General features: G+C 70.2%; 43 protein-coding genes and 1 pseudogene (1 of these 44 running past the window's edge). 17 read left to right on the top strand and 27 right to left on the bottom strand.

Annotated elements, in window-relative coordinates; translation table 11 throughout:
* The 3 genes from dxs to CCR97_RS17225 form a co-directional block, all read left to right on the top strand.
* A protein-coding gene (gene dxs, locus CCR97_RS17235) for a 1-deoxy-D-xylulose-5-phosphate synthase (RefSeq protein ID WP_111357467.1) crosses the window boundary here: on the top strand, window positions 1-1,028 show its 3' portion. 916 nt of this gene lie to the left of the window's left edge; the window shows 1,028 of its 1,944 coding nt (coding positions 917-1,944); its start codon lies beyond the left edge, outside the window; it ends in the stop codon at window positions 1,026-1,028.
* 197 nt (window positions 1,029-1,225) lie between these two features.
* Window positions 1,226-1,978: a TlyA family RNA methyltransferase gene (locus tag CCR97_RS17230; RefSeq protein WP_111357468.1), complete on the top strand. Its 753-nt coding sequence runs from the start codon at window positions 1,226-1,228 to the stop codon at window positions 1,976-1,978.
* Window positions 1,975-3,213, top strand: coding sequence for a class I SAM-dependent RNA methyltransferase (locus tag CCR97_RS17225; protein WP_111357469.1), 1,239 nt, complete (start codon window positions 1,975-1,977; stop codon window positions 3,211-3,213). Before CCR97_RS17230 ends, CCR97_RS17225 begins: the two co-directional genes overlap by 4 nt.
* Before the next feature lie 149 nt (window positions 3,214-3,362).
* Here the strand turns inward: CCR97_RS17225 and CCR97_RS17220 are convergent, their stop codons facing one another.
* The 6 genes from CCR97_RS17220 to CCR97_RS17195 all read right to left on the bottom strand — a co-directional run bounded on the left by CCR97_RS17220 (window position 3,363) and on the right by CCR97_RS17195 (window position 9,851).
* Complete coding sequence (locus CCR97_RS17220; protein WP_111357470.1) at window positions 3,363-4,241, bottom strand: DUF1194 domain-containing protein; 879 nt, start codon at window positions 4,239-4,241, stop codon at window positions 3,363-3,365.
* A gap of 273 nt (window positions 4,242-4,514) precedes the next feature.
* Window positions 4,515-5,639, bottom strand: coding sequence for a 3,4-dihydroxy-2-butanone-4-phosphate synthase (ribB, locus tag CCR97_RS17215; RefSeq protein ID WP_111357471.1), 1,125 nt, complete (start codon window positions 5,637-5,639; stop codon window positions 4,515-4,517).
* Complete coding sequence (gene aroC / locus CCR97_RS17210) at window positions 5,636-6,802, bottom strand: chorismate synthase (protein WP_111357472.1); 1,167 nt, start codon at window positions 6,800-6,802, stop codon at window positions 5,636-5,638. The genes ribB and aroC overlap by 4 nt, the downstream gene beginning before the upstream one ends.
* A gap of 133 nt (window positions 6,803-6,935) precedes the next feature.
* Complete coding sequence (gene fabI / locus CCR97_RS17205; protein ID WP_111357473.1) at window positions 6,936-7,754, bottom strand: enoyl-ACP reductase FabI; 819 nt, start codon at window positions 7,752-7,754, stop codon at window positions 6,936-6,938.
* A 349-nt stretch (window positions 7,755-8,103) separates the two neighbouring features.
* Window positions 8,104-9,108, bottom strand: coding sequence for a DnaJ C-terminal domain-containing protein (locus CCR97_RS17200; protein ID WP_111357474.1), 1,005 nt, complete (start codon window positions 9,106-9,108; stop codon window positions 8,104-8,106).
* 176 nt (window positions 9,109-9,284) lie between these two features.
* Entirely contained in the window at window positions 9,285-9,851 is a 567-nt protein-coding gene (locus CCR97_RS17195) for an RT0821/Lpp0805 family surface protein (RefSeq protein WP_244670511.1), read from the bottom strand.
* 15 nt (window positions 9,852-9,866) lie between these two features.
* Between CCR97_RS17195 and pdxH the strand changes: the two genes are divergently transcribed.
* A complete protein-coding gene (gene pdxH / locus CCR97_RS17190) occupies window positions 9,867-10,508 on the top strand; it encodes a pyridoxamine 5'-phosphate oxidase (RefSeq protein ID WP_111357476.1) in 642 nt (213 codons plus the stop codon).
* Window positions 10,509-10,565: 57 nt separating this feature from the next.
* Window positions 10,566-11,315 carry an SDR family NAD(P)-dependent oxidoreductase gene (locus CCR97_RS17185; protein ID WP_111357477.1) on the top strand — a complete coding sequence of 250 codons (750 nt, stop codon included), beginning with the start codon at window positions 10,566-10,568 and terminating at the stop codon, window positions 11,313-11,315.
* Window positions 11,316-11,591: 276 nt separating this feature from the next.
* Here CCR97_RS17185 and CCR97_RS17180 read toward each other — a convergent pair whose 3' ends face one another.
* From CCR97_RS17180 to CCR97_RS17165, 4 genes are all read right to left on the bottom strand, one after another.
* On the bottom strand, window positions 11,592-13,091 hold the full coding sequence (locus CCR97_RS17180) for a CoA-acylating methylmalonate-semialdehyde dehydrogenase (protein WP_111360576.1): 1,500 nt from the start codon (window positions 13,089-13,091) through the stop codon (window positions 11,592-11,594).
* A gap of 475 nt (window positions 13,092-13,566) precedes the next feature.
* On the bottom strand, window positions 13,567-15,426 hold the full coding sequence (locus CCR97_RS17175; RefSeq protein WP_201159696.1) for a phosphoenolpyruvate carboxykinase (GTP): 1,860 nt from the start codon (window positions 15,424-15,426) through the stop codon (window positions 13,567-13,569).
* A gap of 167 nt (window positions 15,427-15,593) precedes the next feature.
* The gene (locus CCR97_RS17170; RefSeq protein ID WP_111360117.1) at window positions 15,594-16,565 is read right to left on the bottom strand and encodes a magnesium transporter CorA family protein; all 972 of its coding nucleotides are present in this window, start codon (window positions 16,563-16,565) and stop codon (window positions 15,594-15,596) included.
* 337 nt (window positions 16,566-16,902) lie between these two features.
* On the bottom strand, window positions 16,903-17,109 hold the full coding sequence (locus CCR97_RS17165; protein ID WP_170146114.1) for a hypothetical protein: 207 nt from the start codon (window positions 17,107-17,109) through the stop codon (window positions 16,903-16,905).
* 442 nt (window positions 17,110-17,551) lie between these two features.
* Here CCR97_RS17165 and CCR97_RS17160 point away from each other — a divergent pair, with 442 nt between their 5' ends.
* Window positions 17,552-18,220 (top strand): L,D-transpeptidase, encoded by a 669-nt coding sequence (locus CCR97_RS17160; RefSeq protein WP_111360646.1) that lies wholly within the window; start codon window positions 17,552-17,554, stop codon window positions 18,218-18,220.
* A 237-nt stretch (window positions 18,221-18,457) separates the two neighbouring features.
* On the opposite strand, the gene CCR97_RS17155 is transcribed toward CCR97_RS17160, so the two are convergent.
* Window positions 18,458-19,831 (bottom strand): aminotransferase, encoded by a 1,374-nt coding sequence (locus CCR97_RS17155; protein WP_111355432.1) that lies wholly within the window; start codon window positions 19,829-19,831, stop codon window positions 18,458-18,460.
* Between the two features lie 214 nt (window positions 19,832-20,045).
* On the opposite strand from CCR97_RS17155, the gene CCR97_RS17150 reads away from it, so the two are divergent.
* Entirely contained in the window at window positions 20,046-20,885 is an 840-nt protein-coding gene (locus CCR97_RS17150) for a DUF1499 domain-containing protein (RefSeq protein WP_111355433.1), read from the top strand.
* On the opposite strand, the gene CCR97_RS17145 is transcribed toward CCR97_RS17150, so the two are convergent.
* Window positions 20,867-21,784 (bottom strand): MBL fold metallo-hydrolase, encoded by a 918-nt coding sequence (locus CCR97_RS17145; RefSeq protein ID WP_201159695.1) that lies wholly within the window; start codon window positions 21,782-21,784, stop codon window positions 20,867-20,869. The two genes, CCR97_RS17150 and CCR97_RS17145, sit on opposite strands and share 19 nt — an antisense overlap.
* A gap of 151 nt (window positions 21,785-21,935) precedes the next feature.
* On the opposite strand from CCR97_RS17145, the pseudogene CCR97_RS32545 reads away from it, so the two are divergent.
* The 6 genes and pseudogenes from CCR97_RS32545 to CCR97_RS17120 all read left to right on the top strand — a co-directional run.
* Window positions 21,936-22,538: pseudogene (locus CCR97_RS32545) on the top strand (MFS transporter); the annotation flags it as partial.
* A gap of 1 nt (window position 22,539) precedes the next feature.
* A partial coding sequence (locus CCR97_RS31375; protein WP_207199499.1) for an MFS transporter occupies window positions 22,540-23,127 on the top strand: 588 nt, incomplete at its 5' end.
* A 390-nt stretch (window positions 23,128-23,517) separates the two neighbouring features.
* Window positions 23,518-24,381 (top strand): IclR family transcriptional regulator, encoded by an 864-nt coding sequence (locus CCR97_RS17135; RefSeq protein ID WP_201159693.1) that lies wholly within the window; start codon window positions 23,518-23,520, stop codon window positions 24,379-24,381.
* Window positions 24,382-24,488: 107 nt separating this feature from the next.
* The gene (locus CCR97_RS17130; RefSeq protein WP_111355435.1) at window positions 24,489-25,445 is read left to right on the top strand and encodes a dihydrodipicolinate synthase family protein; all 957 of its coding nucleotides are present in this window, start codon (window positions 24,489-24,491) and stop codon (window positions 25,443-25,445) included.
* 148 nt (window positions 25,446-25,593) lie between these two features.
* Window positions 25,594-27,012, top strand: coding sequence for an MFS transporter (locus CCR97_RS17125; protein ID WP_201159692.1), 1,419 nt, complete (start codon window positions 25,594-25,596; stop codon window positions 27,010-27,012).
* 284 nt (window positions 27,013-27,296) lie between these two features.
* Window positions 27,297-28,277 carry a Bug family tripartite tricarboxylate transporter substrate binding protein gene (locus CCR97_RS17120; protein WP_111355450.1) on the top strand — a complete coding sequence of 327 codons (981 nt, stop codon included), beginning with the start codon at window positions 27,297-27,299 and terminating at the stop codon, window positions 28,275-28,277.
* A 269-nt stretch (window positions 28,278-28,546) separates the two neighbouring features.
* On the opposite strand, the gene araD is transcribed toward CCR97_RS17120, so the two are convergent.
* The 6 genes from araD to CCR97_RS17090 all read right to left on the bottom strand — a co-directional run bounded on the left by araD (window position 28,547) and on the right by CCR97_RS17090 (window position 36,480).
* The gene (araD, locus tag CCR97_RS17115; RefSeq protein WP_201159691.1) at window positions 28,547-30,277 is read right to left on the bottom strand and encodes an L-arabinonate dehydratase; all 1,731 of its coding nucleotides are present in this window, start codon (window positions 30,275-30,277) and stop codon (window positions 28,547-28,549) included.
* A gap of 258 nt (window positions 30,278-30,535) precedes the next feature.
* Window positions 30,536-31,552, bottom strand: coding sequence for a Bug family tripartite tricarboxylate transporter substrate binding protein (locus tag CCR97_RS17110; protein ID WP_111355437.1), 1,017 nt, complete (start codon window positions 31,550-31,552; stop codon window positions 30,536-30,538).
* A 383-nt stretch (window positions 31,553-31,935) separates the two neighbouring features.
* The gene (locus tag CCR97_RS17105) at window positions 31,936-32,970 is read right to left on the bottom strand and encodes a Bug family tripartite tricarboxylate transporter substrate binding protein (protein ID WP_111355451.1); all 1,035 of its coding nucleotides are present in this window, start codon (window positions 32,968-32,970) and stop codon (window positions 31,936-31,938) included.
* Window positions 32,971-33,186: 216 nt separating this feature from the next.
* Window positions 33,187-33,978 carry an HAD family hydrolase gene (locus CCR97_RS17100; protein ID WP_170145676.1) on the bottom strand — a complete coding sequence of 264 codons (792 nt, stop codon included), beginning with the start codon at window positions 33,976-33,978 and terminating at the stop codon, window positions 33,187-33,189.
* Between the two features lie 149 nt (window positions 33,979-34,127).
* Window positions 34,128-35,189 (bottom strand): zinc-dependent alcohol dehydrogenase family protein, encoded by a 1,062-nt coding sequence (locus tag CCR97_RS17095; RefSeq protein ID WP_111355452.1) that lies wholly within the window; start codon window positions 35,187-35,189, stop codon window positions 34,128-34,130.
* Between the two features lie 262 nt (window positions 35,190-35,451).
* The gene (locus CCR97_RS17090) at window positions 35,452-36,480 is read right to left on the bottom strand and encodes a Bug family tripartite tricarboxylate transporter substrate binding protein (RefSeq protein WP_111355439.1); all 1,029 of its coding nucleotides are present in this window, start codon (window positions 36,478-36,480) and stop codon (window positions 35,452-35,454) included.
* Between the two features lie 362 nt (window positions 36,481-36,842).
* Here CCR97_RS17090 and pepN point away from each other — a divergent pair, with 362 nt between their 5' ends.
* Window positions 36,843-39,494: an aminopeptidase N gene (gene pepN / locus CCR97_RS17085; protein ID WP_111355440.1), complete on the top strand. Its 2,652-nt coding sequence runs from the start codon at window positions 36,843-36,845 to the stop codon at window positions 39,492-39,494.
* Window positions 39,495-39,702: 208 nt separating this feature from the next.
* Complete coding sequence (locus tag CCR97_RS17080; protein ID WP_111355441.1) at window positions 39,703-42,084, top strand: sensor histidine kinase; 2,382 nt, start codon at window positions 39,703-39,705, stop codon at window positions 42,082-42,084.
* 99 nt (window positions 42,085-42,183) lie between these two features.
* Here CCR97_RS17080 and CCR97_RS17075 read toward each other — a convergent pair whose 3' ends face one another.
* The gene (locus CCR97_RS17075; RefSeq protein ID WP_244670510.1) at window positions 42,184-43,461 is read right to left on the bottom strand and encodes an MFS transporter; all 1,278 of its coding nucleotides are present in this window, start codon (window positions 43,459-43,461) and stop codon (window positions 42,184-42,186) included.
* Window positions 43,462-43,661: 200 nt separating this feature from the next.
* Here CCR97_RS17075 and CCR97_RS17070 point away from each other — a divergent pair, with 200 nt between their 5' ends.
* Window positions 43,662-44,600 (top strand): LysR substrate-binding domain-containing protein, encoded by a 939-nt coding sequence (locus CCR97_RS17070; protein WP_170145677.1) that lies wholly within the window; start codon window positions 43,662-43,664, stop codon window positions 44,598-44,600.
* Window positions 44,601-44,615: 15 nt separating this feature from the next.
* Here the strand turns inward: CCR97_RS17070 and CCR97_RS17065 are convergent, their stop codons facing one another.
* The 4 genes from CCR97_RS17065 to CCR97_RS17050 all read right to left on the bottom strand — a co-directional run bounded on the left by CCR97_RS17065 (window position 44,616) and on the right by CCR97_RS17050 (window position 51,857).
* Window positions 44,616-47,564: a bifunctional [glutamine synthetase] adenylyltransferase/[glutamine synthetase]-adenylyl-L-tyrosine phosphorylase gene (locus CCR97_RS17065; RefSeq protein ID WP_420826082.1), complete on the bottom strand. Its 2,949-nt coding sequence runs from the start codon at window positions 47,562-47,564 to the stop codon at window positions 44,616-44,618.
* A gap of 31 nt (window positions 47,565-47,595) precedes the next feature.
* Entirely contained in the window at window positions 47,596-49,119 is a 1,524-nt protein-coding gene (locus CCR97_RS17060) for a sensor histidine kinase (RefSeq protein ID WP_111355445.1), read from the bottom strand.
* Window positions 49,103-49,780 carry a response regulator transcription factor gene (locus CCR97_RS17055; RefSeq protein ID WP_170145678.1) on the bottom strand — a complete coding sequence of 226 codons (678 nt, stop codon included), beginning with the start codon at window positions 49,778-49,780 and terminating at the stop codon, window positions 49,103-49,105. The genes CCR97_RS17060 and CCR97_RS17055 overlap by 17 nt, the downstream gene beginning before the upstream one ends.
* Window positions 49,781-50,273: 493 nt before the next feature.
* Entirely contained in the window at window positions 50,274-51,857 is a 1,584-nt protein-coding gene (locus CCR97_RS17050; RefSeq protein WP_420826081.1) for a Do family serine endopeptidase, read from the bottom strand.
* 283 nt (window positions 51,858-52,140) lie between these two features.
* On the opposite strand from CCR97_RS17050, the gene corA reads away from it, so the two are divergent.
* On the top strand, window positions 52,141-53,190 hold the full coding sequence (corA, locus tag CCR97_RS17045) for a magnesium/cobalt transporter CorA (RefSeq protein ID WP_111359708.1): 1,050 nt from the start codon (window positions 52,141-52,143) through the stop codon (window positions 53,188-53,190).
* 280 nt (window positions 53,191-53,470) lie between these two features.
* On the opposite strand, the gene CCR97_RS17040 is transcribed toward corA, so the two are convergent.
* The 4 genes from CCR97_RS17040 to CCR97_RS17025 all read right to left on the bottom strand — a co-directional run.
* Window positions 53,471-53,941 (bottom strand): cytochrome c-type biogenesis protein, encoded by a 471-nt coding sequence (locus CCR97_RS17040; RefSeq protein ID WP_111359707.1) that lies wholly within the window; start codon window positions 53,939-53,941, stop codon window positions 53,471-53,473.
* A gap of 5 nt (window positions 53,942-53,946) precedes the next feature.
* A complete protein-coding gene (locus tag CCR97_RS17035) occupies window positions 53,947-55,926 on the bottom strand; it encodes a heme lyase CcmF/NrfE family subunit (protein WP_111359706.1) in 1,980 nt (659 codons plus the stop codon).
* Window positions 55,923-56,447 (bottom strand): cytochrome c maturation protein CcmE, encoded by a 525-nt coding sequence (gene ccmE, locus CCR97_RS17030; RefSeq protein ID WP_111359705.1) that lies wholly within the window; start codon window positions 56,445-56,447, stop codon window positions 55,923-55,925. Before ccmE ends, CCR97_RS17035 begins: the two co-directional genes overlap by 4 nt.
* Window positions 56,444-57,671, bottom strand: a 1,228-nt coding sequence (locus CCR97_RS17025) for a tetratricopeptide repeat protein (RefSeq protein WP_207199498.1), incomplete at its 5' end; no start/stop codon positions are given. The genes CCR97_RS17025 and ccmE, both read right to left, overlap by 4 nt.

Below are 57,671 nucleotides of genomic sequence, written 5' to 3'. Positions count from 1 at the left end.
ATCACGGCGTCGTCAAGTTCGACGTCGCGACGGGCACCCAGGTGAAGTCCAACGCCAAGGCCCCGTCCTACACCAAGGTGTTCGCCGAGGCGCTGGTGCAGGAGGCCCGCAAGGACTCCAAGGTCGTCGCCATCACGGCCGCGATGCCGTCCGGCACCGGGCTCGATCTGTTCGGCAAGCTCTTCCCGGAGCGCTGCTTCGACGTCGGCATCGCCGAGCAGCACGCCGTGACGTTCGCGGCCGGCCTCGCCACCGAGGGCTACAAGCCGTTCGTCGCCATCTACTCGACCTTCCTGCAGCGCGCCTATGATCAGGTCGTGCACGACGTCGCCCTGCAGAAGCTGCCGGTGCGCTTCGCGATGGACCGCGCCGGCCTGGTCGGCGCCGACGGGCCGACCCATGCGGGCTCGTTCGACATCGCCTATCTCGGCTGCATCCCCAACATGGTGCTGATGGCGGCCGCCGACGAGGCCGAGCTGGTCAACATGGTGGCGACCCAGGTCGCCTGCGAGGAGTTCCCGTCCGCGCTGCGCTATCCGCGCGGCGAGGGCAACGGCGTCGAGATGCCGCTCGAGGGCGCGCCGCTGCCGATCGGCAAGGGCCGGATCGTGCGCGAGGGCCACAAGGTGGCGCTGTTCTCCTACGGCACGCGGCTCGGGGAATGCCTGCAGGCGGCCGACGAGCTCGCCGCGCTCGGGCTGTCCACCACGGTCGCCGACGCGCGCTTCGCCAAGCCGCTCGACGTCGAGCTGCTCGCCCGGCTCGCCCGCGAGCACGAGGTGCTGATCACCATCGAGGAAGGTTCGATCGGCGGCTTCGGCAGCTTCTGCCTGCACGCGCTCGCCGAGCACGGCCTCCTGGATCGCGGCCTCAAGGTGCGGTCGATGGTGCTGCCGGACAGCTACATCGACCACGACACCCAGCCGGCCATGTACGGCGTCGCCGGCCTCGACCGGAAGGGCATCGTCACCAAGGTGTTCGAGGCGCTCGGCAAGGACGCCGCCAAGGAGATCGCCAAGCTCGCCTGAGCGGGGCGGACGGTCGTCAGAAGATGGCCGGGCCTATGCCCGGCCGTTTTCGTTTTCGCCCGTCACGGCCGGGCTTGACCCGGCCGTCCATCCGAAACAAGAAGCGTCGTCGCCTCGATGGATTCGCGGGTCGAGCCCGCGCATGACGAGCCTGTCGGTCCACGACCTGCTGTCCGACTGCGTTCGAGACACCGACCATGTCCCCTCGCCTGCGCGCCGATCGGCTGCTGGTCGATCGCGGCCTGTTCGAGAGCCGCGCCAAGGCCCAGGCCGCCATCGCGGCCGGCCTCGTCACGGCCGACGGCGTGCCGGTCGGCAAGCCCTCCGACATGCTCGCCACCGATGCCGTGATCGTAGCCGCGCCGGCGCATCCTTACGTGTCGCGCGGCGCCCTGAAGCTCGCGGCGGCGCTGGATGCCGGCGCGATCGACCCGACCGGCCGCGTCTGCCTCGACGTCGGCGCCTCGACGGGCGGCTTCACCGAGCTACTCCTCACCCGCGGCGCCGCGCGGGTTCATGCGGTCGATGTCGGCCGTGATCAGCTCCACCCGAAGCTGCGTGCCGATCCGCGGGTCGTCTCCCGCGAGGCGACCGATATCCGGGCATTGACGCCCGAAGCGTTCGACGCGGCGCCGAGCCTCGTCGTGATCGACGTCAGCTTCATTCCCCTCGCCCTGGTGCTGCCGGCCGCGCTCGCCCTCGCCGCGCCCGGCTGCGATCTCGTCGCTCTGATCAAGCCGCAGTTCGAGGCAGGCCGCGAGCACCTGAAGAAGGGCATCGTCCGCGATCCCGCCGTTCATGACGCGGTCTGCGAGAGCGCGACGGCGCTGGTGCGTTCGCTCGATTGCGAGGTCCGTGCCATGCTCCCCTCCCCGATCGCCGGCGGCGACGGCAATCGCGAGTTCCTGCTCGTCGCCCGCCGCGGCGCGCCGCCCGGAGATCCGACGTGACCGAGCATCTCACCATCACGTCGCTCGGCCGACGCGGCGACGGCGTCGTCGACGAACCCGCGTTCCCGGTCTACGTGCCCTATGCGCTGCCCGGCGAGACGGTCGCGGCCGAGCCGGTCCCGGGCCATCCGGACCGCCGCCGGCTGGTGCGGGTCGAGGTCGCGAGCCCCGACCGCGTCGCACCGATCTGCCCGCATTTCGGCGTGTGCGGCGGCTGCGCCACCCAACACCTCGCCCCGGCGCTCTACCGGACCTGGAAGCGCGAGCTGCTGGTCGAGGCGCTGCGCACCGCCGGAATCGAGGCGCCGGTCGGCGAGCTCGTCGACGCGCATGGCGACGGCCGCCGCCGCGTCACCCTGCACGCGCGGCGCGGCACCCGCGACATTCTCCAGGTCGGCTTCGCGGCGCAGCGCGCCCACGAGATCGTGCCGATCGATCGCTGCCCGGTGACGGCGCCCGGCCTGAAGGGCTTCGTCGAGGTCGCCTGGGCGATCGCCGAGGCGCTGGGGCCGCTGAAGAAGCCGCTCGACATCCAGGTGACGGCGACCGAGGACGGCCTCGACGTCGACGTGCGCGGCTCCGGCCCGCTGAACGCCGGCCGCACCGGCGCGCTTGCCGCGGTCGCCGACCGGCACCGGCTCGCTCGGCTCACGCGGCACGGCGAGATGGTGGCACAACGGGTGACGCCGACCATCCGAATCGGCCGCGCCGTGGTGGCGCTTCCGCCGGGGCCGTTCCTGCAGGCGACGGCCGAAGGCGAAGCGACGCTCGCCCGGCTGGTCGAGGCGCATGTCGGGGGCGCCAAGAGCGTCGTCGACCTGTTCGCAGGCCTGGGACCGTTCGCGCTGCGGCTCGCCGAGCGTGCGAAGGTGCGGGCCGTCGAGATCGACGCGCCGTCGGTCGCGGCCCTGTCGCGCGCCGCCCAGAACACGTCGGGCCTCAAGCCCGTGACGGCCGAGGCGCGCGATCTGTTCCGCCGGCCGCTCGTCGCGCAGGAGCTGCAGAAGATCGACGCCGTGGTGCTCGATCCGCCGCGCCAGGGCGCCGAGGCGCAGGTCCGCGCGCTCGCGGCGAGCCGCGTGCCCGTGGTCGTCGCGGTGTCGTGCAACAGCGCGACCTTCGCCCGCGACGCCGCGATCCTGATCGCCGGCGGCTACCGGCTGACCGACGTCACGCCGGTCGATCAGTTCAGGTATTCTTATCACGTCGAGATCGTCGCGAAGTTCGTGCGGTAGCTCGCGCTGTGAAGTGACGAGGCACCGCCTTCGTCATGGCCGGGCTCGTCCCGGCCATCCACGTTCTTCGACCCACGCGCTGAAAAGAAAGACGTGGATGCCCGGCACGAGGCCGGGCATGACGGCTCAGAGAGCCGGAGCGACCATCGCTAATTGAAATCCCGTCCCCAGCGCTGCTGCCACATGCGCTCGCCGATCGTGCAGGAGACGCGGGGGGCCGCCTTGGGCTCCGTGTCGGCGGCCGGGATCACGCGCGCCTGCGGCGTGCGGCCGGCGATCTCCAGCACCAGCTTGGTGCGGGTCGCCTCCTTGAACTGGGTGCGGTCGCGGATCGGGATCATAAAGGCCGACGGGCCGCCGATCACGCAATCCTCGTAGTAGATGTCGAGCGCCTCGAGATCCATGGTGGCGGCGTTCGGGCGCTTGAGCACCAACGGCAGCCCGTTGATGGTGATGCCCTTGGCGACCACCTCGTCGCGCACGTGATCGACCTGGGCGCCCTGGTTGTTGGCGCCGTCGCCGGAGACGTCGATGACGCGGCGGATGCCGCGCTGGCCACTGTCCTTGAACAGATCGGCGGAAAACAGCAGCGCCCCGGCGATCGAGGTGCGGTAGGCGCGGCGGTACGGCGCCTCGGCGATCGACGCCGCGAACGCCTCGGCGCTGCCTCGGCCGTCGACCACGCGCCACGGCACCAGCACCCGCTGGTCGGCCGAGCCCGCCCATTCGACATAGGTGACGGCGATCTTGCCGTGCATGCCCTGCTTGAGGGCGGCGAGGAACTCCGGCGAGGTCAGCGCCGCGACATAGCCCTCGCGCTGCAGCGCCTGCTCCTCGGGGTCCATCGAGTAGGAGATGTCGACGGCCAGCACCAGCTCGACGTCGACGGTGGAATCGGCCTGCGACTTCGGCAGATCGGCGAGCCGCACGGCCGGCGCGGCGACGAGACCCGGCCCGGCACCCGCAACGATCAGGGCCGCGAGCCCCGCCAGCACCGCTGCCGCAACCGCCGAGAATCCCGTCTGCATGCAAGTCTCCGCCGTGCCGAGAATCGCAATGCTCTCACGGACGGCGCTGAACCGGCGTTCACGATCGATTTATCGGAGATAATGTCAATTGATGGCGCCTGTCCCGGGCTCCGCGTGCCCCGGACAAGGCGCAGCAGGCCGAAGGCCTAATGCGCCGCCGAGCCGGGGCCCAGGGCGACGACGCCGGGCCGCTCGGCCAGCGCTCCGCCTGATCGCCCCTGGGTCCCGGTTCGCGGCGCGAACGCGCCGCGCCCGGGACACGAGGCGCGTGGCTTACGCCCCGATCGGCTCGGTGCCGGTGATCTCGATGCCGAAGCCGGCGAGGCCGACATACTTGTGCTCGGCCGAGGTGAGCAGCCGGATCGAGGTGACGCCGAGATCCTTCAGGATCTGCGCGCCGACGCCGATCTCGCGCCACTGCAGCGTGCGGGCCGCCTCGGAGTCGGTCGGCGCCTCGCCGGTCGCGGTCCCGTGACCATTCCCGTTCTTGGGCAGGTCGGCGGCCGGCACACCGACCGTGCCGTCACGCAGGAAGACGAGCACGCCCCGCCCCTCCTGCTTGAAGCGCCGCAGCGCCGCGTGGACGGTCGGGGCGCCTCCAAAAGTGTCGCGCAGCAGGTTGTGGCGATGCAGCCGGGTCGGCACGTTCCTGCCGTCGCCGATGTCGCCGACGACGAGCGCCATGTGGTGCACGGCCTCGAACGGCGTGACATAGGCATGGCCCTTGAGCGGGCCGATCTCGGTCTGCACCGTGAAGGTCGAGATGCGCTCGACCAGCTTGTCGCGCACCTGCCGGTAGGCGATCAGATCGGCGACAGAGATCGACACCAGCCCGTGCTTCTGCGCGAAGGCCGCGACCTCGGGGCCGCGCATGACGGTGCCGTCGTCGTTCATCAGCTCGGCCAGCACGCCGACCGGCGGCAGGCCGGCGAGCCGGCACATGTCGACGCAGGCCTCGGTGTGGCCGGAGCGCATGAGCACGCCGCCCTCGCGGGCGACCAGCGGAAACACGTGGCCGGGCCGCACGAAGTCGGACGCGACGGTGTTGTGGTTGGCGAGCGCCCGCACCGTGTTGGTGCGCTCCTCGGCCGAGATGCCGGTGACGAAGCCGCGCTTCACGTCGACCGAAACCGTGAACGCGGTGCCGAGCGGCGCGTCGTTCGACGCCACCATCGGATCGAGCCGCAGCCGCCGCGCCTCCTCGGCGGAGAGCGGCGCGCAGACGATGCCCGAGGTGTGGCGGATCACGAAGGCCATCTTCTCGGGCGTGCACATCGAGGCGGCGACGAACAGATCGCCCTCGTCCTCGCGGTCGTTGTCGTCGGTGACGATCACCAGCTCGCCCCGCGCGAAGGCGGCGACGGCCGCCTCCACGCGCCTGCTGTTCTCGTTGGTCATTCGCGGACTTTCGTATGAGCGGCGGGGATCTCTTCGGGAGCCCCGGCAGGGCGCGCGAACGGCCAGTCCGGCGGCGTGCCGACCTGCCCGCGCTGGCGCAGATAATGATCGGCCACCACGCACGCAACCATCGCCTCGGCGACCGGCACGGCCCGGATGCCGACGCAGGGGTCGTGGCGGCCCTTGGTGAGGATCTCGGTCTCCTCGCCGAAGCGGTTCACGGTCGCCCGCGGCGTGAGGATCGAGGAGGTCGGCTTGACGGCGAAGCGGCAGACCAGCGGCTGGCCCGTCGAGATGCCGCCGAGCACGCCGCCGGCGTGATTGGTGAGGAAGCGCGGCGCGCCGTCGTTGCCGAGGCGCATCTCGTCGGCGTTCTCCTCGCCGGTGAGGGCGGCGGACGCGAAGCCGGCGCCGATCTCGACGCCCTTCACGGCGTTGATGCCCATCAGCGCGGCGGCCAGATCCGCGTCGAGCTTGCCGTAGACCGGCGCACCGAGACCCGGCGTCACGCCCTCGGCGATCACTTCCACCACCGCGCCGACCGAGGAGCCGGCCTTGCGCACGTCGTCGAGGAAGTCGGCGAAGACGCGCGCCGCCTCGGCGTCCGGGCAGAAGAACGGGTTCTTGTCGACCTCGTCCCAGTCCCAGCGCGCGCGGTCGATGGTGTGGCGGCCGACCTGCACCAGCGCAGCCCGCACCGAGAGTCCCGGCACGACCTTTCGTGCGATCGCGCCGGCGGCGACCCGCGCCGCCGTCTCGCGGGCCGACGAACGGCCGCCGCCGCGATAATCGCGAATCCCGTATTTCACGTCGTAGGTGTAGTCGGCGTGACCGGGCCGGTAGGCGTCCTTGATCGCCCCGTAGTCCTTGCTGCGCTGGTCGGTGTTCTCGATCAGCAGCGCGATCGGCGTGCCGGTGGTCACCTGGGCACCGGTCTCCGGGTCCGTGAACACGCCGGACAGGATCTTCACCGCGTCGGGCTCGCGCCGCTGCGTGGTGAAGCGCGACTGACCGGGCCGGCGGCGATCGAGGAACGCCTGGATCTCGGCCGCCTCGATCGGGATCCGCGGCGGGCAGCCGTCGACCACGCAGCCGAGCGCCACCCCGTGGCTCTCGCCGAAGGTGGTGACCCGGAACAGATGGCCGAAGGAGTTGAACGACATTTTTCTAACGGGGGTCCTGCGCTGCCGGTCTGGTAGCGCGCCGGACCCGCCGGGGTCAAATCGCCCCGCGCGACGCGGACGGGGCGAGGCCGCGGACGGCGCCGCCGCTCGGCCGCGAGGCGCGGCGGCTCCGCTACTCCTTGACGACCGAGATGTCCGGGGCGTCCGGCCGCTTCATGCCGACGACGTGGTAGCCGGCGTCGACATGGTGGATCTCGCCGGTGACGCCGCGCGACATGTCGGACAGGAGATAGACGGAGGTGTCGCCCACCTCGTCGATCGTGACGGTGCGCTTGAGCGGCGAGTTGTACTCGTTCCACCGCAGGATGTAGCGGAAATCGCCGATCCCGGCGGCCGCCAGCGTCTTGATCGGGCCGGCCGAGACGGCGTTGACCCGGATCGCCTTGGCGCCGAGGTCGGCGGCGAGGTAGCGCACGGACGCCTCGAGGCCCGCCTTGGCGACGCCCATGACGTTGTAGTGCGGCATCCACTTCTCGGCGCCGTAATAAGTGAGGGTGAGCAGCGCGCCGCCGTTCGGCATCAGCTTCTCGGCCCGCTGGGCGATCGCCGTGAACGAGTAGCAGCTGATCAGCATCGTCTTGGTGAAGTTGTCGACCGAGGTGTCGACATAGCGGCCGTCGAGCTCGTCCTTGTCCGAGAAGGCGACGGCGTGGACGACGAAGTCGATGGTGCCCCACGCCTCGGCGGCGGCGGCGAAGACGGCGTCGATGGTCGCCGGCTCGGTGACGTCGCAATGGCCGAGCAGGCGCGCGCCGAGCTCGGCGGCGAGCGGCTCCACCCGCTTCTTGAGCACGTCGCCCTGGTAGGTGAAGCCGAGCTCCGCCCCCTGGGCCCGGGCCGCCTTGGCGATCCCCCACGCGATCGAACGATTGTTGGCAACGCCAAAAATGAGCCCGCGCTTGCCGCGCAGGAGCCCTGCAGTATCCGGCATGATGATCCTCTGAACCGCCGTGTCACGGCGCGGCCGCACCTATGGCACGCCGGGCCGGGGCGCGGCAAGGCGGGGGGATCGCCACGCGGCCCGCCATTGGTCGGATCGGGGAGGCCGGCTCGGCCTCCCGCCACGCGGCCGTGGCGCGCGGACCGCCCCCGTCACGCTCCGCGAAACCAGGTCTAACTCTCTACGGTGGAAACGTTTTCACCGGGCCGAGCGCGTCGGTCCGCGACGGCACCGGCGCGATCCGGACATCCACAGGCCGCGATCGGGGATCTCCAAAAAGCATCCTGGATAAAGGCGCGCCGCACCAACGCGCCGTCGTCCGGACACCCTTTGCCCCCGCTCACTCCATGTCGCGGCGGGGGTCGTAGGGCTTGGCGTCGCGCCAGTGGCGCATCAGCTCGTCGAGCTCGATGTCGTGCTCCTTGGGGAGCACGATGCGGACGCCGACCAGGAGATCGCCGGTGGCGCCCTTGGCGGGCAGGCCCTTGCCCTTGAGCCGGAAGGTGCGGCCGCTCGACGTGCCGGGCGGGATGTTCAGCTCGACGGCACCGTCGAGCGTGGGCACCCGCACCTTGCCGCCCAGCACCGCCTCGTAGAGCGTCACCGGCAGGTCGAGGCGCAGATTGGCGCCGTCCCGCTCGAACAGCGGATGCGGCGCGATGGTCACGGTGACGAGCGCGTCGCCGACCGCGCCAGGACCGGGAAGCCCCTGCCCCTTCAGCCGGATCTGCTGGCCGTCGGCGAGGCCGGCCGGGATCTTGACCTCGACCTCCTTGCCGGTCGGCAGGTGGACGCGCCGCGTGCCGCCCTTGGCAGCCTCGGCGAGCGTGATGGTGACGGCGGCCTCGACGTCGCGGCCGGCCGGCTGGTGCATGTCCTCGGCCTCGAACGGCATCCCGCCGAAGCCGGTGCGGCGGCCGCCCTGGCCGGCCGCGGCGGCGCCGAACACGTCCTTGAGGATGTCCTCGAAGCCGCCGCCGAAGCCGCGCGCCCCGGTGCCCCCGCCGGCCCGGCGGAAGCCCTCCGGCCCGAACGAGAAGTTCTCGAAATGGGCACCGCCCGGGCTGCCGGCCGCGCCGGCGCCGGGATGCGCCCCGAAGCCCTCGAACCCGTGGAAGCGGGGCTTGCCCTCGGCGTCGATCTCGCCGCGGTCGAACGCCTTGCGCTTCTTCTCGTCGCCGATGATCTCGTAGGCCTGGTTGATCTCGGCGAAGCGCTTGGCGCTTTTCGGATCGTCCTGGTTGGCGTCGGGGTGCAGCTTCTTGGCGAGCTTGCGGAACGCGCTCTTGATCGCGGCCGCGTCCGCGGTCCGCGGCACCCCGAGGACCTCGTAGGGGTTGCGCATGCTCTGAAAACTCCGAAACGCAGGTCGGGCGATTCACCCGTTCGCGGGTAAATGTGGGGGGAATCGTCCGTTTTCGCAACGCGAGGCGGACGCCTCCACGGCGGTTCGGCGCGAAGATTCCGGCGCCGATCGACGGGATGGATAACGGCGCGGGGCCGGGGCGGGCGCCGCCCGGCTCAGGCTCGCTTCCAAGGCTTCAGCCGCTTGACCTCCCAGCGCCCGGGGCCGGACCGACAGGCGCCGCCCTCCAGCCAGGTCTCGGCGCCGTCGCGGACATGGCTCGCCAGGAAGTCGCGGCAGGTCCGCCCGTCCTCCTTGTAGGCCGAGGTGATCGGCGTGACGGTGCCGCGCGCGCCGGTCGTCGGATTCTCCCAGGACGAGCTCGTGGTGGTGCCGCTCTTGCCGAGCGCCTCGGCGATCGCCGTGCGGGCGAGCGCGAGGTCGGCCTCGCCGGGCAGCGCCGCCTCGGCCGGCGCCACCGTGGATCCGACATGGCCTCCGGTCGCGGCCCGGGCCCCGAGGGCGCCGGTGGCAGCGAGCGAGGAGTCCTCGTCTTTCCCGCCGAGCGACCCCAATTGATAGGCGCAGCCGCCGCCGAGCAGCCCGGTCAGCAGCACGACGGCGACCCCGACGGCCCATACGCCACGCCGGTGGCGGCCACCACCACGGCGGCGTAGGCGACCGCGGCCGCCGGGCCTATAAGGCCCGGACCCGACCGCGAGAGCCGGCTGATCGATTGCCAAGAGGTGCTCCGAACCATGTCAGATACAACCCCGATTGAACAACCGAGCCGGTTAACGTCTGGTGATTTCACCGAATCCGACGCGCCTTTCGTGTTGTTCGACGCCTGGTTCGAGGAGGCGCGCAAGAGCGAGCCGGCCGACCCGAACGCCATGGCGATCGCCACGGCAGACGCGGGCGGCATGCCGAACGTCCGGATGGTGCTGCTCAAGGGCGTCGACGAGCGCGGCTTCGTGTTCTACACGCACCAGACCAGCCAGAAGGGCCAGGAGATCGCCGCCAACCCGTCGGCCGCCGCGGTCTTCCACTGGAAGTCGCTGCAGCGCCAGGTGCGGCTGCGCGGGCCGGTCTCGCAAGTGCCGGACGCCGAGGCCGACGCCTATTTCGACAGCCGGCCACGCCAGTCGAAGATCGGCGCCTGGGCCAGCAAGCAGTCGAGCCCGCTGGAGAGCCGGCTGGCGTTCGAGAAGTCGGTCGCCTATTACACGGCCAAGTACGCGATCGGCAGCGTGCCGCGGCCGCCGACCTGGGTCGGCTACCGGATCGCGCCGCTGTCGATCGAGTTCTGGCAGGACCGGCCGTTCCGCCTGCACGACCGCGTCGTGTTCAAGCGCGAACGCCCGAGCGCCCCGTGGACCAAGTTTCGCCTCTACCCCTGATCTCGTCTCCGATCTTTTCACCACCTTGCCATTGACCAGTCGACCGAGGGGCCGCCCATGACCACGCCGATCAGCAACCAGCCGCGCCGCACGCTTCTGCTCACCGGCGCGAGCCGCGGCATCGGGCATGCGACCGTCAAGCGCTTCTCGGCCGCCGGCTGGCGGGTCATCACCTGCTCGCGCCACGCCTTCCCGGAGAACTGCCCGTGGGCGAGCGGTCCGGAGGACCACATCCAGGTCGACCTCGCCGACCCGGCCTCCACCCGCGAGGCGATCGCCGAGGTGAAAGAGCGGCTCGACGGCGAGCTGCACGCGCTGGTCAACAACGCCGGGATCTCGCCCAAGGACGAGGAGGGCGGCCGGCTGAGCACCATCAACACGACGCTCGACACCTGGCAGTCGGTGTTCCAGGTGAACTTCTTCGCGCCGGTGATGCTGGCGCGCGGCCTGATCGACGAGCTGAAGGCGGCCAAGGGCTCGGTCGTCAACGTCACCTCGATCGCCGGCTCGCGCGTGCACCCGTTCGCCGGCTCCGCCTACTCGACCTCAAAGGCGGCGCTCGCCGCGCTGACCCGCGAGATGGCGGCCGATTTCGGCCGCGTCGGCATCCGGGTCAACGCCATCGCGCCGGGCGAGATCGACACCTCGATCCTCTCGCCGGGCACCGACAAGATCGTCGCGCAAATTCCGATGCAGCGGCTCGGCACCACCGACGAGGTCGCCAAGATCATCTACGTCTTGTGCACCGAGACCTCGTCCTACGTGAACGGCGCCGAGATCCACATCAACGGCGGCCAGCACGTGTAGCCAAACGAGACGCGCGCCGTAACGCGGCGCGGCCCCGGCCGAGGTCGCGTGTCCCGGGCGCGGCGCGACGCGCCGCGAACCGGGACCCAGGGGCGCCACGTGAGGCGGTCGCCGAGCGGCCGGCCCGTCGTGGGCCCCGTCGTGCGGCTCCTGGGCCCCGGCTCTGCGGCGCGTCGGACCTGCGGCCTGACGCGCCTTGTCCGGGGCACGAGGCTTCGCACCGGGCTTCTCAGGACGACGGCGGAACAGCTCGCCGAGCCGCTCCGTCGCGCCGTCTCATTTCATCGTCGGCATCACGAACTCGGCGCCGGAGCGGATGCCGGTCGGCCAGCGGGTCGTGATGGTCTTCAGGCGGGTGTAGAAGCGCACACCCTCCGGGCCGTGCATGTGGTGGTCGCCGAACAGCGACGCCTTCCAGCCGCCGAAGGAGTGGAACGCCATCGGCACCGGGATCGGCACGTTGATGCCGACCATGCCGACCTGGATTCGCGTCGCGAACTCGCGCGCGGCGTCGCCGTCGCGGGTGAAGATCGCGGTGCCGTTGCCGAACTCGTGCGCGTTGATCAGGCCGACCGCATCCTCGAAGTTTTGCGACCGCACGACCGCGAGCACGGGGCCGAAGATCTCCTCCTTGTAGATGCGCATCGCCGGCGTGACGCGGTCGAACAGCGAGCCGCCGATGAAGAAGCCGTTCTCGTGGCCCTGCAGCCTGAGGCCGCGCCCGTCGACGACCAGCTCGGCGCCTTCCTGCACGCCGATGTCGACATAGCCGCGCACCTTGTCGAGATGCTGCCTGGTGACGAGCGGCCCCATCTCGGCCTCGGGATCGGTTCCGGGTCCGATCTTCAGCGCCCGCACGCGCGGCGCGAGGCGCGCGATCAGCGCATCGGCCGTCTTCTCGCCGACCGGCACGGCGACCGACACGGCCATGCAGCGCTCGCCGGCCGAGCCGTAGGCGGCGCCCATCAGGGCGTCGACGGCCTGGTCGAGATCGGCGTCGGGCATCACCACCATGTGGTTCTTGGCACCGCCGAGCGCCTGCGCGCGCTTGCCCGTGCGGGTCGCGGTCTCGTAGATGTACTTGGCGATCGGCGTCGAGCCGACGAACGACACGGCCGCGATGTCGGGATTCTCCAGGAGCGCGTCGACCGCCTCCTTGTCGCCGTGCACCACCGAGAACACGCCGTCCGGCAGCCCGGCCTCCTTCAGCCAGTCGGCGAGCAGCAGCGACGCCGACGGGTCGCGCTCGGACGGCTTCAGCACGAAGCAGTTGCCGCAGGCGAGCGCCACCGGCAGCATCCACAGCGGCACCATGGCCGGGAAGTTGAACGGCGTGATGCCGGCGACGACCCCGAGCGGCTGGCGGATCGAATGGCTGTCGACGCTGGTGCCGACGTTCTCGGTCACCTCGCCCTTCAGGAGCTGCGGCGCCGCGGTGGCGAACTCGACCACCTCGAGGCCGCGCTGCACCTCGCCCTTGGCGTCCGAGAGCACCTTGCCGTGCTCGGCCGTGATGACGGCGGCGAGGTCGTCGGTGCGCTCCTCCAGGAGCCGCAGGAAGCGGTAGAGGATGCGGGCGCGGCGCAGCGGCGGGGTCGCGGCCCAGGCCGGAAAGGCGCGGTGCGCGGCGGCGACGGCGGCGTTCACCTCGTCGCGCGAGGCGAGCGGCACCGTGCCGGTGACCTCGCCGGTGGCGGGATTGAACACCGGGGCCGTGCGGCCGCTGCGGCCGGGCACGCGCGCGCCGGCGACGAAATGGGGGATATCGACAGGCATCGGAAAGACTCTCGCAGGATGGGCGGCGATCCTAGCCCGAGCGAGAGGCCGGGTGAAAGACCCGGCAAGCGACCAATCGTGCCATTGGTGCGGAAGGTGCGGCGGCGCGGCTGGCGCCGGTTCTCGGTCGTTCCGGGGCGCTGCGAAGCAGCGAGCCCGGAACCCATATCTTCGATCTGTCGAGAGCCGCCAACGCCGAGACTTACACCAAAGGCTCTGACGATCGACTCTCCCCGTCACCCTGAGGTGCCCGGCGAAGCCGGGCCTCGAAGGGCGGTCCGGGCCGCATCCTTCGAGGCTCGCTGCGCGAGCACCTCAGGATGACGGGTCGAAGTTCGGGGCCGCCGGTGTCATGGATCCCGGGCTCGCGGACCTGCGGTCCGCGCCCCGGGACGACTTCTCATGCAAAGCCGTCTCACAACAAAACGGCCGGGCTTTCGCCCGGCCGTCGCGTCTCGCGTGATCGCGATAAAGATCAGCTGTTGATCGTGCCGTAATCCGGCGGCAGCCAGCGGTTCGGCGAGCGGTAGAGGCCGGAGAGGATCAGGTCGCGTACGGCGAGCAGCTCCTTCGGCAGCCGGTCGAACAGCTTGATGAACAGCTCCTCGTGGCTGAGGATCTCCTTCATCCACTCGGCCCGGTCGACCGACATCACCTCCTCGAACTGCTCGTGGGTGAAGTCGCTGCCGCGCCAGTCGATGTCGTCGTAGGTCGGGGTGTAGCCGAGCGGGCTCTCGACGGCCCGCGCGCTGCCGTTCGCGCGCTCGACGATCCACTTCAGGATGCGCATGTTCTCGCCGTAGCCCGGCCACAGGAACTTGCCGTCCTTGTCCTTGCGGAACCAGTTGACGTTGAAGATGCGCGGCGGGATCGGGAACTTGCGGCCCATGTCGAGCCAGTGATTGAAGTAGCTCCCCATGTGGTAGCCGCAGAACGGGATCATCGCCATCGGGTCGCGGCGCACCTCGCCGATATTGCCGAAGGCGGCGGCCGTCATCTCCGAGCCCATGGTGGCGGCGGCGTAGACGCCGAACGCCCACGACAGCGACTGGTAGACGAGCGGCGTCACGGTCGAGCGGCGCCCGCCGAAGATCAGCGCCGAGATCGGCACGCCCTTCGGGTTCTCGTACTCCGGATCGATCGCCGGATTCTGCGAGGCGTGCACGGTGAAGCGGCTGTTCGGATGCGCCGCCTTGCGGCCGCAGTCCGGCGTCCAGTCCTTGCCCTGCCAGTCGATCGCGTGCGCGGGTGGCTCGCCGTCCATGCCCTCCCACCACACGTCACCGTCGTCGGTCAGCGCGACGTTGGTGAAGATCGTGTTCTTCTCGATGGTCCGCATCGCATTGGGGTTGGTCTTGTAGTTCGTCCCCGGCGCGACGCCGAAATAGCCGGCCTCCGGATTGATGGCGTAAAGCTTGCCGTCCGAACCGGGCTTCAGCCAGGCGATGTCGTCGCCGATGGTCGAGACCTTCCAGCCCTCGATCTCCTTGGGCGGGATCAGCATGGCGAAGTTGGTCTTGCCGCAGGCGCTCGGGAACGCCGCCGCCACGTAGGTCTTGCGGCCCTTCGGGTCGGTGACGCCGAGGATGAGCATGTGCTCGGCCATCCAGCCCTCGTCGCGACCGAGCACCGAGGCGATGCGCAGCGCGAGGCACTTCTTGCCGAGCAGCGCGTTGCCGCCGTAGCCCGAGCCGTAGGACCAGATCAGCCGCTCCTCCGGGAAGTGCACGATGTACTTCACGGTCGGATTGCACGGCCAGGAGACGTCCTTCTCGCCGGGCGCGAGCGGCGCGCCGACCGAGTGCAGGCACGGCACGAACACGTCGGAGTCGCCGAGCGCCTCGTCGACGGCGCGGCCCATGCGCGTCATCAGCTTCATGTTGGTGACGACGTAGGCCGAGTCGGTGATCTCGTAGCCGATGTAGGAAATGTTGGAGCCGATCGGCCCCATCGAGAACGGGATGACGTAGAGCGTGCGACCGGCCATGCAGCCGTCGTACAGCTTCGTCATCGTCGCCTTCATCTCCTTGGGGTCGACCCAGTTGTTGGTCGGCCCGGCATCCTCCTTCTTGAGGCTGCAGATGTAGGTGCGGTCCTCGACGCGGGCGACGTCGCTCGGGTCGGAGAAGGCGAGGTAGGAGCCCGGGCGCTTGGCCGGGTTCAGGCGCTTGAAGGTGCCGGCCTGGACGAGCTGCTCGCAGAGATCGTCGTACTCTTCCTGAGACCCGTCGCACCAGTGCACGTCCGCCGGCTTGCACAGGGCGATCATCTCGGTCACCCAGGCCTTCAGGCGCTCGCTTTTCACATGGGGGGGAATCTTCGTCGTCGCCAACATGTCCCTCGGTCCGCTCCAGTGTCGATCGGGTGGGCTATAGCAGTTTCACGGAGCACTCGCCATGCGGGCGAGCGCGCATCGCATAGGTAAATTCCCGCAATTGCATCGCAGTAGCGGACGGGCCGGCCGACTCCGGCGGGAGCGTCCCGGCGGCGTGGAAGCTCGCGTCACAGCCATTTCTTCAGCTTGAAAAACACGTAGGGCACGACCGCCGCGACCACCATCAGGACCAGCGCCATCGGATAGCCGTAGGGGAAGTCGAGCTCCGGCATATGCTTGAAGTTCATGCCGTAGATCGACGCGACGAGCGTCGGCGGCATCAGCACCACGGCGGCGACCGAGAAGATCTTGATGATGTTGTTCTGCTCGATGGTGACGACACCCACCATCGCGTCGAGCAGGAACGTGATCTTGTTGGCCAGATACGTGGCGTGGTCCGACAACGACTGGACGTCGCGCTGCATGCCCTTGAGGGTCGCGCGCTGATCCTTGGCCCAGCGCAGCCCGTCCGCCTCGTTGGCGAGATAGAGCACCAGCCGGCCGATCGAGACCAGGCACTCGCGCGCCTTGGAGGTGAGGTCGCCGGTGCGGCCGATCTCGCGCAGGATGTCCTGGCTGCGGATGCGTCCGCCCGGCCGCTCCGGCAGGAAGATGGTGCGCGACACCGCGTCGACCTCGGTGCCGATCCGCTCGAGAATGTCGGCGGAGCGGTCGATGATGGCGTCGAGGAGCTCCATCAGCACGATCTCGCCCGAGATCGTGGCCGCACACTGGCGGGCGAGCTTGTTGGCGACCAGGCTGAACGGCTTCGGCTCGTCGTAACGCACCGTGATGAGGCGGTGGCCGGCCAGGATGAAGGTGACGGCCGTGGTGGTCGGGCTGTCGGAGTCCGAGCGGCACATCAGCGTCGCCGTCATGTAGCGGGCGCCGTTCTCGACATAGAGCCGGCTGGTCGGCTCGATCTCCTGCATCTCCTCGCGGGTCGGGACATAGACCCCGACAGCGCGCTCGACCATCTTGTCCTCGGGCGGCACCGGCGAGACGAGGTCGATCCACACGGCCGAGTCGGGAATCTCCTCGTCGGGCGCGATGACACGCCCCTCGAGCGTCGTGCCGGTGGGAAGCTTGACGACGAGCATCGGGCCTCGGCGGTGACTCGGAACTCCGCCGAAGCGGTTCGGCCTAATCGAGACCCATTCGGCGAATTTCGCAAGCCCCTTGCGGGCGATCCCGCGGAGCGGCCGCACCGCCGACGGGCGCGGAGACGCGCGCGTCATCCAGACGCGAGCGCGCGCGGGTGGTGGAGAGCGAAAGACTGGAGGCGCAGGCGGCGTCCGACGCCGACGCGGCACCGGCTCGGCCGGAGCGCGCGGAGGCGGCGCCGGAGATGTGCCGCGCCGGGGCGGCGCGGCGGAGGTTACCGGCCCGGGCACGCGGCCCGGCGCCGGATCGTCGCGGTCGGTGGGGTTCGGGCCGTTAGGCCGCGAAGTCGTGGTCGCAGCCCCAGCACTCGTCGTCCTCGGCGGTGTGGACGAGCTTGGCCGGCTCCGGGAGATGCTGGCAGTTCACCGCCGCCGCGACGGCGCCGATGCCGATGCGGGCGAAATGCTGGTCGTGGGCGGCGTCGGCGATGGCGCCGGCGGCCTGGGCTGCAGCAGCCGGTCCTTGGGCAGTCTTCGTCATGTCGAACTCCTCGAGGGGCTTCACCCGGCGGCCTCGGCCGGGGCGCCCCGGAAATGGCGACCGACCTCGGCGGATTTGGGTGGAAAACCGTCCGAGAGCGCGGCCATTCGGTGCCGATGGACGGGCCGAAGGCCCGTCCTGCAACGGGCCGGATGCCCGCCGTGCGACGAGTCGTCGGCCCGAGTTGAGCACCGCCATGTTAAAGGAGCCGTGAAGAGACCGGCATGATAATCCCGGAATGCTGGCAGCTTCCGAAATCATGCCAAGCGTCCGGCAAAGTCCCGAGAACTCGCCGTATTTTCGCCAAGTTCCGGGAATGTGCGGCAAAACCGCCACAGCCACGGGCGTTCTTGCCACGCCGGTGCGCCGCAGCCTGGAACGGCCGGGCGGATTTCGTTACACCATGAGTCGACCGAAATACAGGAACGGGATGGGGCCGGCGATGATTCCGAAGGCGATCTTGGTTGTCCTTGCGGGGCTGTCTCTCGGCGCGTGCGTGACGGCAGCGACGCCGGAGCCGGCGCCGGAAGCGACCCTGAAGCCGCGTGACCGCGAGCTTCTCGCACGGGCGCCGTATCAGAAGGCGTCGATCCCGGCGCCCTATCAGCGGCACATCGTCGACTATCACCGCAACGAGGCGCCCGGCACCATCGTGGTCGATTCCGACGCGCGCTTCCTCTATCTCGTGCTGCCGAACAAGAAGGCGATCCGATACGGCGTGACGGTCGGTGAGGAGGCGCTCGCCTTCTCCGGCATCGCCAAGGTCGGCAACATGGCCGAGTGGCCCGGCTGGACGCCGACCCCGGACATCCACAAGCGCATCGAGGGCCTGCCGGCCCATGTCGCGGGCGGCCCGGAGAATCCGCTCGGCGCCCGCGCGCTCTATCTCTATGCGAACGGCAAGGACACGCTGTACCGCATCCACGGCACCAACCAGCCGGAGTACATCGGCACGGCGATCTCGTCCGGCTGCATCCGGCTGACCAACGAGGACGTCATCGACCTCTACAGCCGGGTGAAGACGGGCACGACGGTCGTCGTGCTGGCGCCCGGCACCGGCCAGCCCTCGCCGATGAGCGGGGCGAAGGTCGCCGGCCTCGGCAACAACTGATCGACCGATCACTGCGCGCCGGGCTGGGGGGCTCACGGCGCGACCCAAAGTCCCGCGTCTTTCGGAGACGCGGGACTTTTTTTATGCGCTCCGGCCCGTCGTTCCGGGGGGCGGGCCGAAGGCCCACGAGCCTGGAACCCATATCCCCGGTGTAAGTGGCTCACGACGCACAGGGAATATGGGTCCCGGGCTCGCTGCTTCGCAGCGCCCCGGGACGACCAAGGCGGGTGGTGCCGCTCACCCCTTCCGCAGCCAATCCTGGGTGCGGGCGAGTGCCCGGTCGAGGCGGCGGAACAGCTCGTCGATCTCCTCGGCCGTGATGATCATGGGCGGGCAGACCGAGATCGTATCGTTGGCGAGCGCCCGGACGATCAGGCCCTCCTCCTCGGCGAAGCGCACGCAAGCCGCCGCGACGCCCTGCTTCGGCTCGAAGCCCTGCTTGGTCGCCTTGTCGGCGACCAGCTCGATGCCGCCGACGAGCCCGACGCCTCGCGTGTTGCCGACCAGCGGGTGATCGGCGAGCCGCGTCAGATGGCCGAGGAACTGCGGCGCCTTGGCCGCGACCTTCTGGACGATCTTCTCCCGCGCGTAGATCTCGAGGGTCTTCAGCGCGACCGCGGCGGCGACCGGATGCCCCGAATAGGTGAGGCCGTGGCCGAAGGTGCCGATCTTGCGGCTCTCGATCAGCATCGCCTCGTACATGGTCTCGGGGATCGTCACGGCGGCGATCGGCACGTAGGCGGAGGACAGCGCCTTGGCGACCGAAATCGAATCGGGCCGGAAGCCGAGCGTCTCGCAGCCGAACATCTTGCCCGTCCGGCCGAAGCCGCAGATCACCTCGTCGGAGATGACGTACAGCTCGTACTTGTCGCAGACCGCCTGGATCTTCGGAAAGTAGCTCGCCGGCGGCACCACGACGCCGCCCGCCCCCATCACCGGCTCGGCGATGAAGGCGGCGACCGTCTCGGGCCCCTCGGCCTCGATCAGCGCCTCGAGCTCGGCCGCGAGCCGGGTCGCGAAATCGTCCTCGCTCTCGCCCGGCTGCGCGCCCCGGTAGTAATGCGGGCAGGCGGTGCGCAGGATGCCGGGGATCGGCAGGTCGAAATCGGCGTGATTCGCGGCCAGGCCGGTGAGCGAGGCCGACGCCACCGTGACGCCGTGATAGGCCTTGTCGCGGGCGATGATCTTCTTCTTCTCCGGCCGGCCGAGCGCGTTGTTCATGTAGCGCACCAGCTTGACCTGGGTGTCGTTCGCCTCGGAGCCCGAGTTGCAGAAGAACACCTTGGAGGTCGGCACCGGCATCAGGCCCTTCAGCGTCTCGGCGAGCTCGATCGCCGGGTCGTGGCTCTTGCCGTTGAACAGATGCGCGAAGGAGAGCTTGCGCATCTGCGACGCGGCGGCCTCGATCAGCTCCTCGTTGCCGTGGCCGAGCGACAGGCACCACAAGCCCGCCATGCCCTCGATGTAGTCCTTGCCGCTCGTGTCGTAGACGAACACGCCCTGCCCGCGCTCCAGCATCAAGGGGCCGGTGTCGCGGTGGGCGGCGAGGTTCGTGTAGGGGTGCAGAACGGTCTCGATGTCGCGGACGGCTTGGTTTCCGAATACGGTCATGGCTGAAACTTTCACGAGGCAGGCAAAACAGGACGCGGTGCGGCACTCTAGCAGGACCGGCGCCGGCGCGCGCGGGGGCCCGCGCCGCGGAAACCCGCGACTCGGGTCGGGGCGTGGCCCGGCGTCCGGGCCGGCCGGACGTTGCCAGCCGCAACGCTTCGCTCTATCGATGCGGCCGGCGGGCCGACGCATGCGCGCCCGGAAAGGCTGAACGATGGCGCGCCGCCGGCTGCCCGAGGAACCGCTGTCCCGCTTCGCCGTCTGGGCGCGGCGGCTCGTCCTGTTCTCGCTCGCCGTGGTGCTGCTGGCGATCGTCATCGCCCGCGCCGGCCTGCTCGACACGCTGCCCGTGCTGGTCACGCTCGGCGCCGGCCTGGTGCTGGCCGTGCTCGGGATTCTCGTCGCCTTCGTCGCCTTCGGGGTGATCTGGCAGTCGGGGGCGCGCGGCTTCGGCCATGCCGTGACGGCCGTGTTCCTCGGCGCCGCGCTGATCGCCTACCCGTCCTACCTGGGATACAAGGCGAGCAAGCTGCCGATGATCGCCGACATCACCACCGACGCGCTCGACCCGCCGCGCTTCGAGGCGATCGCACGGCTGCGCACCCGGCAGGCGAATCCGGTGCTCTATGCCGGGCTCTACACGGCCGAGCAGCAGCGCGCCGCCTGGCCCGACATCGAGCCGCTGATGGTCAATGTCCCGCCGGAGGCCGCCTACGAGGCGACGATGGCGCTGGTGACCAAGCGGAAGTGGCGCGTCGTCAACGCCCGCAGCCCGCAGGCCGGTCGCCGCGACGGCTTCATCGAGGCCGTGGCGCTGACCCCGATCATGGCGTTCCGCGAGGACGTGGCGATCCGCATCCGCGCCGTCGGGCCGGGCAGCCGAATCGACATGCGCTCGGCCTCGCGCTACGGGCGCATCGACTTCGGCGACAACGCCTCGCGCATCCGCAGCCTGCTGGAGGACATCGACGACCTGACCAGCGTGGTGAAGCCGGAGCGGGCGCCGCCGAAGCCGGCCGCCCCCGCCAAGGGCGGTCAGTCGGCGAGGCGATAGGTGCCGGTCACCGAGGGCGCGCCCTCGGTCGCGACGACGCCGCGCGCCGCCATGTCCTCCAGATGCGCCAGCACCGACAGGCCGGCGGCGCCGACGAGGCGCGGGTCGAGCCCGATATAGATCGCCCGCACCAGTGTCGGGATATCGGCCGCGCCCTTCCGCAGCCGGCCGAGGATCGACGCCTCGCGCCCCTCGCGATGGCGGATGTACTGGACGACGAAGTTCTGGGCGTCGCGCACCGCGCCGCCGTGGCCGGGGAGGTAGAGCGCCTCGTCGCGCCGCGCGAGCTTTCTGAGCGACTCCATGTAGTCGCTCATCGCGCCGTCGGGCGGCGCCACCACCGAGGTCGCCCACGCCATCACGTGATCGCCGGAGAGCAGGATCCCGGTGCCGCGCAGCGCGAAGGCGACGTGGTTCGCGGTGTGGCCGGGCGTCGTCACGGTCTCGACCGTGAAGCCGCCCGCCGTGATCGTGTCGCCGTCGGCCAGCACATGGTCGGGCGAAAAGTCGGTGTCGGCGCTGGCGTCGAGCCGCGGCGCCTCGCCGACATTGATCGGCCGCGACGGCCGATGCGGCCCCTCGGCGAAGGTCGGCGCGCCGGTGACGGCCTTCACGGCCGCGGCGGCCGGCGAGTGGTCGCGGTGCGTGTGGGTGATCAGGATGTGGGTGACGGTCTCGCCCCGCACGGCATCGAGCAGTGCCGCGACGTGGCGCGGATCGTCCGGCCCAGGATCGACGATCGCGACGTTGCCGCGGCCGAGGATGTAGCTCACCGTCCCTTTCCAGGTGAACGGGCTCGGATTGTCGCACAAGAGCCGCCGCACCCCCGGCGCCACCTCCTCCACCTGGCCGGGCGGCAGGGCGAAGCTCTTGTCGAAGACGATCTCGTTGCTGCTCATCGGGGGCTGCTTTTCTGGAAGGTGGCGCCGCAGGAGGTAAGCGGTCGGCCGGCGGAAGCCAAGGGGCATTTCGGCCCCCACGAGGCTGGGAAAACGCCGTCCGGCTCTGGCAGGATGTCGTGTGTCGTTCCCCTCTGGTGATCGTGACCGCATGCCCCCGAAAAGTCCCCTCCCCGCCGGTGCGGCGCTGGTGCTGGTCGCCGGCTTCGCGGTGCTGTTCGTCGGCGGGGGCGCGCGCTTCGCGATCGGGCTGACGCTCAAGTCGGTGGTCGACGATCTCGGCTGGGGGCGGTCCGAGCTCGGGCTCGCGGTGGCGCTGTTCCAGGTCGTGTCGGCCGTCTGCATGTTCCTGGCCGGCCGGATGTCGGACCGGGCGAGCCCGCGCCTGGTGCTCGCCGGCGGGCTGCTGGTCGCGGGGATCGGCATCGGCGCGATGAGCCTCGTCGCCGCGCCCTGGCACGCGCTGGTGCTGTACGGCGTCGTGTTCGCGGCCGGCAACGGCGCCGCCTCGCTGATCCCGGTCAGCGTGATGGTGACGCGCGCCTTCCCGGCCCGCGCCGGGCTCGCCAACGCCGCCGTGACGGCCGGCATGAGCCTCGGCCAGCTCGTGATGATCGCCGTGCTCGCCGCCGTGCTGGTGGCGATCGGCTGGCGATCGGTGTTCGTCTGGCTCGGCGCCGCGCATCTGATCCTGCTGCCGCTGCTGCTCGGCGCGATCCGCGGCGGCGGCGCGGCGCGCGGCGAGGCGCACACGNGCCGCGACCGGCCTGTCGATCCGGCAGGCGGCGCGCACGCGCGCGTTCTGGGCGCTGCTCGGCGTCTACGCGATCTGCGGCCTCGACGACTTCTTCGTCTCCACGCATGTCGTCGCGCTGGCGCAGGACCGCGGGCTCGACGCGTATCTGGCCGGCAATCTGCTCGCCGTAATGGGGCTCACGGCACTGATCGGCGTGATGGCGGCGGGCGCCTGGAGCGACCGCGCCGGGCCGTTGTGGCCGGCGACCGCGTCATTCGTCGCGCGACTCGCGGTGTTTGCTCTGATCCTGATCGACCAGTCCCCCGTGTCGGTCGCGGTCTTCGCGCTGGTGTTCGGCGCGACCTTCCTGGTGACGGCGCCGCTCACCGTGGTGTTCGTCAATCAGCACTTCGGCAGCCGCCATCTCGGCGGGCTGACCGGCCTGATCACGATGGTGCATCACATCGCCGGCGGGCTCGGCGCCTATGTGGGCGCCGTCACGTTCGACCGGCTCGGCGGCTACGACGCCGCCTTCGTGCTGATGCTCGCGTCGAACGTCCTCGTGATGGCCCTGCTGCCGCTGCTGCGCCGTCCGCGCGGCGGCTGACGTCAACGGACCTCGCCCCGTCATCCTGAGGCGCTCGCCGCAGGCGAGCCTCGAAGGATGCGGCCACCCAAGTCGGCGTTGCCGACTTGGGCTTCGATGGTGCCGATATCGAGCAAGCCCGAGATCGATGCCGTCGCCCTTCGAGGCCCGCGCGATGCGCGGGCACCTCAGGGTGACGGATCGGGAGCTTCGCCCCTGAGATCGCGTGTCGGCGTGTCGCGCCAACCGAGATTCTTTCGGATTACGAAAAACATACCGCCTTCCGTACGATTGCGGATGCCGACGCAAAGGTGCTGGTCCGCCGTTGACACAATCGGCGACCGGTCATACTTTCTGCTCAACGAGGCGAAAATAATTTCGCAATCCGAAAGTGTCAAGAGGGAAACGGCCATGCCCCTTCCGAACGGCACCGCGACGATGACCTCCGCGTCGATCGGGATTCGGCGCCTCGATCCGAAAGAGGGAAAAAGCTCCGTCCAGTCGCTGGCCAAGGGCCTGCGCGTGCTGGAGGCGTTCAAGCCGGGCATCGACGAGATGACGCTGAGCGAGATCGCCGCGGCGTCCGGGCTCGACGCCGGCACGACCTTCCGGATGCTCAACACCCTGGTGGCGGCCGGCTACGTCGTGCGCATTCCGGAGAGCCGGCGCTTCCGCCTCTCCCTCAAGGTGCTCGACCTCGGCTTCAACGCCATCGCCCACAAGGACCTGCGCGACATCGTGCGGCCGCTGCTGCAGACGCTGGTCGACGAGGTGAGCGAGGCGGCGAGCTTCGCCGTGCTGGAAGGCGGCGACGTCCTCTATATCGAGCGGGTGCGGGCCGGCTTCACGCGGCTCGGCGTCGACATCCGCATCGGCACGACGATCCCCGCCGCCGTCACCTCGATCGGCCGCGCCATCCTCGCCTTCCTGCCGGAGAACCGGCTCGAGCGCGTGCTCGCGACGCCGCCGCGGCATCCGAGCCCGACCCTGAAGACGCCCGACCGGGCCACCCTCGACCCGCTGCTCGCCGCCCTGCGGCGCGACGGCTACGTGCTCGAGAAGTCGGTCATCACCCCGGATCTCCGCCTGCTCGCCGTGCCGGTGATCGGCGCCGACGGCTGGGCGACCGGTGCCATCAGCGTCGTCGCCCCGTGGTCGCAGTCCTCCGACGAAGACCTCAAGGCGCGCGCTCTCGAGCCGATGCTCGCGACCGCGCACCACATCGCCCGCGCCCAGGAGGCGGTGGGCAGCACCAGTTCGGTCCCCGGCCTCTGAGCCGAACCCGAAACGACGTCGCCGGCCGGCGCCGGCGTCGCCCCCCGCGTCCCGCGTCACCAACCACCCCTTCTAAAACCACCTGCCCCTTCAAAAAGGAGAACCACATGTCGACCAAGAACAAGCTCGATCTCAGGGGTCTCGTGCCCGCCCCCGTGACCCCGTTCACCCGTGACGGCGCCATCGATCACGCCGCCATCAAGCGCCTCGGCTCCTGGCTCGGCAGCTTCAAGGGCGTGAAGGGCCTCGTCGTTCTCGGCCACGCCGGCGAGGGCACGTTCCTCACCGCCGACGAGCAGGCCTCGGTGATCGAGAGCTTCGTCGCGTCGACCGACGGCCGCGTCCCGGTGATCGCCGGCATCACGCTGGAAGGCACCGGCGTCGCCGCCGCCGAGGCGAAGCGCGCCGTGAAGGCGGGCGCCAAGGCCGGCCTGCTCTATCCGTCGCACGGCTGGCTGCGCTTCGGCTATCAGAAGGGCGCCCCGCAGGACCGCTACAAGGCCGTCTACGAGGAGTCCGGCCTGCCGCTGATCCTGTTTCAGTATCCGGACGCCACCAAGGCGACCTACAATCTCGACACCCTGATGGAGATCGCCGCGCAGCCGGGCGTCTTCGCGATGAAGAACGGCGTGCGCAACATGCGCCGCTGGGACACCGAGATCCCGGTGATCCGCAAGGCCCATCCGGACCTGCAGGTGCTCACCTGCCACGACGAGTATCTGCTGCACACGATGTTCGACGTCGACGGCGCGCTGGTCGGCTACGGCAACATCGCGCCGGAGCTGCTGATCGCCCTCATCGAGGCCGGCAAGGCGCAGGACTACGCGAAGGCGCGCGCCCTGCACGATCGCCTGCTGCCGGTGACCAAGGCAGTCTATCACCGCGGCTCGCACATGGAGGGCACGGTGGCGCTCAAGCACGCCCTCGTCACGCGCGGCATCCTCGACCACGCGACCGTGCGCACCCCGCTGCTGCCGCTGCCGGCCGGTGCCGACGTCGAGATCGCCGACGCGATGAAGTCGGCCGGTCTCGTCAGCGACCAGCCCGCCGCGATCGCGGCCTGACGACGCCGGGCGTCGCCGGGCGACCGGCGGCGCCGCGCTCTCTTCCGCAACGCGACCATCCCGGGCGGCCCTGGCGGCCGCCCGGACCTGGAGGCTCGTGCCCTTCGCACCCCCGAGCGGGCCGCCGTCGCGACAACAGGGGTTTCCAATGTCCGTCCAAGCCTACGCGGGCGCCGCACAAGCCGCGGCCACCAAGGCCGCCGCGCCCGCGGTTTCCCCCGAAGCGATCCAGATGCTGGTCGCCCGGATCGAGCGTCTCCCCGTCTCCCGGCGGCTGATGCTGATCCGCGTCATCGTCGGAATCGCCACCTTCTTCGACGCCTACACGGTGCTCGCCATCGCCTTCGCCATGCCGGCGCTCGTCGGCGAATGGAAGCTGACGCCGTCGGAGGTCGGGTTCATCATCTCGGCCGGCTACATCGGACAGCTCTTCGGCGCCGTGTTCTTCGGCTGGCTCGCCGAGAAGATCGGACGCCTGCACGTCCTGATGTTCACCATCATCCTGTTCGTCGCCATGGACATCGGCTGCCTCTTCGCCTGGAGCGGCCTGTCGATGATGGTGTTCCGCTTCTTCCAGGGCATCGGCACGGGCGCCGAGGTTCCGGTCGCCAGCGCCTACATCAACGAGTTCATCGGCGCCAAGAAGCGCGGCCGCTTCTTCCTGCTCTACGAGGTGATCTTCCCGATCGGCCTGATGTTCGCCGGCATGGTGGGCTACTTCCTGGTGCCGATCTACGGCTGGAAGGCGATGTTCATCGTCGGCCTGGTCCCCTCGGTGCTGACCATCCCGCTGCGGTGGCTGATGCCGGAATCGCCGCGCTGGCTCGCGTCGAAGGGCCGCATCGCCGAGGCCGAAAAGGTCGTGAAGATGCTCGAGAACGACGTCACCAAGCGGGGCGGCGTGCTGCCCGAGCCGGTGGTCCGTCCGATCGACCCGAAGGCGACGGCGAAGTCCGACTGGCGTGAGCTGTTCAAGGGCATCTACCTGAAGCGCACCCTGACCATCTGGTCGCTCTGGGTCTGTGCCTACATGATCAACAACGGCATGATCACGTGGCTTCCGACCCTCTACAAGAGCGTGTTCAAGCTGCCGCTGCAGACCGCGCTCGCCTACGGCTGGACCACCTCGGCGGTCGGCGTCATGGCCTCCATCGCCTGCGCGCTCCTGATCGACAAGGTCGGCCGTCGGCCCTGGTACATCGCCGCCTTCTTCCTGGCGACGATCCCGCTCCTGCTGCTGTCGTTCCTCGGCGGCACCTCGGCCGTGCAGGTGCTCGTGCTGGCGACCTGCGTCTACGCGATCCTGCAGACCATCGCCTTCTCGCTCTACCTCTACTCGGCCGAGCTCTATCCGACCCGCCTGCGGGCGATCGGCACCGGCATGGGCAGCGCCTGGCTGCGGGCGGGCTCGTCGATCGGCCCGCTGATGGTCGGCTTCCTGATGGCCGACTACGGAATCTCCTACGTGTTCGCGGCGTTCGCCGGGATCGCGGTGCTCGGCGGGGTGGTCACCACCCTGATGGCCATCGAGACCAAGGGCCGCGTGCTGGAAGAACTGTCTCCCTGACCTGGGGCAACTCGGCCGGCCCGCGGTTTCGGGCCGGCCATTCTCTCTTCGTTTTCGACTTCCGTCTTGGCGTTTCCGGGCTCTTCCATCCGGACCACTGGTTCTCGCACTTTCGACTTCCACCTCGACGTCTTCGGCCTTCGGGCTCCGTCCACGCTTTCGAAATGCGGCGCGCACCTCGCGCGCCGAACGCGTCTCGTCAACGCCGCTGCCGATCCGGTGGCGGCGCCGTTCACTCGGGCGCTTTGCCCGCCCTTCGCACGAGCAAGAAGAAGGACTGCACCATGATCCACCGCCGGGACTTTCTGATCGCCACCACCGCGACCCTGGGGACGCTCGGCCTCGCGCCGGCTCTCGCGCAGACCGACGCGCTGCCCAAGCGCCCGATCCGCCTCGTCGTGCCGTTCGCGGCCGGCGGCGGCGTGGACGTGTTCGCCCGCCTGCTCGCCGAGAAGCTGAAGGAGAAGTACGGCCTGACGATCGTGGTGGAGAACCGCGGCGGCGCGAACGGCTCGATCGGCGGCTCGGCCGTGCGCTCGGCGGAGCCGGACGGCACCACGCTGTTGTTCTCGGCCATGACCCACACCATGGCCAAGCAGGTGATGAAGAGCCCGCCCTACGACCCGGTGACGGACTTCACGCCGATCGCCCGCGTCGGCGAGGCGCCGATGCTGCTCGTGATGGCGCCGAACCTGCCGTTCAAAACCATCGCCGAGGTGGTGGCCGACGCCAAGCAGCAGCCCGACAAGTGGACCTTCGCGACGGCCGCGCTCGGCGCGCCGGGTCATCTCGCCACGGTTCTGTTCAACAAGCTCGCCGGCCTCAACCTCACGATCGCGCCCTATCGCGGCACCGCGCCGGGGCTCACCGACGTCGCCGCCGGCCACGTCCAGCTGATGATCGACCCGGTGCTGGCGCTGCTGCCGATGGCGCGCGGCGGCAACGTCAAGGCGCTCGCCGTCACGGCGAAGGCCCGGGCCGCCCTCGCCCCCGAGATCCCGACCGCCGCCGAGAACGGCATGCCGGGGCTCGAATACGCGACCTGGTACGGCGTGTGGGGACCGAAAGGCATGCCAGCCGCGACCGTCACGGCCCTCAACGCCGCCTGCAACGCCGCCATCAAGGACCTCGCCGCCTCCGGCAAGCTCGCCGAGTTCGGCATCGAGCCGGTCAGCGGCACGCCCGAGTCGTTCGCCGACTTCATCGAGAAGGACGTGAAGCGCAACAGCGAGCTTCTGAAGTCGGTCAACTTCGAGCCGGTGTGAGAACGGCCCTGTCGACGACGACTCGCGTCCTTCGTCATGGCCGGGCTCGTCCCGGCCATCCACGATCTTACTTTTGCGAGGCGTAAAGTTCGTGGATGCCCGCGACGAGCGCGGGCATGACGAGCTCTCGATTTTGAAGGCTGGCGTGGTCTCTTCGGTCATTCCGGGGCGGCGCACAGCGCCGAACCCGGAATCCAGCCGAGCGTTCGGAGTTCGTCGCTGGATGCCGGGTTCGCTGCTGCGCAGCGCCCCGGCATGACCACAAGCCCTCAATGAATCTCCGGCTCGGCGGTCGGTGCCGTGCCTGTCAGAAAATCGAAGTCGCAGCCCTCGTCGGCCTGGCCGACATGGGCCGAATACATGGCGCCCCAGCCGCGCTCGAAACGCGGCGGCGGCGGCGTCCAGGCGGCGCGGCGGCGGGCGAGCTCCTCCTCGCCGACATGCAGATGGATGCGCCGCCCGTCGGCGTCGATCTCCAGCCGGTCGCCGGTCTGCACCAGCGCCAGCGGGCCGCCGACAAAGCTCTCCGGGCAGACGTGGAGGATGCAGGCGCCGTAGCTCGTCCCGCTCATCCGTCCGTCCGACACCCGCACCATGTCGCGCACGCCGGCGCGCACGAGCTTCTTCGGGATCGGCAGCATGCCCCATTCCGGCATGCCGGGGCCGCCCTTGGGGCCGGCGTTCTTCAGCACCAGCACGTGATCCGGCGTCACCGCGAGGTCGTCCCGATCGATCGCCGCGGCCATCTCGTTGAAGTCCTCGAAGGCGAGCACCGGGCCGCAATGCTTCAGCAGGCGCGGATCGGCGGCCGGCGGCTTCATCACGCAGCCGCGCGGCGCGAGGTTGCCGGTCAGCACCGCGGTGGCGCCGGCCCGCGACACCGGATCGGCCAGCGTGCGGATGATGTCGGGCCGGTGCACGCGGGCGCCGGCCAGCGCCTCGCCGAGCGGCACGCCCGACACGCCGACGCAGGAGAGATCCAGCGCCTCGCGCAACTCACCCATCAGTGCCTTCAGGCCGCCGGCGTAATAAAAATCCTCCATCAGCCACTGGCCGGACGGACGCACATTGGCGAGCACGGGGATCTCGCGGGAGATCGCGTCGAAGCGCGCCATGTCGATGGTCAGCCCGGCGCGGCGCGCCATGGCGACCAGATGGATGATGGCGTTGGTCGAGCCGCCCATCGCCATGTGGACCTTTATGGCGTTGTCGAAGGCCGCGGAGGACAGGATGCGGGCGGGCGTCTGATCCTCCCACACCATGTCGACGATGCGGCGGCCGGAGGCCGCGGCCATGCGGGAATGCGAGGCGTCGACGGCCGGAATCGACGACGCGCCGGGCAGCGTGAAGCCGAGCGCCTCGGCGATCGCCATCATGGTGGCGGCCGTGCCCATCACCATGCAGGTGCCGTAGGAGCGCGCGATGCCGCCCTCGATCTCGGTCCACTCCGCCTCGCCGATGCGGCCGGCGCGCTTCTCGTCCCAGTACTTCCAGGTGTCCGAGCCGGAGCCGAGCGTCTCGCCGCGCCAGTGGCCGCGCAGCATCGGCCCGGCCGGCACGTAGATGGCAGGCAGGCCCATGCTGATCGCGCCCATCAGGAGGCCCGGCGTGGTCTTGTCGCAGCCGCCCATCAGCACGACGCCGTCGATCGGATGGCTGCGCAAGAGCTCCTCGGTCTCCATCGCGAGGAAGTTGCGATAGAGCATCGCCGAGGGCTTCACGATCGGCTCGGCGAGCGACATCGCCGGCAGCTCGATCGGCAGGCCGCCGGCCTGCAGCACGCCGCGCTTCACGTCCTCGGCGCGCGCGCGCAGATGGCCGTGGCAGGGATTGATGTCGCTCCAGGTGTTGACGATGCCGATCACCGGCTTGCCCACCCAGTCGGCCGAATCGTAGCCGAGCTGGCGCAGCCGCGAGCGGTGGCCGAAGGAGCGCAGATCGGAGACGCCGAACCAGCGATGGCTGCGCAGCGTCTCGGGAGTTTTCTTGTGAGATGTCACGGGAAGGCCGGCGGGTTGCGAAGGGGGCTCGTCAGCGTAGCCCGGCCGGCGTGGAGCGCAATCCGCATCCGACGAGACCCCGCCCTGCGGCAGCGGCGGCCGACTCGTGTCCCGGGCGCGGCGCGAAGCGTCGTGACCCGGGACCCAGGGGCGACCTGACGAAGCGCCTCCCGATCCGCTTCCGGGCCCCGGATCTGCGGCGCATCAGGCCTGCGGCCTGACGCGCCTTGTCCGGGGCACGCGGGGTGCACGGCGAGGTCAATCCACGCTGGCGCCGGAGAACTTGACCACCTTCTCCCACTTCTCGGTCTCGTCCTTCATCACCTTGCCGAACGCCTCGGGCGGGCCGACGAGCGGGACGCCGCCGAGCTCGACGAGACGCGCCTTCACCTTGGGATCGGCCAGCGCCTTGTTCACGGCGGCGTTGAGCTTGGCGACGACGGCCGGCGGCGTGCCCTTCGGAGCGCCGAAGCCGAACCAGGCGCTCGCCTCGTAGCCCGGCACGGTCGCCGCGACGGTCGGCACGCCCGGAAGCTGATCGGAAGGCGTGTCGGTGGTGACGGCGAGCGCCCGCAGCTTGCCGGCCTGGATGTGGGCGATCGACGACGGCAGGTTGTCGAAGATCACGTCGACCGTGCCGGCGATCAGGTCGGTGAGCGCGGGACCGGCGCCGCGATACGGCACATGGGTCATCTTGATGCCGGTCATCGCCATCAACATCTCGCCCGACAGATGGACCGAGGTGCCGTTGCCCGAGGAGGCCATGTTCACCTTGCCGGGATTGGCCTTGGCGTATTCGATGAACTCGGCGACCGTCTTGGCCGGGAAGCTCGGGTTGACCTCCATCACGTTCGGCACCCGCACGATGCCGGCGACCGGGGTGATGTCGCGCAGGAAGTTGAAGGAGAGCTTCTTGTAGAGGCTCGCATTGATGCCGTTGGCCGGGTTGGCGAGCAGCAGCGTGTAGCCGTCGGGCGCCGAGTTCACCACCATCTCGGTGCCGATATTGTTGCCGGCGCCGGGCTTGTTTTCGACGATGAACTGCTGGCCGAGCGTCTCCGACATGTGCTGGCCGACGATGCGGGCCAGGATGTCGGTGGTGCCGCCGGGCGGATACGCCACCACGATGCGCACCGGCCGGTTGGGATAGTCCGCCGCGTCGTCGGCGAGCGCCGTGCCGCCGAACGCGAGGCTCGCCGTCAGTGCCAGCGCCACCGTCGCAGCGGTCCCCGCGACCGCCGCCAGGCGCGAGCCGAATTGTCCGAAAACCCGCATTTCCATTCCTCCATCGCGGCACGTCGCCGCCACCTGTCAGGTCCGGCCGATTCGCTCGGCTTCTGGTTGCATCAATCGTAAGAGGCAAAGACCGTCACGAACAACCGAACCTTCGTCGAAACGTGAATGCGAGGTGAGCGAAGCGATGCGGATTGTCGGACTGCGTCGACCGCCGACAGCCGGCGTGCCGCGGGATCGCGACCGACACTGAGCGGCTGCGGCTCTGTCACGACGCGCGGATCTGATCGATCCGTCATTCCGGGGCGCGGCGAAGCCGCGAACCCGGAATCGAGCCGCCATTACGGAGACCTCCGCTGGATTCCGGGTTCGCGAGCCTTCGGCTCACGCCCCGGAATGACACCCCCGTCGATCGTCCGCCGGCGTCAGTCCACCGAGGCGCCGGAGAACTGGACGGCCTTGCCCCACTTCGCCGTCTCGTCCTCGATGGTCTTCTGGAACTCGGCCGGCGTCGTCTTCATCACGATGCCGCCGAGCTCGACGAGCCGCGTCTTCAGCTTGGGATCGTCGAGCGACTCGTTCACCGCCGCGTTGAGCCGGTCGACGATCTCCTTCGGGGCGGCCTTCTGGATGCCCATGCCGAAGATGCCGCTCGCCTCGTAGCCCTTCACGGTCTCGGCGACGGTCGGCACGTCGGGCAGCATGGCCGAGCGCTCCGCCGTCGTCACGGCCAGCGCCCGCAGCCGGCCGGCCCGGATGTGCTCGATCGCCGAGGGAAGATTGTCGAACATCACGTGGACCTGACCGGCGAGCAGATCCGTGACGGCCGGCGCCGAGCCGCGATACGGCACGTGAGTCATCTTGGCGCCGGTCATCGCCATGAACAGCTCGCCGGACAGGTGGATCGAGGTGCCGTTGCCCGAGGAGGCGAGGTTCACCTTGCCGGGATTGGCCTTCACCCAGTCGATGAACTCCTGCACGGTCTTGGCCGGCACCGACGGGGTCACCACCATCACGTTGGGCACCCGGATGATGCCGGCGACGCCCTGGATGTCGCGCACGAAGTCGAACGACAGCTTCTTGTAGAGCGTGGCGTTGATGGTGTTGGCCGGGTTGACGAAGAACAGCGTGTAGCCGTCCGGCGCGGCGTTGATGGCGATCTCGGTGCCGATATTGTTGCCGGCGCCGGCGCGGTTCTCGATCACGACCTGCTGGCCGAGCCGCTCCGACACGGCCTGGCCGACGAGGCGCGCCGTGATGTCGGTCGCCCCGCCCGGCGGATAGGAGACGATCCAGCGCACCGGCCGGGTCGGGTAATCGAGGGCGGCGACGGCCGTGGCGGCGAGGCCGAGCGTCGTCGCGGCGACGGCGGCCAGCACCACGCAGGCGCGGCGCGACAGTCCGCGTGACGGCGCGGCGCGCGACGGAACGGAGTTCGGGCGTGTGAAGAGATTGGTCATCGGCGCTCCCTCGGCGCTCCGGTCCATGCGGCCGGGCGCTCGTGTTGTTTGATGAGAGAGCTTATGCGCCCCGGCCGCCGGCCGGCAAGCCGGTTGCGGCCCGGTCCCGCCTCGACCTTCGTCGCAGGATGTCGGCTCGATAAAAAAAGCCGCCGCGACGGGTCGGTCGCGGCGGCTTCAAGCCATATGACGAAACGAATGTGTACTGCGCGGCCTTCAGGCCGCGATCTCGGGGGCGGCGAGCGCGCCGGCGAGGCTCTTGGCGTCGAGAAACACCGACTGACAACCGGCCTCGAGCAGGTCGGCGCGGGCGAACAGTCCGGAGAGCACGCCGACCGACCGGGTGTGGGCCGCGTGCGCCGCCTCGGCGTCCCACGGGCTCGCACCGACGACGAGGGCGTCGCCGGGCTGGCGCACCCCGAGCCGCTCCAGCGCGGCGCCGATGCGGTCGGCATGCGGCATGCCGCGCGGGACGTCGTCGCCCGACACGATGGTCACGGAGTCGTCGAGCCCGAGCAGCGCCCGCATCTGCGTCAGCTCCTCGCCGCACGCGTGGGTGACCAGCGCCACCGCGGCCCCACGCGAGGCGAGATCGAGGATCAGCTCGCGCACGCCCGGGAAGGGACGCAGCGTCGGCATCACCTCGCCGGTCCAGCGCATGCGATACTTCGCGAGGATGAACTCCTTGGTCTCCGCGTCGACCACCGGCAGCAGCGCGTCGAGCAGCGCGTCGGGATCGAGGCCGTGATAACGATGCAGGTCGGCGGTGCGGAACGTGTGGCCGAACTCGGTGAGCGTCTGTAGCCAGCAGTTCGTCGATGGCAGCACCGTGTCGATCACGGCGCCTTCCACCATGAACACATAGGCCTTGGCCTCGGCGAGCGAGCCACCGGCGCGCGAGCGCACCGCCAGATGGCGCACCGCCGGCCGCTTCGGCTCCACGGTCTGGTTGGTCTTGTTGGCGGCCGTCATCCAGCCGCGTCGACGAATCCTGCGCGCAACAGCCATGCTGTCCCTCGTCCGCTCCCCCGCCCCGATTGGAATGATGAGTTCACTGGTGATGCGAGGAGCGGAACCCCGCACGTTCGATCCGGCGACACTCCGACATAGAACGAGCGGGTCCGAGGGAGGTTCCAGCCTGACGGAAGTATTTTCCCTTAGGCGACACACGAGCCGTTGAGTTGGTTCGACTTTTCGTCGGCTGACGAACATTGCAGTACCGCTGCGCCCTGCAGCCGTCCGGCCCGCAGATCGGCGAGCGCCGCATTGGCTCGCGCCAGAGGATAGAGAGTCACCTCGGTCTCGAGGTCGAGCGACGGCAGCGCCGCGAAGAACGACTGCGCATCCTCGCGGGTCAGGTTGGCGACCGAGACGAGCTGGCGCTCCTCCCACAGGATCGCGTAGGGGAAGCTCGGAATGTCCGACATGTGGATGCCGGCGCAGACGACGCGGCCGCCCTTGCGCACTGCCCGCAGGGCCGCCGGCACCAGCGCTCCCACCGGGGCGAAGATGATCGCGGCGTCGAGCGGCACCGGTGGCGTCGCCTCGGCGGCGCCGGCCCATTCGGCCCCGAGCGTCCGGGCGAAAGCCTGCGAGGCATCGTCGCCGGCGCGCGTGAAGGCGAGGACGCGATGTCCCTGCTGCACGGCGACCTGCGTGAGAATATGAGCGGCGGCGCCGAAGCCGTAGAGGCCGAGCGCCCGCCCCTCGCCGGCCATCCCCTCGCGCGCCATCCTGTAGCTGCGCCAGCCGATCAGCCCGGCGCACAGGAGCGGCGCCATGTGGGCGTCGTCGAGCGCGCCGCCGCCGGTGCCATCCGGCAGCGCGAAGCAGTAGCGATGATCGGCGACCGCGTGGGTCGCGTAGCCGCCGTCGCGCGTGTAGCCGGTGAAGCCCGGCGCGTCGCAGAGATTCTCACGTCCGTCGCGACAATACGGGCAGGTGCCGCAGGTGGCGCCGAGCCACGGCACGCCGATGCGCTGGCTCGTGTGGAAGCCCGCGACTCCGTCGCCGACCGCGAGCACCCGGCCGACGATCTCGTGGCCGGGAACGACCGGCAGCGTCGGATGCGTCAGCTCGCCGTCAACGACGTGGAGATCGGTGCGGCAGACCCCGCAGGCCGCGACCCGCAGCAGGACCTCGCCGGGCCCGGGCCGCGGCACCGGCCGCTCGCGCAGCACCAGCGGCGTGCCCGGCCGCTCCAGCACCATGGCCCGCATGGTCTCGGCGCGCCAGATCTCTGCGCGCCCGATCTCTACGCGCTTGGGCTCGCCCGTGACATCTCCCGGCATGGCCGCCTCCGGAGGCTGTCTTCACATCCGGAGGTGCCACCAACGGGGGGCCGACGCAAGCCAAGAGACGCCCGCACCGTCATGGCCGGGCTTGTCCCGGCCATCCACGCCTGTCCTAGTCGATGATGCCGCGGACGGGGATGCCCGGCACAAGGCCGGGCATGACGAGTCGGAGAACGACGGCTCCGCCTCAGTTCGTGCCGCCGAGGCCGGCCTCGCGCATCACCTTGGCGTAGAACTCGGTCTCGTGCGCGAGCTGCTTGTCGAGCGCGTCCGGCGTGCCGGGCGACGCCACCGCGCCGAGCGTGTCGAGCTTCTCGACCACGTCCGGCATCCGCAGCACCTTGGCCATGTCGGCGTTCACCTTGGCCACGATCGCCTTCGGCGTACCGGCCGGCGCCATCACGGCGAACCACGAATCGTAATCGTAGCTCGGCACCGCCTCCTTGACGGTGGCGATGTCGGGCAGCTTGGCGCTGCGGGTGTTGGAGTTGATGGCGATCATCCGGACCTTGCCGGCGGTCGCGAGCTCCTGGGCGTTGGGGATCGGCGCGAAGTAGAGCTGCGCGTCGTTGCGCACCACCGCCGTGACGGCGTCCGGCACGCCCTTGTAGGGCACGTGCACGATGTTGACGCCGGCGCTCTGGCGCATCAGCTCGGAGCCGAGGAACGAGGTCGAGGCGACGCCCGCCGAGGAGAAGTTCAGCTTACCGGGCTTCTCCTTCGCCATCGCGAGGAACTCGGGCAGCGACTTCACCCCGAGCTCCGGCGGCACGATGGCGACGAGCGGCACCGAGGCGACCTTGCCGACGCCGACGAAGTCCTTCACCGGGTCGAACTGGATGTTCTTGTTCACCGTGCCGGCCACCGTGTGGCCGTTGGAGGTGAGCATCAGCGTGTAGCCGTCGGCCTGCGACTTCGCCGCCGCCGTGGTGCCGGTGAGGCCCGGCCGGTTCTCGACGATCACCTGCTGCTTCCACATCTCGCCGAGCTTGTCGGCCAGGATGCGGGCGAGGTTGTCGGTGATGCTGCCGGCGCCGAACGGTACGATGATCTTGACGAGCTGACTCGGATAGGCGCCGGCGGCGTCGCTGCCGGAGGTCTGCGCGGCGCCGGGCAGAGCCATCGCCAGCAGGGCGGCGCCGGCCGCGATGGTGGTCGTGACGGCCTTCGCCCGGCGGGCGGTCGGCGCACGCGGCTTGAAGTCGAGCAGTGTCATGGCGTCTTCTCCCTGGTTTTTTGATGACGTCGCGGGACATGCGCCGCTCGCGGGAGCGACGGTCCGCTGTTGTTCGTCCGGCGGGCGCCGGTTCGGCGCCGTCGCGAATCCTCCTGACGGCGATCGGTGAATGCAGGGCGGGGCCGATCGCTTTGTTGCGCCGCGATGTGTCTCGCGTTGTCGCTCCGCGATGTCCGTGCCCGGACACCGCGCTGATCTCGCCACTAAACCACAAAGGTCGCATCGCGCAAATCCGATCGGCGAACGCGTCGCTGCGGCGAAATGGCTGCGCCGGTGCCGCGGGCGGATGGAATTCCGCTGCCGTCCGGATTACATGGGGTTCGCAGACACCGAGGACCTTCATGCGCACCGAACATGCACGCCCGATCCGCCTCTCGGACTATCGTCCCCCCGATTGGCTGGTCGACACGGTCCATCTGGATGTCGCGCTGCACCCGAACCGCACCCGGATCAAGGCGCGCCTCGCGCTGCGCCCCAATCCGGCGGCGCGCGGCCCGGCCCCGCTGGTGCTCGACGGCGACGAGCTGACGCCCCTGTCGGTCACGATCGACGGCGCCGCGCTGCCCGAGGCCGCCTACGCGGCCGGCCCGGACGGTCTCACCATACCGCAGCCGCCGCCCGGCCCCTTCGTGCTCGAGGTCGAGACCGAGATCGATCCGTCGGCCAACACCAAGCTGATGGGGCTCTACCGGTCGAGCGGCAACTACTGCACGCAGTGCGAGGCCGAGGGCTTCCGCCGCATCACCTATTTCCCCGACCGGCCCGACGTGATGGCCGTCTACACGACCCGCATCGAGGCGGACCGCGACGAGGCGCCGGTGCTGCTCGGCAACGGCAACCTGGTCGAGCGCGGCGACGTGCCCGGCACCGGCCGGCACTTCGCCGTCTGGCACGATCCCTTCCCGAAGCCCTGCTACCTGTTCGCGCTGGTCGGCGGGCGGCTCGATGTCTGCCGCACGACGTTCACGACGATGTCGGGCCGTGCCGTCGAGCTCGCCGTCTATGTCGAGCCCGGCAAGGCGGACCGCGCCGGCTACGCGCTCGCCGCGCTGGAACGGTCGATGCGCTGGGACGAGGAGGCGTTCGGCCGCGAGTACGACCTCGACGTCTTCAACATCGTCGCGGTGGCCGACTTCAACATGGGGGCCATGGAGAACAAGGGCCTCAACATCTTCAACGACAAGTACGTGCTCGCCTCGCCCGAGACCGCGACCGACGCGGACTTCGCCCATATCGAGGCGGTGATCGCGCACGAGTACTTCCACAACTGGACCGGCAACCGCATCACCTGCCGCGACTGGTTCCAGCTCTGCCTGAAGGAGGGCCTGACGGTCTTCCGCGATCAGGAATTCTCCTCCGACATGCGCTCGCGGCCGGTGAAGCGCATCGCCGACGTGCGGGTGCTGCGCGGCCATCAGTTCGTCGAGGACGCGGGACCGCTCGCCCATCCGGTGCGGCCGGAGACCTATCGCGAGATCAACAATTTCTACACGGCGACCGTCTACGAGAAGGGCGCCGAGGTGGTGCGCATGCTCAAGACCCTGCTCGGACCGGAGACGTTCCGGGCCGGCATGGATCTCTATTTCGCCCGCCACGACGGCCGCGCCGCCACCATCGAGGAGTTCGTCGCCTGCTTCGCCGATGCGGGCGACACCGACCTCTCCCACTTCATGCTCTGGTACGGCCAGGCCGGCACGCCCGAGCTCGCGGTGACGCGCCGCCACGACGCGCAGGGCGGCACGCTGGTGCTCGACATCGCCCAGGTGGTGCCTCCGACCCCGGGCCAGCCGGTCAAGTCGCCGCTGCAGATTCCGCTCGTGCTGGGTCTCGTGGGACCGGACGGCCGCGACGTGCCGCTGGTGCGCCGCGGGCACGGCCCGGTCGAGCGCGGCGTGCTGGTGCTCAGAAAGCCCGCCGAACGCTTCGTGTTCGACGGGATCACGGTGCCGGTGGTGCCGTCGCTCAACCGCGGCTTCTCGGCCCCGGTGAAGATCAAGGCCGACCTCGGCAGCGACGATCTGCGCTTCCTCGCCATCCACGATTCCGACCCGTTCAATCGCTGGCAGGCCGTGCAGACGCTCGCCTCCGAGATCCTGATCGGCAACGTCGCGGTGATCCGGGCGGGCGGCGGGGTGCGCCACGACGGCGGCCTCGTCCACGCGCTCGCCTCGGTGCTCGGCGACGAGCGGCTGGAGCCGGCCTTCGTGGCGCAGGTGCTGTCGATCCCGTCGGAGGGCGACATCGCCCGCGACATCGGCCGCGACGTCGACCCCGAGGCGATCTTCAACGCCCGCCACGCGCTGCGCCGCGCGATCGGCAACGACCTCGCGCCGACGCTGCGGGTCCTCTACGACCGCCTGCGCGACGACGGCCCCTACTCGCCCGACGCGGCGAGCGCCGGACGGCGCGCGCTGCGCAATGTCTGCCTCGATCTCCTGGCGGCGCCCGGCCATGCCGGCGCCGTGGCGCTCGCCGCCGCCCAGTATGCCGAGGCCGACAACATGACGGACCGGATGGCGGCGCTCGGCACGCTCAGCCTGCACGACACGGCCGAGCGCGAGGCGGCGCTCGCCGACTTCGCCGAGCGCTTCCGCGACGACCCGCTGGTGATCGACAAGTGGTTCGCCCTGCAGGCCATGATCCCGGACCCGGGCACGCTCGCGCGGGTCGAGCGGTTGATCGACCATCCGGCCTTCTCGCTCGGCAATCCGAATCGGGTGCGCGCCCTGCTCGGCTCGTTCGCGCAGGCGAACCACACTCAGTTCAATCGCGCCGACGGCAAGGGCTACGACTTCGTCGCCGGCATGGTGCTCACCCTCGACGGGCGCAATCCTCAGGTCGCGGCGCGGCTGATGACGGCGTTTCGGAGCTGGCGGGCGCTGGAGTCGGGGCGCCGCGACAAGGCGCGCGCGACGCTCGAACGGGTCGCCGCGAATCCCTCGTTGTCACGAGATCTCGCCGACATCGTCGAGCGGTCGCTCGGCGAGCGCTGACGGGCCTCTCCCGCGGGCGTCGGGGCGTGCCCGCCCCGCGCCTACGCGATTCAAATGACTCGGCTTTTTCACGAGCCCGAAAAGCGGCTCCGAAATCGATTCGGGGACTCTCGACAAATCGTTAATATTCGATTCAAATGCCGCCGTTCGGGGAGATGCGGCACATCCTTCCGGCACTTTTCAGGACTGATCCGAACGGAGGCTGGCGATGGCGCCCGCTCACGGTGCGAGCGCGTCGGCGAGTACCGATTCCATCAAGGCTCTGGCGCAGAGCGTCGCCAAGCCCGCGTACCGCCGACTGCTGATCGCCGAGCCCGTGCTTCGACGGGCGGTTCCGGTTCTCATCCTCGTCTTCCTGATCACCATCGCGACCGGCGCCGCGGTGCAGATCCGCGACAATCATCGACGCGCCGTGGCGACGGCGGCCGACGAGCTCGAGCTCGTCGCCGCCCTGCTGGCGCAACGGCTCGAGATCATCGCGCTGGCGGCCGCGCCGACCCGGCTGCAGGACGAGGTGACGGCGGCGATCGGCGCCGACCCGATGCTGCGCGACCGCGACGTCTTCGTCGCCAACGCGGCCGGCGTCGTGATCGCCTCGACCCCGCCGGAGCGCGGCCGCGGCCGGCGCATCGCCGAACTCGCCGTCCCGATCGCCGGGGCGGCGCTGCTCGGACGACGCGGCAGCGTGGTCGAGAGCGACCTCGCCGAGGGCGGCCGCGGTCTCGTCACGCTGCGCGACCTCCCCGCCCCGCTCGGCCGGATGCTCGTGATCACGCCGGCCGCGAACGCCACGGCCGGATGGCGCTCCGACACGGCCATGACCGTGACCCTGTCGGCGACCACCGGCTTCGTCGTCCTGATTCTCGGCTTCGCCTTCCACTGGCAGGCGATGCGGGCCCGCGAGGCCGACCTGATCCACGACACGGTGCGGCACCGCATCGACACGGCGCTCAACCGCGGCCGCTGCGGCCTGTGGGACTGGGATCTCGCCTCGGGCCGGATCTTCTGGTCGCATTCGATGTTCGCGATCCTCGGCATCGAATGCCGCGACGAACTCCTGGAGTTCGAGGACCTCGAGGCGCTGGTCAATCCGCAGGACGTCGACCTCGCCGGGCTCGCCGCGCAGATCGCCGACGGCCAGACCAGGGCGATCGACCGCGCCTTCCGGATGCGGCACGCCCGCGGCGACTGGGTGTGGCTGCGGGTCCGCTGCGAGATCATCCGCCAGGGCGACGGCGGCGTGCATCTGATCGGCATCGCGGTCGACATCACCGAGCAGAAGAGCCTGGTCGAGAAGACGGTCGCGGCCGACATCCGGCTGCGCGACGCGATCGAGACGGTGCCGGAAGCCTTTGTGCTGTGGGACGCCGAGAACCGTCTCGTGATGTGCAACTCCAATTTCCAGGAGCTGTACAACCTGTCCGACTCGGCCGTGGTCGCCGGCACCTCCTACGAGGCCGTGCTCGCCGCCGGCAGCCAGCACGTGGTGCGCACCATCGTGGCCGAGAGCGGCGCGACGACGGGCGGCCGCACCTTCGAGGCGCAGCTCGACGACGGCCGCTGGCTGCAGATCAGCGAGCGCCGCACCAAGGACGGCGGCTACGTCTCGGTCGGCACCGACATCACCAAGATCAAGCGCCACGAGGAGAAGCTGATCGAGAGCGAGCGGCGCCTGATGGCGACCATCAACGATCTGCGCAACTCCCAGCAGGCGCTGCAGACCCAGGCCCGCCAGCTCTCCGAGCTCGCCGAGAAATACGCCGCCGAGAAGACCCGCGCCGAGGACGCCAACCAGGCCAAGTCGAAGTTCCTCGCCAACATGAGCCACGAGCTGCGCACGCCGCTCAACGCCATCATCGGCTTCTCCGAGATCATGGAAGCGCGGCTGTTCGGCCCGCTCGGCGTCGACCGCTACGACGAGTACTGCCGTGACATCCGCGAGAGCGGCCAATATCTGCTCGACGTCATCAACGACATTCTCGACATGTCGCGCATCGAGGCCGGGCGGCTGCGTCTCGACTTCGAGCCGGTCGACGCCGACCGCATCCTTGGCGAGGCGATCCGGGTGGTGTCGAAGCGCGCCCGGGACAAGTCGCTCACCGTCACCTCGTGCATCGCGCCGGAGATCGGCCTCGTCGCCGACCGCCGCGCCGTCAAGCAGGTGGTGCTCAACCTCCTCTCCAACGCCGTGAAGTTCACACCGGAGGGCGGCGAGGTGCGGGTGCACGGCCGGCGCAGCGGCGACGACGTCGTCATCGCCATCGCCGACACCGGCATCGGCATCACCCGCCAGGCACTGGCCCGGCTCGGCCGGCCGTTCGAGCAGGTCGAGGACCAGTTCACCAAGAGCCACCAGGGCTCGGGCCTCGGGCTGGCCATCTCCAAGTCGCTGGTCGAGCTGCACCACGGCTCCATGCGGCTGCGCTCGACGCCCAGCAAGGGCACCATCGTGGTGGTGCGGCTGCCGATCGGCGGGACGCGCAAGCCGAGCGCCGGCATCGACGCCCTGCAGGCGGCCGCCCGCCGCTTCGACGCCGCGCTCTACAGCAAGGACCGCGAGACGACCCCGCCGATCCGCAGCTGCGGGTGAGCCGACACGACGCGCATTCCATCGCCACGAAAAAACGCGCCCCGACCCGTCGGATCGGAGCGCGTCGTCGCCTGCTTGGTCCTGGTCTACGTGAGAATCTCAGTCCGGGAGCGGCTTGCCGGCCGTCTCCGGCATGAACCACGGCAGGATCAGCCCGAGCACGAACACGCTCGCCATGGTTAGGGCCGCGCTCGACAGGCCGCCGAGGCTGGCCACCAGCGCCCCGGCGATGATCGGGAACACCCAGGCGACGAGCCGCGCGGCATTGAAGATGAAGCCCGCCGCCGTCGCCCGTACCGCGGTCGGAAACAGCTCGACTAGATAGATCGCCATCCAGCTGAAGCCGAAGCCGAGCGTGAAGATGCCGTTGAAGAACGCGATCACCATGAAGGTGACGAGGTCGCCCTGCCACGTGTAGGTGAGGATCGACAGCACCAGCGAGCCGGCGAAGGTCAGCAGCATGTAGGGCCGCCGGCCGATCGCGTCGGCGATGAAGCCGGACGCCATGTAGGCGAACACGGCGCCGACGTTGTAGACGAGCGACATCCGCGGCGCCCACACGCCGGCCGGCTCGCCGGCGGCCTTGGCGAGCTGCTCGGTGTAGGCCGGCATCCAGCTCGACACCGCCCACCAACCGACCGTGGTCGCGAAGGCGAGGCCGGTGGTCAGGAACACGCGGCGGCGGCTCTCCGGATCGCGGAAGATTTCGGTGAGGGTGAACGGCCGGCCGCCCTCGCCGTCACGTCCCGCGGCGGCGAGCTTCTGCGCCTTGACGGCGGCCACCCACTTCTCGGACTCGTCGAGGGCGCGCCGCAGATAGAGCACGCAGAACGCGGGCAGCGCTCCGGCGACGAAGATCAGCCGCCAGCTCTCGGTGCCGAGCGGCTGATAGGTGGCGAGCAGGAACCACACGGCGGACGCGAGCAGCGCGCCGCCGCCGAACCCGGAATGGAGGAACCCGCAGCCCTTCGGGCGCGCCCGGTCCGGCCACGTCTCCGAGACCAGCGCGATGCCGGTGCTCCACTCGCTGCCGATGGCGATGCCGGTGATGAACCGCATGAAGGCGAGCATCGCGAACGAGGTGCTGAAGCATGTCAGCCCCGTGAACAGCGCATAGAAGAACACCGACAGCATCATCATCCGCTTGCGGCCGATGTAGTCGCACAGGACGCCACCGAGGAGCCCGCCGATGCCCCATCCGAGCAGCGTGATGCCGATCGCGGTGCCGGCGTAGAAGGCCGGCGTCTGCGCCTGCTCGGGTGTCAGCAGCGTTCGCAGCGCCGACGGCAGCGCGACCACCAGCGCGAACGCCTCGAAGCCGTCGAAGATCCAGCCGAGATAGCTGCCCCACAGGATGCGCCAATGACGCGGCGTCAATCCCGAATACCACGGTTCGTCGCGCACCGCGGCGACTGCTCTCGGTGCGTGTCCTTGCTGAAAATTCGTCATCTCGCCCAGCGCTCCTCGATGAAAACCGGGCGATCGAAATTGTTTGAACCGGGGTTGGCAAATGATAATTACCATCTGCCTCATGACGAAACGTCATGTGGCTCGCACTCTGCCGAGAGCGTCGCCGGATGCCCGGACGCCTTCCCTCGATCGCCTGCCTGCGCGCCGCCGAGGCGGTCGCCCGGCATTGCAGTTTCGGACGCGCCGCCGTCGAGCTTAATCTCACCCAGACGGCGATCAGTCATCAGATCCGCAAGCTCGAGACCCTGCTCGGAATGCCGTTGTTCGTCCGCAAGGGCGGGACGATTCGGCTGACCCCGTCGGGCGAGCAATACCTCGCCGACATACGCCCCATGATCGTCGGCATAGCTCACGCGACCGACCGGGTGGCCCGTAGCGCCGCCGACACGCTGATCGTCGGCTGCCCCGGCACCTTCATGCTGAAATGCCTGGCACCGCGCATCGACGGCTTCCTGCGCCGGCATGCCGGCCTCGACGTGAGATTGCGCACCCTCAACCCCTACGATCAGGGCGACCGGGACGGCAGCGGGCCGTTCAAGGGGCTCGACGTCGCCATCCGCTACGGACTCGGGACGTTCGCCGGCCACGATGCGGACCGGATCAGCTACGAGCGGATCTTCCCGGTGTGCAGCGAGGCCCAGGTCGACGGTCGGTCGCTGCCGCTCGATCCGGCCGAGCTCGCGCGCCACCGCGTCATCCGCACGACGACGCCGCTGCTGCTGCGCGACGACTGGCCGCTGTGGCTGGAGACGGCCGGCGTGCCGGGCCTCGTCTTCGCCGACGAGGTCGCCTGCGATCTGCTCTACTCGTGCTTCGAGATGGCGGCGAACGGCATCGGCGTGGTGATGGGGCGAACCCCGGTGGTGTCGGACGATCTCGCGCGCGGGCGCCTGGTGGCACCGTGGGCGCACAGCCTCCGCTCCGCCTCCGGCTACTTCGTCACGGTGCCGCACGGGCGCGGCGCAGACGAGGCCGTCCGCCTGTTCCGCGACTGGGTGCTGGAGACCTTCGCCGAGCCCGACCGTCTACCCACGCCGGTGGCGTGAGGCGCCGCGTCGCCCCTACGGCTCCTCCCCCAAGACCCGCACGAAGCTGGCGCGGACGCGCTCCTGGGTCTCGGCGAGATGGGCTTCGAGGGTGGCGAAGTCGGGCACGTCGGCGGCGCGGGTGAGCAGCGCGAGGAGACCGGCCCCCGCCTTCTCCGGCTCGAAGGCGCCCGGCAGGCACAGCCGCAGCACATGGGTGAGGTCGTGATAGAGGCGCGCCGCGGGACGCAGCACCTCTGCGTCCTCGACCGCGAGGAAGCCGAGACGGGCCGCCTTCTCCAGCACCCGGATGGTCGAGGTGTCGAGGATCGCCGGCGTCTTCGCGGCGTGGACGAGCTGCAGATACTGGGCGACGAACTCGATGTCGACGAGCCCGCCGGCGACGTATTTGAGGTTCCAACGGTCGCCGTCGCCCTTCTCGGTGGCGATGGCGCGGCGCATCTCGACGACGTCGCCCGCGATGGTCTTCGCGTCGCGCGGCACGCACAGCACGGCGCGGATCGCCTGCTCGACGGCGCGCGCGAAGTCGGGCGAGGCGGAGACGACGCGGGCGCGGGTCAGCGCCATGTGCTCCCAGGTCCAGGCGTCGCTGCGCTGATAGTCGCGGAAGGCGGCGAGCGAGGTGGCGACCGGGCCGGAGCGGCCGGACGGCCGCAGCCGCATGTCGACCTCGTAGAGCCGGCCGTGATTGGTCTGGGTGGTGAGCGCGTTGATCAGCCGCTGGGTGAAGCGGGCGAAATACTGGCTGCCGTAGAGCGAGCGCTCGCCGTCGGATTCGGGATGCGCCTCGTCGAAATCGTAGATGACGATCAGATCGAGATCGGACGACGCCGTCATCTCGCGACCGCCGAGCTTGCCCATCGCCAGGACGGCGCTCTCGCCCTTCGGGATGCGGCCGTAGACCCGCGAGAAGCTGGCCTCGACGGAGCGATGCAGCGCCTTGATGACGACGTCGGCGAGCCCGGCGAAGGCGTCGCCGGCCTGCACGGCCGACACGGTGCCGGACAGGATGCGGGCCCCGATCAGGAACATGTGCTCCTGGCCGAACAACCGCACGCGGTCGAGGAAGTCCTCGTCGGAGCGCGCCTGGGCGAGCGAGCGCTCCAGTTCCTCGTCGAGCCTCCCCGCGTCGGGCAGCGCGCCGAAGAACGCCGGGTCGATCAGCGGGTCCATCACCTGCGGGTGGGCGGCGAGAATGTCGGCGAGGCGCGGCGCGGTGCCGAGCAGCAGGCCGACCAGCGCGACCAGGTCCGGGTTCTGATTGAGGAGCGCGAACAGCCGCGCGCCGCCGTGCAGGCCGGCGAGGAAATGGTCGAAGGCCAGCACCGCGGCGTCGGGATTCTCGGCCGCCGCGAGCTGGTCGAGCAGCATCGGCACGAGCTGGGCGAAGTGACTGCGCGCCGCCTCGCCGCGCAAGCCCCGCGGCGCGCCGGAGAGCCAGCGCCGCACCGTCGTCGACACCTCGAGTGGGGTGCGGAACCCCATGGCGCCGAGCTTGTCGAGCGTCTCCTTGTCGTCGCGGTCGGGCGGGAAGGTGAGCCCGCGCTGCTCGGCGGCGCGCAGCGCGGCGTGCTCGAACAGCGCGCCGTAATGGCGCTGGACGACGTTCAGCTCGGCGAGCAGCGCGTGCGCGAAGGCGTCGCGGCTCGCGTAGCCGAGGAAGCGGGCGAAGCGCTCCAGCGCCGGCCGGTCGGAGGGCAGATTGTGGGTCTGCTCGTCGGCGACCATCTGCAGCCGGTGCTCGACCTCGCGCAGGAACCGATAGGCGCGGGCGAGTTCGATCGCCGCCTCCGGCGCGATCCAGCCGCCCTCGGCGAGCGCGTCCAGCATCTCCAGCGTCTCGCGGCCGCGCAGGCCGGGATTGCGGCCGCCGGCGATGAGCTGCTGGGTCTGCACGAAGAACTCGATCTCGCGGATGCCGCCGCGGCCGAGCTTGACGTTGTGGCCTTCGACCGCGATGTCGCCGTGCCCCTTGTAGGCGTGGATCTGGCGCTTCATCGCGTGCACGTCGGCGAGCGTCGCGAAGTCGAGATACTTGCGCCAGACGAACGGCGTCAGCTCCTTGAGCACGAGGCCGCCGAGCGCGAGGTCGCCGGCGACCGGCCGCGCCTTGATGAAGGCGGCGCGCTCCCAGTTCTGGCCGACGCTCTCGTAGTAGTCGAGCGCCGCCGGCACCGAGACGGCGACCTGGGTCGAGGCCGGGTCGGGCCGCAGGCGCAGGTCGACGCGGAACACGTAGCCCTCGCCGTTGCGCTCCTGCAGCAGCTTGATCAACGTGCGGGTCATCCGCACGAACTGCGGACCCGGCTCGATGTCGGGGGCGAGCGGCGCCGCCGGGTCGTAGAAGACGATCAGGTCGATGTCGCTCGAGTAATTGAGCTCGTGGGCGCCGCCCTTGCCCATGGCGAAGACGACGTAGCCGCAATGCTCCTCGATGTGATCGGGGTCGCGCGGCACCAGCTTGCCGGCCCGCATGGCGGAGAGCAGCAGGTGGCGCACCGCCGCCCGCACCGCCGTGTCGGCGAGATCGCTCAGCGCCCGCGTCACCTGGGCGAGCGGCCACACGCCGCCGATGTCGGCGGCCGCGATCAGCAGCGCCGCCTCCGCCTTGAGCCGGCGCAAGAGCCGCATCACCTCGGCGTCGTCGGCGCTCTGCGACACCGCCCGGAACGTCTGCGACATCCGCTCACGCAGATGCGCCTCGGGATCGCGGTCGAGCAGGCGGACGAAGCACGCCGGATCGCGCCGGATCAGCTCCCACAGATAGGGCGAGCCGTCGGCGAGCGCCTCGGTCAGCGCGCGCACCAGCGGATGCGCCGCCGCGATCCCCGCGAAGGCCGTGCCGGCTTCCCCCGCCTCGGCGATCCAGTCGTCCACGACGGCCCGGGCTGCCTCCGCATCGACCAGAAGGGGCGCACGGACGAGACGCTCCGCGAGGGTCGCGGACCTTGCTTCGACGGCTATCGCTGCCGGCTGGTTCGCCACAGGGGGTCCTTCAGGCGGGCGCCGCACGAGGGAGGGAGAGGACGACCCGAAGACCCGGCGCATTGTCTTCCAGCCGCAGCTCCCCTCCATGAAGCCGCGCGATCGCGGATGCAAGGCTCAATCCGAGCCCGGAGCCCGGCTTGGAGCGGCTCTTCTCCAGCCGGACGAAGCGTTCGAGCACCCGGGCACGATCCGCGGCGGCGATGCCGGGGCCGCGATCGGCGACCGAGATCTCGATCCGGTCGCCGATCGTCGCGGCCGCCACCACCACGTCGGCCGGCGGCGGCGGGAACATCGGCGGCACGTCGGGCGGCACCTGGGGCGGAGCTTCGGCCACCATGGTCGCACCGTCCTCCGGCGCGCCGGCGCCCACGGCGATCGGGAGGCCGGCCGGCGCCACGGCGGTGCCGTGCGCGGCGTCCGCCTCGGCCGCGTACTTGATGGCGTTGTCGATCAGGTTGGCGAGCGCCTGGCCGATCAGCTCGCGGTTGGCGCGGATCGGCGCCGCCTCGGCCGCCTCGACCCGCAGGGCGAGCCCCTTCTCCTCGGCGAGCGGCTCGTACAGCTCGCCGACATCGCGGGCGATCGCGGCGGCATCGAACACCACCATGTCGGCACGCGGCTCCCCTGACTCGGCCCGGGCGATCATCAGGAGGCTCTCGAAGGTGCGGATCAGGCCGTCCGATTCCTCGATGACGGCCTCGAGCGCCTGGCGATAGTCGGCCTCGCTCGACGCATTCCGAAGCGCCGCCTCGCTGCGGTTGCGCAGCCGGGTGAGCGGCGTCTTGAGGTCGTGGGCGACGTTGTCGGTGACCTCCTTGAGCCCGCGCAGCAGCGTCTCGATGCGCTCCAGCATGGTGTTGAGGCTGGTCGCCAGGCGGTCCAGCTCGTCGCCGGAGCCGGCGACCGGGAGCCGCCCGGCGAGGTCGCCGGCCATGATGACGCGCGCCTTGTCGGTCATCGCGTCGATCCGGCGCAGCACCCGACGGCTGACGAACACGCCGCCGACGAGGCCGAGGACGACGACGATCGCCACCGACCAGCGCCCCGCCGTGGCGACGATGCGGAACAGGTGCTCGCGCTCGGCGAGATCGCGGCCGACCAGCAAGCGGAACCCACCGGGCAGCTCGGTCACCTTGACGAGCGCCGTGTGGTCGCCGCCGTCGGGCTCCTCCAGCCGCCGATAGCTGGTCTCGACCCAGCCGGACCGCTCGATCACGCCCGCCTCCAGCGAGGCGACGTTGCCGGCGATGCCGCCGCCGGTCGGCGTCGTCACGAGATAGAGGCTCGATCCCGGTTGGTTGCCGCGGCTCTCGACGATGAAGAGGAGGCGGCGCAGGCCGGCGGCTTCGTACTGGCGGATCAGCTCGTCCGTCTCGGTCTCGACCGTGCGGACGATCTGCTCGTTCATCAGCCGCCGCGTGTTGAGGGCGAAATAGCCGAGCAGGAACGCGGCGAACAGCGCCATCACCAAAAGGTACAGAAGGGTGAGGCGGAAGACCGTGGTCTTGAGGAGCTTAGCGAGCGCCGTCACGTATCATGTATCCGGCCCCGCGGACCGTGTGGAGGAGCGGCTGCGCGAAGCCCTTGTCGATCTTCGAGCGCAGGCGCGAGACGTGCACGTCGATCACGTTGGTCTGCGGATCGAAGTGATAGTCCCACACGTTCTCCAGCAGCATGGTGCGGGTGACCACCTGGCCGGCGTGCTTCATCAGGTATTCGAGCAGACGGAACTCGCGCGGCTGCAGGACGATCTCCTCCTTGCCGCGGGTGACCCGGTGCGACAGCCGGTCGAGCTCGAGATCGCCGACCCGGTAGACCGTCTCCTCGCGGCTGCCGTGGCGCCGCGCCAAAATCTCGATTCGGGCGAGCAGCTCGGCGAACGAGTACGGCTTCGCCAGATAGTCGTCGCCGCCGGCGCGCAGCCCCTTGACGCGATCGTCCACGGCGCCGAGCGCCGACAGGATCAGGGCCGGAACCGTAGCGCCCTTGGCCCGCAGCGCGCCGATGACCGAGAGGCCGTCGCGCTTGGGCAGCATGCGATCGACGATCAGGACGTCGTAGGTCTCGTGGCTGGCGAGCGCCAGGCCCTCCTCGCCGTCGGCGGCGTGATCCGCCACGTGACCGACCTCGCGCAGCGCCTTGACCAGATAGTCGGCGGCGTCGCGATCGTCCTCGATGATCAACAGGCGCATGGTGTGAACCTTGGCCTCGGGACCGCCGGCGGTCCCTTCGGGAGGCGCCTCGACCGTCGGCATCCGCTGCATCGGCGACCCGGACAAAGGCGACACGAGCACGGGTGACGTGGACACGGGTGACACGGGCGGCTCCATCCGGAGAAGTAGCGAGCCCTCGACGCCATGACAACCGCGCCGGGGGCGGATCGCCCGGCAAGCCGCCGGGCGGAGCGGAAAGGGGACGACGGCGGACCGCCGTCCCCTCCTCCGACAGCCCGGCGGGGCGAGGATATGCCGGAACCGTCAGATGGCAGGCGGGACGGGCGCGCCCCTCCCGGTCCTCGTCGCGAGGGACAGCGGCCGGCAGGCCGGCGGGCCTTGTTTTGCAAACCGAGAGCCGGCGAGCCGGCCCTCGGCGGGAAGACAGACGGGACGGCCGAGACCGTCCCGTGTTCGGGGGCTGCCGGGCCGGGGCGACTCGAGGACCGACGGCAGCGCCCCGAGGCGGCGGTCAGCCCTTGGCCAGCGGCACCGCGACGAAGCGGGTGTTCTGGCCGGTCTTGACGCGCATCAGGACGGTCTTCTTGCCGCCCGTCTGGGCTTCGCCGAGCGCCTTGCGGACGTCGGCCGGGGAGTTCACGGTCGTGCCGCCGACGTCGAGGATGACGTCGCCGGTCTTGAGCCGGTCGCCGGCCGCCCCGTCGGGGTCGACCTGGGTGACGACCACGCCCTCGCTGCCGCCGCCGGCGACCGCGCCGGCCGGGGCCAGCGTCAGGCCGAGGCGCGGCACCTTGGTGTCGCCGCTGCGTCCGGAGCGCTCGCCGTCGCCGTCGCCGCGCGAGGCGAGGCGCTGCTCCTTGGGCAGCTCGCCGAGCGTCAGGTTCAGCGTCTCGGTCTTGCCGTTGCGGAAGACGTCGAGCTTCACGGTGGCGCCGGGCGCCATCATGCCGATGGTGCGGGCGAGGGTCTTGGAGTCCTTAACCGGCTCGCCGTTGACGGCCGTGATCACGTCACCCGACTTGATGCCGGCCTTGGCGGCCGGGCTGCCGGACTGCGGCTCGGCGACCAGCGCGCCCTGGTCGGTCTTGAGGCCGAGGCTGTCGGCGATGTCGTCGGTGACCGACTGGATCTGCACGCCGATCCAGCCGCGCGACACCTTGCCCTTGTCCTTGAGCTGGGCGACGACGGTGCGGACCGTGTCGGCGGGGATCGCGAAGGCGATGCCGACCGAGCCGCCGGACGGCGAGAAGATCGCCGTGTTCACGCCGACCACGTTGCCGTCCATGTCGAAGCTCGGGCCGCCCGAGTTGCCGCGATTCACCGGCGCGTCGATCTGGAGGAAGTCGTCGTAGGGGCCGGCGCCGATGTCGCGGCCGCGGGCCGAGACGATGCCGGCCGTGACGCTGCCGCCGAGGCCGAACGGATTGCCGACCGCCAGCACCCAGTCGCCGATGCGGGGCGCCTTGTCGCCGAGCGCGACGGCGGGGAAGTCGGTGCGGCCGTCGACCTTGATCAGCGCGAGGTCGGTGCGCGGATCGGTGCCGATCACCTTGGCCGTGTAGGTCTTGCCGTCGTCGGTCGTCACCTGGACGCTGTCGGCCTTGTCGACCACGTGATTGTTGGTCACGGCGAAGCCGTCCGGCGTGATGAAGAAGCCGGAGCCCTGGCCGGTCGAGAACTGCCGGCGGCGCGGGTTCTGCGGCTGGTCCGGCATGCCGTCCTGGCCCTGGCCGAAGCGGCGGAAGAAGAACTCGAAGGGCGAGCCCTGGCCGAACGGATCCTCGCCCCGGGTGCCGACCCGCGGCCGGTCCTCGCTGACCTTGACCTTCACCGAGATCACGGCCGGCTTCACCTTGTCGACGATGTCGGCGAATCCGGCGGGGCGCTGGGTGTTCTGGGCGTAGGCGGGGGCGAGCAGCGCCGCCTGGCGGCTGCCGGGCACGAAGTCGGGATTGACGAACAGCACGCCGGCACCGAGCGCGCCGACCGTCGCGAGCAGCGCCAGGCGCCGCGCCGACACCAGGCTGCGCATCTTGCCGGTCAGGGATTCGGTCTCGTTCATCGAAGGCTCCATCTTCAGGTCGTTCGGCGTCATGTCGTTCCGCATCACGTCGTTCGGCTCGTTCGGCGGCGCGAACCGCATCACCGTCGTCGGAGAAGATGGAGATCGCCGGATTACCGCGTCCTGACCGCCGGATTAAAACTCGGTAATCTGGGAAACTAGCAAAAGTGGCTGTAATTCAATCAGTTGGACGGATTCAGGAAGGCTCCCCGGGACCCCGGCTTGGCGCCGGCGCCCCGCCGGGTTACATCGGCGGCCCGCCGTTCCGGCCGCGCGCGTCGCGGCGGTCGCCCCGGCCGGGCCGCGGAGAGCGAGCATGACCGAGACCCTGCCGGACCGGCGCGACGCGCCCGCGACTGCCGCCCTCACTGCGCCGCGGCCGCCCGACGGCGACGTGCACGGCCTCGTCAACGCCGTCGTCTATCGCGACGGAAAGCGCCTCGCCGACATCCCGGTCGAGGAGGCCGGGAGCTTCGCGCAGCGACCCGGCCATGTCGTGTGGATCGGCCTCTACGAGCCCGACCACGAGCTTCTCGCCGCCGTGCAGCGCCAGTTCGCCCTGCACCCGCTCGCCATCGAGGACGCCGAGAAGGCACACCAGCAGCCCAAGCTCGAGCAGTACGGCGACACGCTGTTCGTCGTCGCCCGCACGGCCCAGATGGTCGACGGCCGCGTCGCGTTCGGCGAGACGCATCTGTTCGTCGGCCACGGCTACGTGGTGAGCGTGCGGCACGGCGCCTCGCGCTCCTATGCCGACATCCGGCGGCGCTGCGAGGCTTCGCCCGACATGCTGATCCAGGGCGAGGACTACATCCTCTACTCGGTGCTGGACTTCGTCGTCGACAACTACGCCCCGGTGCTGGAGGCGATCACCGAGGAGGTCGAGCAGATCGAGGACCGGGTGCTGGAGAACAGCCTCGGCACCGAATCGATCGAGCGGCTCTACACGCTGCGTCGCGACCTCCTGCGGCTGCGCAACGCCGCAGGTCCCCTGGTCGACGTCTGCCAGCGGCTCGAGCATTCCAAGCTCACCGCCATCGATCCCAACCTGCAGCCGCTGTTCCGCGACGTCACGGACCACATCAAGCGCGTCCAGTCGGAGATCGACACGCTGCGCGAGGTCCTGGCCTTCGCGTTCGAAGCCGGGCTGATGGTCGGACAGATGCAGCAGACCGTGATCACCCGGCGGCTCGCGGCGTGGGCCGCCATCCTCGCGGTGCCGACCGCGGTCGCCGGCATCTACGGCATGAACTTCAAGCACATGCCGGAGCTGGACTGGGTCTGGGGCTACTACGTCGTGGTCGGCGGCATCCTGGCGAGCTGCTCGGCGCTGTTCTGGTGGTTCCGCCGGGTGGGGTGGCTGTAGCAGGATTCCGAGACGCGGGCTCCGTCGTTCCGGGGCCGGCCGAAGGCCGGAGCCCGGAACCCATAAACCCTGTGCTTCCGAAACAAATCAGCCGGGGTTATGGATTCCGGACAGCCGCTTCGCAGCTTCCGGAATGACGAGGAGGAAGCGCTGGGGTGGGCGAAGCGAAGCGGGCCCACCATCGACCGCCACGCGCGGCTCACGACCGCTTCTGACTACCACCTCTGACGACCGCGTGGGCACGGCGCTCGCGCGCCTTTGCCCACCCTACGGCTGCGACCTACCCCTTCGTCAGCTCGGCGAGCTTCTTCTTCTCCTCGTCGCTGAGCGGCGCCGTGGCGGCCAGCTCGGCGGCGTCGCGGCGGCGGTGCAGCATCACGCCGAAGCCGATCGCGCCGGCGAGCAGGATCAGGGCGGGCGCGACCCACAGGATCGCGTTCTGCCACGAGAAGCGCGGCTTCAGGAGCACGAACTCGCCGTAGCGGGCGACCAGATAGTCGATCACCTGGCTGTTGCTGTCGCCTTTCTCGATCCGCTCGCGCACCAGCAGGCGCAGGTCGCGGGCGAGCCCGGCGTCGGAATCGTCGATCGACTGGTTCTGGCAAACCAGACAGCGCAGATGTTGCGAGATGTCCCGCGCCCGCTGCTCCTGCGCCGGGTCCTTCAGCATCTCGTCGGGCTGCACGGCGAGCGCCGGGGCGGCGAGAGAGAGGACGAGCGCGACCAGAAACGGTGACACGAGTTTCTTCATCGCGCTCACTCCGCCGGCTGGGCGGCGAGCCTCGCCTTGGAGGGGCGCGGTGCGCCGACGCGCAGGCGCCGGTCGGACAGCGACAGGCCGCCGCCGATCGACATCACGATGGTGCCGATCCAGATCAGCAGCACCAGCGGCTTGTCGTAGGCCCGCACGGCGACCGAGCCGTCCGGGTTGAGGTCGCCGAGAGAGACGTAGAGCTGGCCGACGCCGTGGCGCATCAGCGCGGCCTCGGTGGTCGCCATCTCGCGATGCGTGAAGGCGCGCTTGGCGGGCGACAGCGTCGCGATCTTGACGCCGCCCTCCCGCACCGAGAAGCGCACCGACAGCTCGCGATAATTCGGGCCCTCGCGCTGGTCGAGCCCGTCGAAGACCAGCTCGTAGCGGCCGACAGTGGCAACGTCGCCGGCTTTCATCGCCGTGATGCGCTCGATGTTCCACTGCGACTCGCCGACGACGCCGAGCAGCATGACGCCGAGCCCGGCATGGCCGAGCGCCGTGCCCCAGGCCGAGCGCGGCAGGCCGACGGCGCGTCGCCAAGTGGTCCCGGCCGGCAGCCGGAACAGGCCGATGCGCTCGGCGACGTCGGTCGCGGCCCCCGTGATCACGAACACGGCGAGCCCGATGCCGAGCGGCGCCAGCACGGGTCCGCCCTGCACCGCGAAGGTGATCACCAGCGCCAGCACGGCGGCGGCCGCGGCGGCGACCAGCCGCTGCGCGACGCCCAAGAGGTCGCCGCGTTTCCAGGCGAGCAGCGGGCCGAACGGCACGGCGATCAGGAGCGGCACCATCAGCGGGCCGAACGTCATGTTGAAGAACGGCGCGCCGACCGAGATCTTGGCGCCGGTCAGCGCCTCCAGGGCCAGCGGGTACAGCGTTCCGACGAACACGGTCGCGCAGGCGGTCGTGAGAAACAGGTTGTTGAAGACCAGCGAGCCCTCGCGCGACACCGGGGCGAACAGGCCGCCCTGCCGCAGCATCGGGGCGCGCCAGGCGAACAGCGTCAGCGAGCCGCCGATGAACACGACCAGGATGCCGAGGATGAACACGCCGCGGGTCGGATCGGTGGCGAAGGAGTGCACCGAGGTGAGCACGCCCGAGCGGACCAGGAACGTGCCCATCAGCGACAGCGAGAAGGTGAGGATGGCGAGCAGGATGGTCCACACCTTCAGGGCGTCGCGCTTCTCCATCACCAGCGCGGAGTGGAGGAGCGCCGTGCCGGCGAGCCACGGCATCAGCGAGGCGTTCTCGACCGGATCCCAGAACCACCAGCCGCCCCAGCCGAGCTCGTAATAGGCCCAGTACGAGCCCATCGCGATGCCGAGCGTGAGGAAGATCCAGGCGATCAGGATCCACGGCCGCACGAAGCGCGCCCACGCCGCGTCGATGCGGCCGATCAGCAGCGCGCCGGCCGCGAACGAGAAGGCGACCGAGAAGCCGACATAGCCGACGTACAGAAGCGGCGGATGGATCGCGAGACCGATGTCCTGGAGGATCGGGTTGAGGTCGCGGCCCTCGAAGGGCGGCTGGGCGAGCCGCGCGAACGGGTTCGAGGTGATCAGGATGAAAAGATAGAAGGCGATCGCGACGATTGCCTGGACGGAGAGCACGGCGGCGTGCAGTACGGCCGGCACGTTGCGGCCGAGCGCCGCGAGCATCGCCCCGAACAGCGCGAGGATCAGCACCCACAGGAGCATCGAGCCCTCGTGGTTCCCCCAGACGCTCGTGAACTTGTAGACGAGCGGCATGGTGGAGTGCGAGTTCGCCGCGACGTTCTCGACCGAGAAGTCGGAGACGACGTAGCTCGCGGTCAGCGCCGCGAAGGAGAGCGCGACGAACCCGAACTGCACCAGCGCGGTCGGCTTCGCCACCGCCATCAGGGCGTCGTCGCCGGTGCGCACGCCGATCAGCGGCACGATGGCCTGGGCGAGCGCCAGCGCCAGCGCCAGGACGAGAGCGTAGTGGCCGAGCTCCGGGATCATCGCGTCGCGGCTCCCGTGGCGGCGGGCGCCACCGACGACTGCGGGCCGGGTGCCGCGGCCGGCGCGGCGGCGGGGGCCTTGCCCTTGTCGTAGTCGGCCTGCCAGTGGCCCTGCTTCTTCAGCGCGTCGGCGACCTCGCGCGGCATGTACTTCTCGTCGTGCTTGGCGAGCACGCTGTCGGCCTTGACGCCGGCGCCGTCGAGCACGCCCTCGGCGATCACGCCCTGCCCTTCGCGGAACAGATCCGGTAAGATACCCTTGTAGGCGACCGCGATCGTGTTGGCGCCGTCGGTCACCTGGAAGCGCACCGCCAGATTCTCGCCGCGCTCCACCGAGCCGGGGGCGACGAGGCCGCCGATACGCAGCCGCGTGCCGGGCTGCACCTTCTTCTCCACCACGTCGGTCGGCGAGTTGAAGAACACGATCGAGTCGGTGAGCGCGTTGAGGATGAGGCCAACCGCCACGGCCAGGACGGCGACACTGCCGGCTATCAGGGCGAAACGACGCTGCTTGCGGGTCATTGCACGACTCCGGAACCGGACGCGGGTCGCGGCTCGGGCAGCCCGAGTTCCTTCGCGACGGCATCGATGCGGGCGATTTTCTCGGGCGCGCCGGCGAGCGCCTTTCGCGCGTCGGCGGCGGCGGCGGTCGCGCGGTCGCGCTCGCCGAGCGCGATGTGGGTGCGCACCAGGCGCAGCCAGCCGTCGACGTCGCTGCCGTCGGCCGCGAGCTTCTTGGCGAGGCGATCGATCAGGCCCCGCATGGTCTCGTCGTAGTCGGCGCCGGCCGAGGCCGACTGCTCGCCGCCAGCCGGACCGGAGGCACCCGCGGGCGCGCCGGACCGGGCGGGGGCCGGCAGCGACGGCAGCGCGATGCCGGTCCCCTGCGCCGGCGCGGCGACGCGCGGGCCGGCCGATGCCGCCGGCGCGGTCGAAACGCCGGCATCGAGCCGGTAGGGCTTCGCCTCGGCCTCCAGCCGCACCAGCCGGTCCGGCATGTCGGCGAGCGCCCGGCGCGCCTCGGCGAGCGCGGCGCGGGCCTTGTCGGTCTCGCGCATCACCATGTGGGAGCGGATCAGCCGCAGCCAGCCGTCGACGTCGGAGCCGTCCTTCTCGAGGCGGGCGGCGAGCTGGGCGAGCATGCCACGCACCATCGCCTTCTGGTCCTCGGTCAGGGCCTGCGGCACGTCGTCGGGGACGCCGCCCGGCGCCGCGACGCTGCCGCGATCGAGCTGCGACAGCGCCGTCTTGACGAACCCCGCCCACGGCGCGTCGGCCGGCGCCCGCGCCAGGAGCCCCTGCCAGATCGTGCGCGCCTCGTCGGGCCGCCCGGCCTGCTGGGCGGCGAGGCCGAGGTAATAGGCGGCGGAGACATGCTCGCGGTCGATCACCAGGGCGCGCTCGAACTGCGCCTTGGCGGCCGGCGTGACGGTGCCGCCGGCCTGGCCGGTCAGCGCCTCGCCGAGATCGGCCACCCGGTCGCCGGTCTCGCCGAGGAGCCGGATGGCATTGCGGTACGCCTTCACGGCGTCGTCGAAGCGCTCGAGCCGCATGTAGGCGGGCGCCAGCACGGCCCAGCCGCGGCCGTCCTCGGGATTGCTGCGCAGATGCGCCTCGACCTTCGGCACCATGGCGGCCATGGCGGCGTTCTGGTCGGTCTCGCCGCTCTTGCCGGCATGCAGGCGGGCGAGCCGCTCGGCGAGCGGTTGGGCCGGCATCTCGGGCGATCCGGTGACCAAGTACCAG

Source organism: Rhodoplanes elegans (assembly GCF_016653355.1).
Lineage (GTDB): Bacteria > Pseudomonadota > Alphaproteobacteria > Rhizobiales > Xanthobacteraceae > Rhodoplanes > Rhodoplanes elegans.
Note: the sequence above shows the minus strand (reverse complement) of the source record. Positions and strands in the feature narration are given on the sequence as shown.

What these genes read in the sequence shown, in the direction of transcription:
- CCR97_RS17180 (WP_111360576.1), bottom strand. Translation starts at nt 13,091, where the DNA reads ATGCCTGTCGATATCCCCCATTTCGTCGCCGGCGCGCGCGTGCCCGGC.
- CCR97_RS17160 (WP_111360646.1), top strand. Translation starts at nt 17,552, where the DNA reads ATGATTCCGAAGGCGATCTTGGTTGTCCTTGCGGGGCTGTCTCTCGGC.
- CCR97_RS17220 (WP_111357470.1), bottom strand. Translation starts at nt 4,241, where the DNA reads ATGCAGACGGGATTCTCGGCGGTTGCGGCAGCGGTGCTGGCGGGGCTC.
- CCR97_RS17165 (WP_170146114.1), bottom strand. Translation starts at nt 17,109, where the DNA reads ATGACGAAGACTGCCCAAGGACCGGCTGCTGCAGCCCAGGCCGCCGGC.
- CCR97_RS17125 (WP_201159692.1), top strand. Translation starts at nt 25,594, where the DNA reads ATGTCCGTCCAAGCCTACGCGGGCGCCGCACAAGCCGCGGCCACCAAG.
- CCR97_RS17120 (WP_111355450.1), top strand. Translation starts at nt 27,297, where the DNA reads ATGATCCACCGCCGGGACTTTCTGATCGCCACCACCGCGACCCTGGGG.
- ribB (WP_111357471.1), bottom strand. Translation starts at nt 5,639, where the DNA reads ATGACCAACGAGAACAGCAGGCGCGTGGAGGCGGCCGTCGCCGCCTTC.
- CCR97_RS17135 (WP_201159693.1), top strand. Translation starts at nt 23,518, where the DNA reads ATGCCCCTTCCGAACGGCACCGCGACGATGACCTCCGCGTCGATCGGG.
- CCR97_RS17035 (WP_111359706.1), bottom strand. Translation starts at nt 55,926, where the DNA reads ATGATCCCGGAGCTCGGCCACTACGCTCTCGTCCTGGCGCTGGCGCTG.
- CCR97_RS17105 (WP_111355451.1), bottom strand. Translation starts at nt 32,970, where the DNA reads ATGACCAATCTCTTCACACGCCCGAACTCCGTTCCGTCGCGCGCCGCG.
- pepN (WP_111355440.1), top strand. Translation starts at nt 36,843, where the DNA reads ATGCGCACCGAACATGCACGCCCGATCCGCCTCTCGGACTATCGTCCC.
- CCR97_RS17100 (WP_170145676.1), bottom strand. Translation starts at nt 33,978, where the DNA reads ATGGCTGTTGCGCGCAGGATTCGTCGACGCGGCTGGATGACGGCCGCC.
- CCR97_RS17080 (WP_111355441.1), top strand. Translation starts at nt 39,703, where the DNA reads ATGGCGCCCGCTCACGGTGCGAGCGCGTCGGCGAGTACCGATTCCATC.
- corA (WP_111359708.1), top strand. Translation starts at nt 52,141, where the DNA reads ATGACCGAGACCCTGCCGGACCGGCGCGACGCGCCCGCGACTGCCGCC.
- CCR97_RS17095 (WP_111355452.1), bottom strand. Translation starts at nt 35,189, where the DNA reads ATGCGGGCCATGGTGCTGGAGCGGCCGGGCACGCCGCTGGTGCTGCGC.
- pdxH (WP_111357476.1), top strand. Translation starts at nt 9,867, where the DNA reads ATGTCAGATACAACCCCGATTGAACAACCGAGCCGGTTAACGTCTGGT.
- aroC (WP_111357472.1), bottom strand. Translation starts at nt 6,802, where the DNA reads ATGTCGTTCAACTCCTTCGGCCATCTGTTCCGGGTCACCACCTTCGGC.
- CCR97_RS17170 (WP_111360117.1), bottom strand. Translation starts at nt 16,565, where the DNA reads ATGCTCGTCGTCAAGCTTCCCACCGGCACGACGCTCGAGGGGCGTGTC.
- CCR97_RS17200 (WP_111357474.1), bottom strand. Translation starts at nt 9,108, where the DNA reads ATGCGCAACCCCTACGAGGTCCTCGGGGTGCCGCGGACCGCGGACGCG.
- CCR97_RS17130 (WP_111355435.1), top strand. Translation starts at nt 24,489, where the DNA reads ATGTCGACCAAGAACAAGCTCGATCTCAGGGGTCTCGTGCCCGCCCCC.
- CCR97_RS17175 (WP_201159696.1), bottom strand. Translation starts at nt 15,426, where the DNA reads ATGTTGGCGACGACGAAGATTCCCCCCCATGTGAAAAGCGAGCGCCTG.
- fabI (WP_111357473.1), bottom strand. Translation starts at nt 7,754, where the DNA reads ATGCCGGATACTGCAGGGCTCCTGCGCGGCAAGCGCGGGCTCATTTTT.
- CCR97_RS17070 (WP_170145677.1), top strand. Translation starts at nt 43,662, where the DNA reads ATGCCCGGACGCCTTCCCTCGATCGCCTGCCTGCGCGCCGCCGAGGCG.
- CCR97_RS17230 (WP_111357468.1), top strand. Translation starts at nt 1,226, where the DNA reads ATGTCCCCTCGCCTGCGCGCCGATCGGCTGCTGGTCGATCGCGGCCTG.
- CCR97_RS17090 (WP_111355439.1), bottom strand. Translation starts at nt 36,480, where the DNA reads ATGACACTGCTCGACTTCAAGCCGCGTGCGCCGACCGCCCGCCGGGCG.
- CCR97_RS17155 (WP_111355432.1), bottom strand. Translation starts at nt 19,831, where the DNA reads ATGACCGTATTCGGAAACCAAGCCGTCCGCGACATCGAGACCGTTCTG.
- CCR97_RS17150 (WP_111355433.1), top strand. Translation starts at nt 20,046, where the DNA reads ATGGCGCGCCGCCGGCTGCCCGAGGAACCGCTGTCCCGCTTCGCCGTC.
- CCR97_RS17185 (WP_111357477.1), top strand. Translation starts at nt 10,566, where the DNA reads ATGACCACGCCGATCAGCAACCAGCCGCGCCGCACGCTTCTGCTCACC.
- ccmE (WP_111359705.1), bottom strand. Translation starts at nt 56,447, where the DNA reads ATGACCCGCAAGCAGCGTCGTTTCGCCCTGATAGCCGGCAGTGTCGCC.
- CCR97_RS17055 (WP_170145678.1), bottom strand. Translation starts at nt 49,780, where the DNA reads ATGCGCCTGTTGATCATCGAGGACGATCGCGACGCCGCCGACTATCTG.
- CCR97_RS17040 (WP_111359707.1), bottom strand. Translation starts at nt 53,941, where the DNA reads ATGAAGAAACTCGTGTCACCGTTTCTGGTCGCGCTCGTCCTCTCTCTC.
- CCR97_RS17145 (WP_201159695.1), bottom strand. Translation starts at nt 21,784, where the DNA reads ATGAGCAGCAACGAGATCGTCTTCGACAAGAGCTTCGCCCTGCCGCCC.
- CCR97_RS17110 (WP_111355437.1), bottom strand. Translation starts at nt 31,552, where the DNA reads ATGCGGGTTTTCGGACAATTCGGCTCGCGCCTGGCGGCGGTCGCGGGG.
- CCR97_RS17050 (WP_420826081.1), bottom strand. Translation starts at nt 51,857, where the DNA reads ATGACGCCGAACGACCTGAAGATGGAGCCTTCGATGAACGAGACCGAA.